Below are 56,291 nucleotides of genomic sequence, written 5' to 3' on the forward strand. Positions count from 1 at the left end.
ACCCCCTTGCCATTGTTCACGGATTGTCGTGCCAGAAACAGCTCTACGCCGAAGGTCTCAAGCGGCCTTGCACTGCCGATCCAAGCGGAACACAAAAACCGCGACGAAACAGGGATTGGCACACGCCTTGCTGATAGCCGGTCAGGTGGAAAGCGACGATAGAAAGGAGCTGATGAGCGTTCAGTCGGGAAAGCAAGATCTGACGTGGCTCGGCATGGCCGAGGCCGTGACCACGAGCATCGACGCGCGGCTTGTCGCATCCCATTTTTGGGAGACAATCGCGGTGGTGCTCTGCCCCGGCGACGCCTTCCGTTGGATCGAGACGATCCGCGCCATAGTCTCGCCTTCTGAATTGTTCCTGGCGTTTCAGCAGCGCGTGATCGGCGTGGTGACTGGCCGTGACGCAGAAGGCAAGTTGACCAAGGCGGGCGGTCTGCGCGTCCAGCCGACGCTTATCCTGCTGCTCCTGGGCGAGACACGCAGCCCGATCGTCAAGGCCGAGATCTGGAAAATCTGCATCCATCGCATCTTCAGACTGATTGATCACCAGCAGCTCCGCGCGTCTGTCATCACGAACGTCACTCCTGTGCCTGCACGAGCGAACGTCGCATCATGAGAACAGGTTTGTCCTCCGCGGAAGGCGCCGAGCATCCGATGAGCGTGTTTCCGACCGGCGCTGAAAGCCTCGAGGCAGGCCGCAGCGCGCCGATGGCTGCTGCCGCGCTCGCCAAGCTCGCTTGTCTCGATGGCGTCGAGCTGGCAAGGAATTGTCCGAATGCCATCACACTGTTGTCAAACGTCGCTGCTGCCGTCGCCGGCCTGGACAGCGCCGCGCAAACGAAGCTCTTCGGACTTCAGACTCTCAGTGATCTTGAGCGCAAGCTGATTGCCGACGTGCTTGGGACCGGCGAGATCGCCGGTCTCGTTGCGCTGCCGGATCGCTCTGTCGCACAGATCGAAGAATCGGTGCTTACGGGAATTTGGCGTGTGTGCATCGGACGCGACCCGGCACACGAATATATCGAAGTCGGCGCCATACCGCAGATCGTGCGGCGCGCGGCAACCGATCTGACGTCGACTGATCTGGCGATCAATGCAGCGCCGGAAGGCGCGATGAACGTGCTGCCGGTACTCGCGGAAATCCGTGAACGGGCGCTGGCCTGGCGGCCGGGAATTCGCCCGCACATCATCAATTTCACGCTTCTGCCGATGAACCCGGTCGACCATGCGTTTTTGCAGCAAAGCGTCGGCAACGGGCCGATCCAGCTCACCTCGCGTGGCTATGGCTCGTGCCGAGTGCAGGCGACCGGCATCCGCAACGTCTGGTCGGTGCAGTTCTTCAATTCCATGGATAGCATCATCCTGGACACGCTTGAGGTTGGCGGCGTACCGACCGTTGCGCTGGCAGCTGACGAGGACTTCGAGGATTCCGCCGAACGTATGCAGGAAATCATCGAGGCCTACTTCAAATGACGAGCTTCGAGAATTGTGCGGTCGGTGAGAATCTCGCAAACGACCCTCGCATGGGATGCCGCGGCATCCACTGGATCGTCTACGATCCGGAAGCGGGCACGAGGGGGGGCGCATGAGCCTCGCCGTCGGCAACCAGGTGGAGGTTACCGTATCGCTTGCTGGCGAGGCAATTGCCGCGGTCGAAATCCTGCCGCGGCTCCGGCCGCGACTGGCGCGACTGTTCGCCGGAAAACCGGCCAGTTCGTTACTCAATGCGCTTCCACGGTTGTTTTCGTTGTGTGCCGCCGCGCACCAGGTGGCATTCCTGTCCGCGATCGAGGCCGCGCGCGGCGTAGGCATCAATCTTGCGACGAGGCAGCATCGGATCGCTATGGTCGTTGCCGAGCGGCTGACGGAACTGCTGCGGGGCCTGTTTGTCGCCCATCTCGCGCAGGATCCCACCAGTGCCGACGCGATCCGCACCGTGATGCAGGACGTATCAGTGCTTGTCGGCAGCGCAAAGGCCGGCTGCGGCGGCGTTCTAAGCGAGGCGGCAGTGCGCGTTGCAGCCGCGCTGGCTGAGTTCGGCATATTGAATGAAGATAGCGCCCCGATGCCCGATAGCCCGCTTGCGCGTCGCATCGCCGCTCTCGACGAAGTCGCATTGAAGCCTCAGCCGATGCAGCATTCGTTCCTGTCCGCTGCCGACGACTACGACATCATTAAACGGCTGCTCGCGAGTGACGTGAGGATTTGCCATTGCCCCAACCTGCAGGGCCGGATTCCCGAGACCGGCCCGTGGGCGCGCCAAATGGTGCGTGGCCGGCTCTCGCCAGGCCGATCAGCCCCGGCTGAGCGGCTGAAGGCGAGGATCGCCGAAATCGTCGGGCTGTGCGCTTGGCTCAAAGCCGGGGTTCATGTCGAGACAGCGCCGGATGGGATCGTCGAAAGCTACGGACTGGGACCGCGCCGTGGTGCGGCCGCGGTCGAATGCGCCAGAGGGCGTCTCTATCACGCAGTTGAGCTCGATCGTCAGGGGCAGATGTCGCGTTTCGAATGTCTTGCGCCAACCGAATTGAACTTCCACGCGCGCGGGCCGCTTGTTCGCAGCCTGCAGGGCGCGGTGCTGACGGCGAGGCCGCACGCAAAGGCTGCCATTCGCGCGGTGATTGAATCGTTCGACCCTTGCGTCGCCTTCACCCTCAATTTTCGCGAGGTCGGCGATGCATGAAATGGCGCTTTGTGAGGGCATCATCGAGATTGTCGAGGAGGAGGCGCGCCGGCGATCGTTTTCGAAGGTGAAGACCGTGTGTCTGGAGATCGGAGCGCTGAGTTATGTCGCTCCCGAAGCGATGAAGCTCAGTTTTGCGGCCGTTGCGGCGCGGACCATCGCAGATGGCGCGTCTCTCGAGATTGTCGGGTCGCCTGGCCTTGCCTGGTGCATGGCTTGTTCGATAAGCGTCGAGATTGCCCGGCGCTGCGAGCCATGCCCCCGCTGCGGCAGCTATCAGCTGCAGGTGACTGCGGGTGAAGAGATGCGGGTCAAAGAGCTGGAGATCGACTGATGTGTAGCATATGCGGCTGCCGCGAAGGAGTGCTCTCCACCGAACGAACTGACGCGCAGGATGCGCATGCCAATGGTCATCGCCATAAACATGATCACGGTGATCACCACCATGATCATGTGCATACCGGCCGGGACGGGCAGCATTCTCCAGACCGTCAGCGTCATCGCGATCGTGATCACGGCCATCAGCAAGCTCATGGCGGACGGGCGCTTGTGGATTGCGCGGCTGACCCGGCCGGCTTGACGATTGCGGGCATGAGCAGCGAGCGGGTCATTCAGATCGGGCGCGACATCCTTTGCAGGAACGACAGGGTCGCGGCCGACAACCGCGCCCGATTCCTGGCTGATGACATGCTTGTGTTCAATCTTGTTTCAAGCCCCGGCGCGGGAAAAACCTCGCTCCTCGTCCGCGCCGTCAGCGAGCTCAAGCAGAGCTGGCGGCTTGGGGTCATCGAGGGCGACCAGCAGACCTCGAACGATGCGGAGCGCATTCGCGCGACCGGCGTGCCTGCAATTCAAATCAATACCGGCAAGGGCTGCCATCTCGATGCTGCGATGGTCAGCGAGGCTTATCGCCGCTTGCCACCACTCAAGCGCGGTATTCTCTTCATCGAGAACGTCGGCAATCTGGTCTGTCCCGCGGCGTTCGATCTCGGCGAGGCCTGCAAGATCGTGGTGCTCTCGACCACCGAGGGTGAAGACAAGCCACTCAAATATCCAGAAATGTTTGCCGCATCGTCGCTCATGCTGATCAACAAGATTGATCTGGCGCGCTTGGTCGATTTCGATTTGGGCCAGACTGTCGAGTATGCAAGACGCGTCAATCCAGGGATTGAAGTGCTGACGATTTCAGCGCGTACCGGCGAGGGCTTTGCCGCGCTCTACGCCTGGATTGGGAAACAAGCGGCAGATCAGACCCATCCCGTCGGGGGCACAGCGCCATGAGCGAGGCAGTCGCCGGCGATGGAACGCGGCTCCGCCTGCGCGTCAGCGGTGCCGTTCAAGGCGTCGGCTTTCGTCCGTATGTATATGGTCTCGCTGCCCGATATGGGCTCGCCGGGTTCGTCGCCAACGATCCCGACGGTGTCACCATTGAGGTCGAGGGCGGCGGTACGTCCGAGTTTGTGGCCGCCTTGCGGCTCGAAAGGCCAGTATTGGCACGCATCGACCAAATCTCGGTTCAGGAGATCGGCGCGCTTGGGGCCAAAGACTTTTCGATCCGCCGCAGCGAACAGGGCAAGTCGTCGACGCGGATCGTCGCCGATGCCGCGATGTGCCAGCAATGTCTCGATGAGTTGTTCGACCCAACGAGCCGCTATTACCTCTATCCCTTCATCAACTGCTCCCATTGCGGCCCTCGCTACACCATTGCCGAACGGCTCCCCTATGATCGCCGCAACACGGCGATGGGGCGCTTCACGATGTGTGCCGCCTGTGCGGACGAATATGCCGATCCGGCGAGCCGTCGTTTTCACGCCGAGGCGATCGCATGCCCGACATGCGGCCCTCGGCTCAGTCATGGGATCGATGATATTGCAGCGGCGATCGCCAGCGGCCAGATCGTGGCGATGAAGGGGCTTGGCGGATATCAGCTGATTTGCGACGCAGCCAGTCAGGACGCGGTGTGGCGTTTGCGTGAGCGGAAGCAGCGCGACCAGAAGCCGTTCGCGGTCATGATCGGTTCCATAGAACAGGTCAACGAGATTGCAGAGACGAATGCCGCCGAGCTCGCGCTGCTCGAATCCGTGGCCCGTCCGATCGTTCTGCTGCGCTCGCGCAACAATCTTGCGGCCGCAATAGCCCCCGGCCTGTCGCGCGTCGGCGTCATGCTACCCGTAATCCCGCTGCATCACCTTATCTTCCATGCGCTTGGTTCGATTGGCGCAAGGCCTAAGGGGCACAGTCCGGTCGTCGTCACAACCAGCGCCAATCCCAGAGGCGAACCGCTCCCGATCGACAACGGAGAGGCGCTGCGGCGGCTTGCCGGCATCGCCGATCTCATTGTGACTCATGATCGCAATATCCTGACGTGTGCTGATGATTCCGTGGTGTCGGTCGTGGCCGGACGGCGCCAATTCATTCGCCGCGCTCGCGGCTATGTTCCCGAACCGATCCGGCTTGCGAGGTCGGTGCCGCCCCTGCTCGCCGTCGGCGGCGCGCTAAAGTCGACTGTCACCGTTACGCGAGGCAATGAGGCATTCGTCTCCCAGCACATCGGGGACCTCGATACGGCTGAAGGCATTCGCGTTTTCGAGGAGACAGTCCGCCATCTCACGTCGACCCTGGACGTCAGGCCTGTCGTCATGGCCCATGATCTGCATCCCGACATGGCGTCCACCCGCTTTGCGGAGACAAGCGGCTGCGCTCTGATCGCTGTCCAGCACCATCACGCGCACGCTGCTGCGGTCATCGCAGAGCATGGTCTCACCGCACCTGCGATCGCCCTTCTGCTCGACGGCCATGGCTATGGCTGCGACGGCGGCAACTGGGGTGGCGAGCTCTTGTTGTGCGAAGGCGCCCGGTTTCGACGCATTGGGCATCTTGAACCCCTGCAAATGCCCGGCGGGGACCGCGCAGCCCGTGAACCCTGGCGGATGGCGAGCGCGATACTTCAGATGCAGGGACGGGGACATGAAATTGCGCGCCGCTTTGCATCGCAGCCGCAGGCCGAGCATCTGCGGGAGTTGCTCGAGCGGCCTTGTGGGGCCACCACGACCAGCGCGGGCCGGCTGTTCGATGCAGCGGCCGCGCTGCTTGGGGTCGCGACTTTGCAGAGTTATGAGGGCGAGGCCGCGATGAAGCTCGAGGCGGGTGTGCGGCAGACTTCCGTGCTCGAAGCGGGTTGGATGATCGATGGCGATGTGCTGTCATTTCGCCCGCTGTTTGCTCGCTTGATTGCAGATGATATCAGCGCCACCGAGGGAGCCGAGCTGTTTCATGGCACGTTCGCAGCAGCCTGCGTTGATTGGGCCGCACGCTCTGCGCAGACAACCGGCGTCACAACCGTCGTTCTGAGCGGCGGCTGCTTCCAGAACGCGGTGCTCGCCGATGCAATCGAGCGCGGCTGCTTGGCGGCCGGCCTCATTCCGCTGCTGCCACGCCAGGTTCCGCCTAACGACGGTGGCTTGAGCCTCGGACAAGCCTGGATCGCTGCTCTTCAGACTCTTGAACAACCGCCTGCTGAACAGCCGCAAGCTCTCGAAGGAACAGCTTGATATGTGTCTCTCGGTACCGGCTGAGGTCACCGAACTCCTTCCCGGTGACATGGCCATCGTGTCCTTCGATGGCGTCAGCCTGGAGATTTCGAGCGCGCTCATCGGCGATCTCGCCGTCGGCGACTACGTCCTTGTCCATGTCGGCTACGCCCTGGCCAAAATCGACCCCGCAGAAGCCGAGCGGACGCTGGAGCTCCTGCAGGAGCTAGGTAGCGTCGCTCAGGAGCTTCGGTCATGAAATATGCCGACGAATTCCGCGACAAGACCATGGCCCAGGGGCTCGCGCGGGCGATTGGCATTGAAGCCGATCCGCAACGGGCCTACCGGTTCATGGAGTTCTGCGGCGGACACACGCATGTGATCTTTCGCTATGGCCTGGAGGACTTGCTGCCGGCGAATGTCCGCTTGATCCATGGGCCGGGCTGTCCGGTCTGTGTTCTCCCCGCCAGCCGGATCGACATGGCGATCCGGCTCGCCGCCCGGCCGCAGGTCATCCTCTGTGTCTACGGCGACCTGATGCGGGTACCAGGCTCGCAAGGACAATCCCTGTTGCGAGCCAGGGCCCTCGGCGCCGACATTCGGATGGTCTATTCGACGCTCGATGCGATCCGGATTGCCGAACAGGCGTTGGATCAGGAGGTGGTCTTTTTTGCCATTGGATTTGAGACCACGACGCCTGCGACGGCAGTGATGATCCGGCTTGCCAAGAAGAAGCGGCTGAAGAATCTCAGCGTGTTCTGCAATCACGTGCTGACGCCCCCGGCGATGCAAAGCATTCTCGAGAGTCCCGATATCCGCGCTCTCGGCCGAGCCGAAATCGACGGTTTTATCGGGCCCGCGCATGTCAGCGCCATCATCGGTACGGAGCCTTACGGGCGTTTGGCAGAAGAATTCGGCGAGCCGATCGTGATCGCGGGATTTGAGCCGCTCGACGTGATGCAGGCCATCCTGATGCTGGTGCGGCAGGTGAATGACGGCCGATCCGAGGTAGAGAACCAATATAGCCGTGCGGTGAGGCCTGAAGGCAACCGCCGCGCCATCGAAGAGGTGTCTAACGTTTTCGAGCTCCGCGACCAGTTCGAATGGCGTGGGCTCGGGCTCATACAAGATAGCGCGCTGAAGCTGAAACGGCCTTACGCCAAATTCGACGCCGAGGCGCGTTTCGTGATGCACGAACTGCCGGTCGTCGACAATCCGGCGTGTGAGTGCGGGGCCATCCTGCGTGGCGTGAAGAGCCCTGTCGACTGCAAGCTGTTCGGAACGGTCTGCACGCCGGAAACCCCCATAGGGTCCTGCATGGTCTCATCGGAAGGCGCCTGTGCCGCGCACTGGACGTATGGCAGGGGCCGCGACTATCAGCTGCGGCGGGCGTGATGCGGGTGAAGTCCTATCAGCGCAAGCTCGATATCAAGAACGGGTGCATCGACCTTTCCCACGGTTCCGGGGGGCGTGCCACGACGCAGCTGGTCCTCGGGCTGTTTCACGAAGCCTTCGGCAATGAATGGCTCGCCCGTTGCAACGATCAGTCGGCCTTCGGTGTCCGCTCGGGCAGGATGGTGATGACGACTGACAGCTATGTGGTTTCACCGTTGTTCTTTCCCGGCGGCAATATCGGGTCACTCGCGGTGCACGGCACAGTCAACGATGTCGCGATGGCTGGCGCGCGTCCACTCTATCTGGCGGCAAGTTTCATCCTTGAAGAGGGCTTCCGACTTTCGGATCTGAAGGCGGTTGCGGATTCGATGGGCGCAGCGGCGCGTGCCGCCGGCGTTCACATCATCACGGGTGACACCAAGGTCGTCGAGCGGGGCAAGGCGGATGGTCTGTTCATCTCGACGACGGGGGTCGGTGTTCTGGCCAACGGGCTCGAGCTGTCCGCCGAGAACGCAAGGATCGGCGACCGCGTCCTGGTTTCCGGCTGCCTCGGCGACCATGGGGTTGCGATCATGTCGCGACGCCACAACCTGGCTTTCCAGGTCGACATTGTCTCGGATTCCGCGGCTTTGCACGACCTCGTGGCCGTCATGGTTGCGGCCGGCGGCGCCGGCATCCGGGTGATGCGCGACCCCACGCGCGGCGGTCTTGCCGCAACGCTCAACGAGATTGCGCATCAATCGAGCCTCGGATTCCGCCTGCAGGAAGAGGCTATCCCGGTAAAGCCGGCCGTCACGGCCGCCTGCGAACTCCTTGGGCTTGATCCGCTCCATGTCGCCAACGAGGGCAAACTCGTTGCAATCGTGGCGGCAGATATGGCGGATGCCGTGCTTGCCGCCATGAAGGCACATCCGCTCGGGTGCGATGCGGCTGATATCGGCGAGGCGGTGGCTGATCATCATCATTTGGTGCAGATGTCGACCAGCTTTGGCGGCAGACGAATTGTCGATTGGCTGTCGGGCGAACAACTGCCCCGGATTTGTTGAGGGCGCCGGCGCCGGCACGAAGGATTGGTTTGACTTCCGGGACGTCTCATTAGTTCTCGTCAGCTGTAGCAGGCATCTGAGCAGGGCGCTGAAAACGCATGATCGGAGGTTTCACTTAGCGTGCACGCCGCATCGCCCGATTTCGACCAGGGAGCCGCGGCATCGGCTTTGTCTGCTCTGCGACATAACCGACCGGCGTTGTTGCGCCCGCGACTGATATGAACGATGTGCAAAGCAGCGCGGTCACCTCGATCGCACGCGCCCATCCGAGCGGCAATACGCTATCGAGGCTTCGACGCCGCTCTGAGGCTCACACCAAGAGACGTCGCGCGCCATCTTCACAATGGCATCACACTTGCAACGAGTGGAATGTTCAGCCCGACGTATCATCGTCGAGCCGTGCATCGCCCGTAGGCGAGCGCCCAGAGGTGGTCGGCGCCACGCTTGCGGGCTTTTTCTCGCCGGAGTGCCCTGTGTTATCGTCTATCGATCGGCCAGGCGGCTCGCTCGCGACCCGATTAGCATTTTTTGTTGCCGGATTCGGCTTTGCCTCATGGGCACCTCTGGTGCCGCTCGCCAAGGAGCGGCTTGCGGTCGATGATGGCGTGCTTGGTCTGGTGTTGCTCTGCCTTGGCGTTGGATCCGCCGTCGCCGTGCTCGTGACCGGCGCGGCGAATGCACGTTACGGCAGCCGAACCATCATTCTTTGTGGTGGTGTTGGCCTTGCGCTCATCCTGCCGTGGCTTGCTGTGGCCAGCACACCTCTTGGGCTTGGCGCCGTACTGTTTGCTTTCGGTGTTTCGCTTGGCTCAATCGATATAGCCATGAACGTTCACGCAACCGAAGTGGAGCGCGCCGCCGACCGTCCGTTGATGTCCGGCTTCCACGCCCAGTTCTGCATAGGCGAGGTCGCCGGCTCGGCTGTTATGACCGCCTGCCTCTCGTTGCGGAATGACGCGCTTATTTCAACGTTGGTCTGTTCGGCGCTGATGACGATTACAATTCTATTGGCCTGGCCGCGGTTTCTCGCAACAGGTCGGACCGAGCAACGGCTAGGGTTCGTCCTGCCCGATCGCGGCGTGTTGCTGATAGCTACGCTTGCGGCCATGACCTTTCTTGTCGAAGGCGCAATGCTCGACTGGAGCGCCTTGTTTCTCGTTGATCGAGGTCTTGTCTCGAAAGCGCATGGCGGCTTCGGTTACATGTTGTTTTCCATTGCCATGACAGCAGGCCGCCTCGGCGGAGATGCCGTCGCGACGCGGTTCGGCGATCGCGCCACATTGATGTTCGGAACTGTACCGATCGTGACAGGTTTCGTGGCGCTGCTGGCGGCGCCCGTTGCGGCGATTGCCATGGCGGGATGCCTGCTTATCGGATTGGGTGCTTCGAATATTGTGCCGGTGCTGTACCGCCGGGTCGCCAAACAGAAGGCGATGCCGGCCAGCCTTGCGATCGCAGTCACCACGACGGCCGGCTACACGGGCCTACTCGCCGGTCCCGCTATCGTCGGCCTTATCGCAAACATGGCTGGCCTTCCATTGGCATTCGCAATGCTGGGCGTGCTCCTGTGCACCGTCACGCTCACGGCGCCGATCGTGGTGGCGGACCGTCACTGAGTTGTGGTGTGGCTGCCCTTGCAAATGTGGCTTTTGATGGGTTCATCCGCTGCCTTCGCAAGCTGCCATCTTTCCAAGAGGCGACTTTCCACAAGGCGACGGCGTGTCTGGCCGTTCAGGCGGCACGGGGACGCTATGCCGCCCTAAGGATTCGAATATGCGTGCGGCGTGCCGGCAGTCATTCATCCTGCTTTTCGCTCGGGTTCGACGTTATTCTCCAGCAACTGGATGTCCAAACTTGAGATCTCCGGCATGGCCTTGCCCGCGATGGCTTGAAGGTCTCCGACCATCCCAACCGTCGAGTCGACAACGGCCAAAATCTGCGTTTCCCGCTTGGCCCACTGCCGCCCCATGAATTTTCGTTCCTTGTCGAGATCTTCACGCATGTCGTTGAACTTCTCAACTACGGCTTCCACCCGCTGCCTGAATTTCGTCCCCGTCAGGTAATGGTAGACCTGCTCCATCTTCGTTTGCTGGCCTTGCTGCACGAGGCGCGAGCCGGTGACATCGATAAGTGCCTGACGGAGAGCCACCGCGACCGGCAGAGCGCATCGAGGGTGCGTCACCCATATTCCATCAATCAGGTCGAAATGCTCGATATGTTTTGGAAGCGCCTGCGACACGATGAGCGCAACATCGGCTCCGCAGCGGCGCTGATCGTCCCGGAGTTTGCCAAGCCACCCGTCGCTCCAAGCCTTGGTGCGCTTGGATTCCCAGAGGATAATGCCCGCGGCCTGCCCAATAGAGCCATTGACCTGCTGCACAACGTCTGCGCCAAGTTCGCCTTTGCCCACTGGCTCAATCAGGTCAGTTGGAAAGCGGCCGCGAAGAACAGTTTCCAGTTCAAGCTCCAGGACTTCGCCCTGCGATTGTTGTGACCCTTGCTCAGCTTTACGCTTGAGCTCCTCGATTGTGCGGGACATCGACTCGATTGTCTGGTCTTTTTCCGCGACGCGTAGTCGCGCGGCTTCGTCAGCTTCCTGCCTTGCCTTTGCCTGGATCTGTTCAGCTGAAGCCTGGACACGCTTCTCAACGGTCAGATCAAGCTCGCGCTTCTCGTCATCGAGTGCTCGTTGTTTGCGGATAAGTGCAGCCTGTGCCTGCTGCGCCTCGGCAAGCTTGGTGTTGTTCGCCTCGAGAATCTGCCGGAGCTCGGCCAATTCGGTTGTATGCGCCTGCAGTTCAGCTGCGGCCGCATCGCGCGCTTTCTTGGCCTCCATGGCGACAAGTTGGTTGCGCTCGGCCGCCAACCGTCGAGCCACCTGGTCCTCGATCAGCTCGCGATCCTTCTGAAGCTGTTCGCGCTCCTGCCGCAGTGCTTCGGTCTTGCGCGCGACCTCGGCGTCCTTGCTGGCGAGCTGTTCCTGGAAGCGCTGGCGGGTCTCCGCGAGAAGCGGGGCGGCGAGCGATTCGGTCAGCCGGATCTCGTGGTTGCAATTCGGACAATGAAGGGTGGGCTCATGAGCGCCGGTGGCCGCGGTCGCACTAAATGTCATAAACCCTCCCGGTCTGCGGCTAGGTCGGGATAAACGTGATCCGCCCGGCTTCCCCCCGCTTCCGATATGGCTTTATCGCTATTTCATCGTTCTGGTCGAATGCCGTAAGCGCGCGCAGCGGCTTTTCCACCGAAACCAGCCTGAAACGCCAACGAAACGGCTTGGACGGGCCGGGTCGCTTCATGTCGACCAGCCCAGCGGGTTCAATCTGGTCATCTTCCGCTCTGCCATCAGCCGCTTCAGCTGAACAACGACAGCGACTTTGAGATGGTGCTCCCGGCGTTCGGCAGACCGAGATCAGCGAGAGTGTTGCCAAACCCTCAAGCTAAGGGTTGGCAAGGTCCTCCTTACGCTCACGATCCGACTTTCTTCGTTGCCTTGTGGATCGTTTCACGATCTCGACAGTTGCTGGACTGCGGCAAGCTCCGCAAATATGTCATATCGATCCATCCGGGATACGTTTGTCCGAAATCCTGCGCAACAGCTTAAACGTTGCAGAATTTCTGCGCCATCTGGCCGCCTCCTCATCAGTATTGCAGCGTCCTTCCGACTAGAAGGGACGCTGAGGCAGGGAGGATTGCAAATGAGGCTCGGTGTTCCCAAGGAAATCAAAGCGCACGAATATCGCGTGGGTCTGACGCCGGGAGCCGTCCGCGAATATGTGGCAGCCGGTCACAGCGTGATGGTCGAGACCAACGCCGGCGCCGGGATTGGCGCAAGCGACGACAACTATCGCAACGTCGGCGCAACTATTCTGGAGTCCGCACGCGAGGTCTTCGCCTCGAGTGAGATGATCGTAAAGGTCAAGGAGCCCCAGCCGTCGGAGTGGGTGCAGCTTCGAGAGGGCCAGATCCTCTTCACTTATCTGCATCTGGCTCCAGATCCGGAGCAGGCCAACGGACTGCTCAAATCCGGCTGCACCGCGATCGCCTACGAAACCGTGACTGACCCGCATGGCGGCCTTCCACTGCTGGCGCCGATGAGCGAGGTCGCGGGTAGGCTTGCGATCGAAGCGGCAGGTAGCGCCCTGAAGCGGTATGCGGGCGGCCGGGGACTGTTGATCGGTGGCGTGCCCGGTGTTCCGCCGGCTTGCATCGTGGTGATCGGTGGAGGCGTCGTCGGGACGCATGCGGCGCGCATGGCGGTCGGTTTGGGTGCTGAGGTTACGATCATCGACCGCTCGATACCGCGGCTTCGTGAGCTGGATGAACTCTTCGAAGGGCGCGTTCGTACCAGGTTCTCGACGATCGATGCCGTGGAGGAGGAGGTATTTGCGGCGGATGTGGTCATTGGCGCGGTGCTTGTTCCGGGCGCCAGCGCACCGAAACTTGTTAGCCGCGGCATGTTGAGCTCGATGCGCAAAGGAGCGGTGATCGTGGATGTCGCGATCGATCAGGGTGGCTGCTTTGAGACCTCACACCCGACAACCCACGATGATCCAACTTACGAGGTGGACGGCATCATTCATTATTGCGTAGCCAATATGCCCGGAGCTGTCCCGCTGACCTCGAGCCAGGCCTTGAACAACGCCACGCTGCCATTCGGCTTGGCGCTCGCCAAAAAGGGATTTGCGGCCGTGCTCGAAAACCCTCACCTGCGCGCGGGCCTCAATGTCCATCGGGGCCGGCTGACTTACAAGGCTGTGGCCGAGAGCCTCGGCCTGCCATTCTCACCGATCGAACAGGCTGCGGCCTGATCCCAGAGGCCCCTAAGGGCGTTTCCTCCCTGACTTGGGCCACTCATTCGGAGTGGCCCTTTTTTTAGACCCATCGATCTCTTGAGCGCGGATTGAATTGCGCTGGAACGCAGTGCGCTCGGCAATGATAGCTGCCCGATGTGGGCGGAGCGGCTACGCCGCTGAACAAGGCAGCATCGAAATCCAACCTCTATGTTGCGGACTGTAGGGTTTGCGACAAGCTGTCCAAGCCGCAACATGCGATGGAAAAATTGCCAAGAAAAATCAAGGCTCGGGATTTGGCATGAGGCTTGAAGGGATGAAATCGTCTCGCATCTCCTGTCCTAGGAATCGCATGGCTTACAAGATAATCGCGTCCCAATGCACCGTCTGTGGCGCGTGTGAGTTCGAATGTCCGAACGCCGCAATTAGTCTCAAGAACGACATCTATGTGGTCAATCCAGCGAAGTGCACCCAATGCGATGGGCATTTCGAGGCGCCGCAATGCGCCGCTGTCTGCCCGGTGCCCGACACCTGCGTGCCGGCCTAGAGGGGTTGTCGATGAGCGGGTCCTCGGCGCGCAGCAAGGTCAAGACGGTCAAGACGCTATTGGAGACGGCGGGCGATGTGATCGGTTGCCTGGCTCGGCCGGTTTTAAGCCCTGCCCTCGCGACTTACGCGATAGCCTTAGCGGCTAGGAGAGCACGCCACAGCTGGCGCTGGAAATCGCCGGAATCGTCCCAAGGCGAGCGGAGCAAGCCATGGTAGCAGCACGGGAGACGGTTGAGTGCGTCGCTCGGACCGGCGTCGATCAGTATCGATATGGATTTGAGACTTTGATCGAATCCGACAAGGCCCCGAAGGGGCTGTCGGAAGACACCGTTCGCTTCATCTCCGCAAAGAAAAGCGAGCCTGGCTGGATGCTGGAGTGGCGCCTTCAGGCGTATCGCTGCTGGCTGACGATGACTGAGCCGACCTGGGCCCGCGTCCATTATCCGAACATCGATTACCAGGACATCTACTATTACGCGGCGCCGAAGCCGAAGAAGCCTCTATCCTCGATCGACGAGATCGATCCGGAAATCCTCAAGACCTACGAGAAGCTCGGCATCCCGCTGCGCGAGGTCGCGATCCTGGAAGGCGTCGAGCCGGCGCCGGGCGGTGAGCCGTCGGCCAATCGCAAGATTGCGATCGATGCCGTGTTTGATTCGGTGTCGGTCGCGACCACCTTCAAGGCGGAGCTGAAGAAGGCCGGCGTGATCTTCATGCCAATCTCGGAGGCGATCCGCGAGTATCCCGATCTGGTACAAAAGTACCTCGGAACTGTGGTTCCCATCTCAGACAATTTTTTCGCGAGGCTGAACTCGGCGGTGTTCTCAGACGGCTCGTTTGTCTACGTGCCGCCGGGCGTGCGCTGCCCGATGGAGCTGTCGACCTATTTCCGCATCAACGAGCGCAACACCGGCCAATTCGAGCGCACGCTGATCATCGCCGACAAGGGCTCCCACGTTTCCTATCTCGAGGGCTGCACGGCGCCGCAGCGCGACGAGAACCAGTTGCATGCCGCCGTGGTCGAACTCGTGGCGCTCGACGACGCCGAGATCAAATATTCGACGGTGCAGAACTGGTACCCCGGCAATTCGGAAGGCAAGGGCGGCATCTACAATTTCGTCACCAAGCGTGGCGATTGCCGCGGCAAGCATTCGAAGATCTCCTGGACCCAGGTCGAGACCGGCTCGGCTATCACCTGGAAATATCCGAGCTGCATCCTGCGCGGCGACAATTCGCGCGGCGAGTTCTACTCGATCGCGATCTCGAACGGTTTCCAGCAGGTCGATTCTGGCACCAAGATGTTCCATCTCGGCAAGAACACGTCCAGCCGGGTCATCTCCAAGGGCATCGCCGCCGGCAAGTCGCGGAACACCTATCGCGGTCTTGTCAGCGCAAATCGGAACGCCGCCGGCGCGCGCAATCACACCATATGCGACTCGCTGCTCATCGGCGACAAATGCGGCGCGCACACCGTGCCCTATGTCGAGGCCAAAAATTCCTCGGCGACATTCGAGCATGAGGCGACCACGTCGAAGATCTCCGAGGACGTGCTGTTCTACTGCATCCAGCGCGGAATGTCGCAGGAGGAGGCTGTCAGCCTTGTCGTCAACGGCTTCATCAAAGAGGTGCTGCAGAAACTGCCGATGGAGTTCGCAGTCGAAGCGCAGAAGTTGATCTCGATCTCTCTCGAGGGATCGGCCGGATAGTTATAGGCTTGGCGAGCCCTGCCGAAAGAGGCTCGCTGCTGCGATGATACTTGCCAGGGAATAGCTCGAATGCCGTTGCTCGAAATCCGAAATTTGCACGTCTGTGTCGAGGGGCGTGAAATCCTCCACGGGCTCGATCTGACGGTCAATGCGGGCAAGGTGCACGCCATCATGGGGCCAAACGGCTCGGGAAAATCAACCCTCAGCCATGTCATCACAGGCAAACCCGGCTATCAAATCACCGCAGGTCGGATCCTGTTCAAGGGCGAAGACCTGCTCGCGATGGGCCCGGACCAGCGCGCCGCCAAGGGACTCTTTCTTGCCTTCCAATATCCGGTAGAAATTCCAGGTGTGACCACCATGAACTTCCTGCGTACCGCGCTCAACGCGCAGCGCAAGGCGCGTGGCCAAAGCGGATATTCGACGCCGCATTTCCTGAAAAAGGCTCGCACGGTCGCCAAGCAACTCAACATTCCACAGAGCATGCTGAAGCGCGGCGTCAATGTCGGCTTTTCGGGCGGCGAGAAGAAGCGCAACGAGATCTTGCAGATGGCGCTGTTCGAGCCTGATCTGTGCATCCTGGACGAGATAGATTCCGGTCTCGATATCGATGCGCTGCGTATCGTAGCCGATGGTATCAACGCGATGCGCTCGCCGGACCGATCGATAATTATGATCACGCATTATCAGCGGCTTCTGAATTACGTCGTGCCCGACGTCGTGCACGTGATGTCGAGAGGGCGGGTTGTGAAGAGCGGCGACAAGCAGCTCGCGCTGGAGCTCGAGGCCTCCGGCTACGCCCAATTCGAGGACGCGGCCTGACGCGCAGGGGATTTTCGGATGGATCTGGTTCTGGCTAAGGCTATGCCGGAGGATAAAGCTAATGCAGAGCGGGCGGCGAGCAATGTCTTCGCCGCTGCGCAGGGGCGTTTGCCCGGCGCGGGCCGTATCGCCGCTATTCGTGCGAGAGCCTTTGAGGCTTATGAGCGGGTCGGCCTGCCACACCGGCGCGTCGAGGAGTGGAAGTACACGGATCTGCGCGTATTGATGCGCGATGTGCTGCGGCTCGCGGAGCGGCCGGACGCGTCCGCGCTAAAGCGGGCGCAGGCTGCGGTCGACCAAGCAGCATTCGAAGGCGCGATCAAGCTGGTGCTGGTTGATGGTATGTTCGCACCCAATCTGTCTGATGTCGCCAAGATCGGAAAGGGCATCGATGTACAGACGCTGCGCGAGGTTCTGGAGAGTTCGGCGAGCGACGCATTGGCCGGCTTGGTGCTGTCCACGACCACAGACGCGATGATCTCGCTCAATACTGCGATGGCAACCGACGGCGTCGTGGTGACGATCGCGGAAGGCAAGGCACTGAGGCGTCCGCTTCATGTCATTCACGTTTCAACCACGTCCTCGGCATCTCACTTTACGCGCTCGTATCTGCACCTCGGTGATGGTGCTCATGGAACCGTAGTGGAGAGCTTTGTCTCGGCCGAAAGCGCGTGCGGCTATCAAGCCAACAATGTCATGATCGTGCTGGTTGGTAATCAAGCCGGCCTCTCGCATCTTCGCGTGAAGGCGGATGCGGCCGACGCGGTCAACATCTCCTCCGAGATCATCGCAGTTGGTTCCAAGGCAAAACTCAATCTGTTCGACATGATCCGCGGCGGCGCCGTCAGCCGCTATCAGGATTTCATTACGCTGGCGGGCGAAGGAGCAGAGCTTTGCGTGAACGGCGTTAACCTGCTCATGGAGAAGCAGCATGCAGACACGACACTCGTGGTCGATCACGCCGCGCCGCATTGCGTCAGCCGTCAGAATTTTCGTGCGGTCGTCGATGGGGCCGGCCGCTCGGTGTTCCAGGGGCGAATCATCGCTCGTCCCGACGCGCAGAAAAGTGACGCCAAACTGACGATGCGGGCGCTGCTCCTGTCGGACCAGGCCGAGGCCGACAATAAGCCGGAACTCGAGATCTTTGCCGACGACGTGAAGTGCGGCCACGGAGCGACGTCAGGCGGGCTGGATGAGAGTCTCCTGTTTTACTTGGGCGCTCGCGGTCTGTCCGAGAACGATGCGCAAGCGCTGCTGATCCGGGCGTTCCTGGGTGAGGCGATCGAGGGGATCGCCAACGAGAATTTGCGCGATTTTGCGACTTCGCAAACCGAGCGCTGGTTCAAGGCGCGGCGATGAGCACGCATCCTGCCGTTAGCAATGGTGGCTACGACGTCGAGCGTCTGCGCGAGGAGTTTCCCGCGCTGGCCACGACGGTCCATGGCCAGCCGCTCGTTTATCTCGATAACGCCGCGTCCGCGCAAAAGCCAAGGGCCGTGCTCGACCGCATGATGCAGGCATACCGCAGTGAATATGCAAATGTGCATCGCGGCCTGCATTACCTCGCCAACGCAGCGACCGAGGCCTATGAAGGCGCGCGGGCCAAGGTAGCGCAGTTTGTGAACGCACATCGAACTGAGGAGATCATCTTCACCCGCAGCGCTACCGAGGCGATCAATCTGGTTGCTCAGACCTTCGGCCGTGAGCGCATCATGCCGGGTGACGAGATCGTTCTCTCGATCATGGAGCACCACTCCAACATCGTGCCGTGGCACTTCCTCAGGGAGCGCTATGGTGCCGTGATCAAGTGGGCGCCGGTCGACGACGAGGGCAACTTCCTGATCGAGGAGTTCGAGAAACTCCTGAGCCCGCGCACCAGAATCGTCGCGATCACCCAGATGTCGAACGCGCTCGGCACGCTGGTACCGGTGAAGGACGTGGCCCGCCTCGCGCATGCCCGCGGTATTTCGGTGCTGGTCGACGGCTCACAAGGATGTGTCCATCTGGATGTCGATGTCCGCGACATTGATTGCGATTTCTACGTCATGACGGGCCACAAATTGTATGGGCCAACCGGCATCGGCGTGCTTTACGGCAAATATGCCAATCTGGCGGCAATGCCACCGTTCAATGGCGGCGGTGAGATGATCCGCCAAGTTTCGCGCGAGGGCGTCATCTATGGTGATCCGCCGCACCGGTTCGAGGCGGGCACGCCGCCGATCGTCCAGGCTATCGGTTTGGGCGCGGCCATAGACTTCATTAATTCGATCGGCAAGGCTCGGATCCGCAGGCACGAGAGCGCACTGCTGGCTTACGCGCAGGAAAAGCTAGAGAGCATCGATTCTCTGCGCCCCATCGGAACGGCAGCCGAGAAGGGCGCGATCATGTCCTTTGACATGAAGGTCGCGCATCCGCACGATATCGCGACCGTCATCGATCGCTCCGGGGTCGCGGTGCGCGCCGGGACCCATTGCGCGATGCCGTTGCTCGCGCGCTTTGGCTTGCCTGCGACGTGCCGCGCTTCCTTTGCCCTTTATAACACGTATGAAGAGATTGATGCGTTGGCACGCGCGCTGATCAAGGCGGAGCGCCTATTCTCCTGAGCGGCCGACTTGCCGCGATCTGGCTCAGCGCGGCCGGATAAGAGGTGGCACGGGACGGTGGTGAGACCACGCTAGATGTGAGCAGCACGGCGACAGACCGAAGCTGAGCACTTACCGGATTTTGGCGCCTTGCTGTTGGCAAGCTGGAATGGGCCGAGCTGCCGTGCGGTTTGCTCGCCTCGTGTCGAGCCCGCTCAAGTCGTGCCTGGCCAAGTCACGCTGGTCGTCGGCGTTTTTATTGGCCCATGTCACGGCCGAGTTTGCATTTGTTTTGTTTCGAACACGGCCGAACGGGCGCCTTTCTGGACGAGGTGCGATGTCGGGTTCGCAACAACCGTCCGTCCTGCGCGGTGCACGCTAAGCGTATGAGAATACGACGCGTTTTGCGGTCACGCTCTGCTGGCACGCACGTTGCAAACGTCATCCAAGAGCCGCCGTTGCAACAGCAAATCCTAAAGGACATCAGAATGAGTCTCGCCACGACCTATAGCACCGCACAGATCAGGGCGCGCAACAAAGAGCTGATCGAGGAGGTGCTGAAGGTCTACCCGGAGAAGACCGCAAAACGACGCGCCAAGCACCTCAACATTCACGAGGCCGGCCGGTCGGACTGCGGGGTGAAGTCCAACATCAAATCCATACCTGGCGTGATGACAATTCGCGGGTGCGCCTACGCGGGTTCCAAGGGCGTGGTCTGGGGACCGATCAAGGACATGGTTCATATCAGCCATGGCCCGGTTGGCTGCGGCCAATATTCGTGGGGCTCGCGCCGTAACTATTACGTGGGTACGACAGGCATCGATAGTTTCGTGACCTTGCAGTTTACCTCCGATTTCCAGGAAAAGGATATTGTATTCGGCGGCGACAAGAAGCTCATCAAGGTCATGGATGAGATCCAGGAACTGTTCCCGCTCAACAACGGCATTACAGTCCAGTCGGAATGCCCGATCGGCCTGATCGGCGATGACATCGAGGCGGTCTCCAGAGCGAAGTCAAAGGAATTCGGCGGCAAGACCATCGTGCCGGTCCGCTGCGAGGGTTTCCGTGGCGTATCGCAGTCGCTTGGCCATCATATTGCAAATGACGCGGTGCGCGATTGGATCTTCGACAAGGATGACCCACAGAGCAAGCCGAGGTTCGAGCCGAGCCCGTACGATGTCGCAATCATCGGCGATTACAATATTGGCGGCGACGCCTGGTCGTCTCGAATTCTGCTGGAGGAAATCGGCCTGCGCGTAATTGCCCAGTGGTCCGGCGACGGCTCGCTGGCCGAACTCGAGGCGACACCGAAGGCAAAGCTGAACATTCTGCATTGCTACCGCTCGATGAACTATATCTCGCGCCACATGGAAGAGAAGTTCGGCATTCCCTGGTGCGAATACAACTTCTTCGGGCCCGCAAAGATCGCAGAATCACTGCGCAAGATCGCGGGCTATTTCGATGACAAGATCAAGGAGGGCGTCGAGCGGGTGATTGAGAAATACCAGCCGCTTGTGAACGCCGTGATCACAAAGTATCGCCCGCGCCTGGAGGGCAAGACGGTGATGCTGTTCGTCGGCGGATTGCGTCCGCGTCACGTGATCGGTGCATACGAAGACCTCGGCATGGAAGTCGTCGGCACCGGATATGAGTTCGGACACAACGACGACTACCAGCGCACCGCTCAGCACTACGTGAAAGACAGCACGCTCATCTACGACGACGTCAATGGCTACGAGTTCGAGCGCTTCGTCGAGAAGATCCAGCCCGACCTGGTCGGCTCGGGGATCAAGGAAAAATATGTATTCCAGAAGATGGGTGTGCCGTTCCGGCAAATGCACTCCTGGGACTATTCGGGCCCGTATCACGGCTATGACGGGTTTGCGATTTTCGCGCGCGACATGGACATGGCGGTCAATTCGCCGATTTGGAAGAAATTGAAGGCGCCCTGGAAGGACGTGCCAAGACCGAAGCTCTTGGCCGCAGAATGACGCAAGCAATCCCTGCTCTCTGCCAAGAGACGGGGCGACGTTAATCACGATACCTGAAAGGCTTTTATCCATGGCGCAGAGTGCAGACCATGTGCTCGATCACTTCGACCTGTTTCGCGGGCCGGAATACCAGCAGATGCTGGACAACAAGAAGATGTTTGAAAATCCTCGCGACCCTGCCGAGGTCGAACGCGTCAAGGAGTGGACGAAGACATCAGAATATCGCGAAAAGAACTTCGCGCGGGAGGCTCTGACGATAAACCCGGCCAAGGCCTGCCAGCCGCTCGGTGCGGTGTTCGCCTCCGTCGGTTTCCAGGGCACGCTGCCTTTCGTGCATGGCTCCCAAGGCTGCGTGGCCTATTACCGCAGCCATCTGTCGCGGCACTTCAAGGAACCGAGCTCCTGCGTCTCCTCGTCGATGACGGAAGACGCCGCGGTATTCGGCGGCCTGAACAACATGATCGATGGGCTCGCCAACAGCTACAATATGTACAAGCCCAAGATGATTGCGGTCTCGACCACCTGCATGGCGGAGGTGATCGGTGACGACCTCAACGCCTTCATCAAGACGTCGAAGGAAAAAGGCTCAGTCCCAGCGGATCTCGACGTCCCGTTCGCGCACACCCCGGCGTTCGTCGGCAGTCATGTCACCGGCTATGACAATGCACTCAAGGGGATCCTGGAGCATTTTTGGGACGGCAAGGCCGGAACCGCAGACAAGCTGGAGCGCAAGCCGAACCGCAAGATCAACTTCATCGGGGGCTTCGACGGCTACACTGTCGGCAACCTTCGCGAGATCAAGCGTATTTTCGAACTGATGGGTATCGAATACATCATCCTCGCCGACAATTCCGATGTATTCGATACACCGACAGACGGCGAGTTCCGGATGTATGACGGCGGCACCACGCTGGAAGACGCCGCGAACGCCCTTCACGCCAAGGCCACGATCTCCATGCAGCAGTGGTGCACGGATAAGACGCTTCCGTTCATCGCCGACCATGGCCAGGAGGTCCTGGCTTTCAATTATCCGGTGGGCGTATCCGCGACGGATGATTTCCTCATGGCGTTGTCGCGGATCAGCGGCAAGGAGATCCCGGAGGAACTCGCTCGAGAGCGCGGTCGCCTGGTCGACGCGATGGCCGATTCCAGCGCGCATATCCATGGCAAGAAGTTCGCGATCTATGGCGATCCGGACCTCTGCCATGGGTTGGCGGCTTTCCTGCTCGAACTCGGCGCCGAACCAACGCATGTGCTGTCCACCAACGGCAACAAGGCCTGGGACCAGAAAATGCGGGCGCTATTTGCGAGCTCGCCTTACGGGCACAACTGTCACGCCTATCCCGGTCGAGACCTCTGGCACATGCGCTCGCTGCTGTTCACCGAGCCGGTCGATTTTTTGATCGGAAATACCTATGGCAAGTATCTGGAACGCGATACCGGCACTCCGTTGATCCGGATCGGCTTCCCGATCTTTGATCGCCATCACCATCACCGCTCTCCGGTGTGGGGCTATCAGGGCGGCATGAACGTGCTGGTGAAGATGCTCGACAAGATCTTCGACGAGATCGACAAGAAGACGAACGTTCTAGGCAAGACCGATTTTAGCTTCGACATCATTCGTTGATGACGATCGATGCGCTGCCATCGCCGGACAACATCGGCGGTGGCAGAAGCGCAGGGATGGACGAGCCTTGCAGATAGCGTAAGAGGAAAAGCCGGATGAGTTCGCTACCAGCCACGGTCCAAGATGTCTTCAACGAGCCGGGCTGCGCCAAGAATGCCAACAAGTCGCAGGCCGAGCGGAACAAGGGCTGCACCAGGCAGCTGAAGCCCGGAAGCGCCGCCGGCGGCTGCGCCTTCGACGGCGCCAAGATCGCGCTGCAGCCTTTTACCGATGTCGCCCACCTGGTGCATGGTCCGATCGCGTGCGAAGGTAATTCGTGGGATAATCGCGGCTCGGTATCATCGGGTCCGAACTTGTGGCGCACCGGGTTTACGACAGATCTGACTGAGACCGATATCGTATTTGGAGGCGAGAAGCGGCTCTACAAGGCGATCAAGCAGATCATCGACAAGTGCGACCCGTCGGCCATCTTCGTCTATCAGACCTGTGTTCCCGCCATGATCGGCGACGACATCAACGCAGTCTGTAAGGCCGCTTCGCAAAGGTTCGGCACGCCGGTTATTCCAGTCAATTCGCCGGGCTTCGTCGGTTCCAAGAACCTCGGCAACAAGCTGGCCGGCGAGGCCTTGCTCGAACATGTTATCGGAACACAGGAGCCGGACTGCACCACGCCCTATGACATCAATCTGATCGGGGAATACAATCTGTCCGGCGAGCTTTGGCAGGTCAAGCCGCTGTTTGACGAACTCGGCATCCGTATCCTGTCCTGCATCGCTGGTGATGGCAAATATCACGAAGTCGCCTCCTCGCACCGGGCGCGCGCCGCGATGATGGTATGTTCGAGGGCGATGATCAATGTCGCGCGCAAGATGGAGGAGCGTTACGGCATCCCGTTCTTCGAAGGCTCGTTCTATGGCATCCAGGACTCCAGCGACGCACTGCGCGAGATTGCGCGGCTCCTGGTCGAGCGCGGCGCGCCGGAAGATCTGATCGGGCGCACCGAGGCTGTGATCGCGCGCGAGGAAGCGCGGGCCCGGGCCGCAATCGAGCCGTACAGGCCGCGCTTCAAAGGCAAGAAGGTCTTGCTGATGACCGGTGGCGTCAAGTCCTGGTCGGTCGTTGCCGCGCTGCAGGAAGCCGGGCTCGAACTGGTCGGAACCAGCGTGAAGAAATCCACAAAAGAGGACAAGGAGCGAATCAAGCATTTGATCGGGCAGGACGCCCATATGATCGAGGACATGACGCCGCGCGAAATGTACAAGATGCTGAAGGACGCGAAAGCGGACATCATGCTCTCGGGCGGCAAGTCGCAGTTCGTCGCGCTGAAAGCGGCGATGCCCTGGCTCGATATCAACCAGGAGCGCTGCCACGCCTATATGGGCTATGTCGGCATCGTCAAGCTGGTCGAGGAGATCGACAAGGCGCTGTTCAACCCGATGTGGGAGCAATTGCGTCGACCGCCGCCGTGGGACGGTCCGACGGAGAATTGGCAGACCACGCCGGTTGCGCAACTCGACGTGCAGCCGATTGAGATCGTCGCCGATCGAACACTGACGCAGAGGACCCCGCGCGCGCGAAGGATTTGCTTCTGCAACACGGTCGACCTCGGCACGATCGAGGACGCGATCCGCTCACATAACCTGACCAGCGTCGAAGCGGTCACACAGCACACCCAAGCGGTCGGTGGCTGCTGCAGACGCCGGATCGAGGACATCCTGGCGGGCAGGCCAATCTCCTGGTGGCCGGCCACGCTGCAGGCCGCGGAATAGGGGCGTCATGGTCATTGTCACCACGCCGAACAAGGCCTGTGCGGTCAACCCACTCAAGATGAGCCAGCCGATCGGCGGCGCATTCGCCTTCATGGGGCTTCGCGGGGCGATGCCGCTTCTGCACGGCCCGCAGGGATGCACGTCCTTTGGGCTCACACTGTTTGTGCGGCATTTCAGAGAGCCGGTGCCGCTGCAGACCACAGCCATGAGCGAGGTGACGACCGTGCTGGGCGGTTATGAAAATGTCGAGCAGGCTATACTCAATATCCATAATCGCGCCAAGCCGGAGATTATCGGGATCTGTTCGACCGGGGTGACGGAAACCAATGGCGATGATGTTGACGCCTATATCAAGCTGATCCGCGAGAAGCATCCACAGCTCGACAAGCTTCCTCTGATCTATGTCTCGACGCCCGATTTCAAAGACGCATTCCAGGATGGCTGGGGAAAGACGGTCGCGCGCATGGTCGAGGTGCTGGTCGAGGTGCCTGCGGCCGAGACCGTGCGCAATCCTGCGCAGGTGAATGTCCTTCCCGGATGTCACCTCACGCCGGGTGACCTCGACGAACTGAGGATCATCTTTGAGGATTTCGGCCTGCAGCCATCCTTCCTGCCCGATCTGGCGGGTTCGCTGGATGGGCATATCCCCGAACATTTCACGGCAACGACGATCGGCGGCATTGGGATCGATGACGTCGCGCGCATGGGCCGGGCCGGCTGGACGATTGCCATCGGTGCTCAGATGCGGCGGGCGGCAGAGGCCATGCAAGACAAGACCGGGGTTCCATTTCGCCTGTTTGAACGACTCTGCGGCCTGGTCCCCAATGATGATTTCATTGCGTTTTTGAGCGAAATCAGCGGCCGCCCTGTGCCGTCAAGATATCGGCGCCAGCGCGGGCAGCTTGTCGATGCGATGCTGGACGCGCATTTCCAGATCGGCGGCCGCAGACTTGCGATCGGCGCAGAGCCTGACCTGTTGTTTGACCTGTCCAGCATGCTGCACGAAATGGGCGCGCAGGTGAGCGCGGCCGTGACGACCACGCAATCGGCGGTGCTGGAGCAGATCAAGGCCAAGGAGGTGCAGATCGGCGATCTGGAGGACCTGGAAGATCTTGCGAGAAGCAGGGATTGCGATCTGCTGATCACGCATTCGCATGGTCGGCAGGCTGCGACACGCCTGAAGATTCCGTTCCATCGGGCGGGCTTTCCGATGTTTGACCGGCTCGGAGCAGGACACCAGGTATCCGTCGGCTATCGGGGCACGCGGAATCTGATCTTTGAGATCGCCAATCTGGTGATCGCCGATCGCGAGGCAAATCATGCGCCGACGCCGGATAGCTGGCGGAGCGCGACGCTGCCGTCAAGGAGCGGCCGGCGGAGCTCCATCGACTCAACAGAGAGGTCGATTGCATGAAAGTTGCGTTCGCTACCCAAGATCTCAGGCGCGTCGATGCCCATTTTGGCTGGGCGAAGAATATCGCCGTCTACGAGGTCGGGCCAGGCGGGCACGTATTTCTCAAAGCAGTCCAGTTCGACGGCGACCTGAAGGAAGACGGCGACGAAGACAAGCTGGCGCCCAAGATCGAGGCGATCAAGGATTGCGCCATCCTCTATGTCGGTGCCATCGGCGGCTCCGGCGCCGCGCGGGTGGTGGCCAGAAAGATCCACCCCATCAAGGTCAACAAGCCAGAAAGTATCCAGGTACTGCTCGAAAAGCTCGAGCGCGTGCTGAAGGGCACGCCGCCGCCATGGCTACGCAAAGCCCTGGCCAAGGACAAGAAGCGCACATTCGATTTCGACGAATGAGGATCACATGACCGAGGCTGCAGACGTCATGCAACCCGCTGGCGGGTTCGATGCACCATTCGTCAAAGAGCTGGTCAGGATCTGGCGGGCTGAGGACATGAGTGGGGCCTGGGCCGGCAAGAGCGATCTCGACCTCCTCGAACCTTATATCCTGGACAAGGAGAAGCGACGCGCACTGCCGGTCATCGGCGATCCCGATCCGGATACGGTCTGGCGGCTGGAGCTGTTCTTCAACGCCGTCGCCGTTTCGATCGAGAAGGCGACCGACGTGATGATCCAGCCGATGCTGAAGATGCACCATGAGGGCTTTGGTCGCTTGGTGCTGATTGGGGGGCGGCTGATCGCGGTGAACAAGCAGCTTCGGGATGTACATCGCTTCGGATTCGACAATCTCGCAAAGCTTGCGAGTGAAGGTAACAAGTATATCCGGGACGGAATCAAGATGATCAGGAAATTTCCCGATGTGGCGAACTATTGAGGGCCGCGCATGAGCGATCGCGAGAAACTGTTAGCAGAATTGAAGAAGCTGTCGTCCAGAGCGTTGCAGGCCAAAATGGATCTGCACGATCTGTCGGAAGAACTGCCCGTCAACTGGACTTCGATCATGGCGGTGGCGCAGAAGGCGTACGATGCCTACGCCGAACTCGAGCGCAGGAGCCAGGACCTGAAGGCGCTGGAGAAAGCGTAGAGAGGGACCCCATCATGTCATTTGCAACGCGCGACGGCCGCGACTGGACGCCGGACTACTTGAGCGCGATCGATGCCAAGAAGTGCATCGGCTGTGGCCGCTGCTTCAAGGTCTGCGGTCGTGATGTCATGACATTGAAGGGGATCAACGAGGAGGGCGAACTTGTCGATCTCGACGACGACGATGAGGTTGAGAAGAAAATTATGGTCATGAATGACCAGGGCGCCTGCATCGGCTGCGGCGCCTGCGCCAGGGTTTGTCCGACCAATTGCCAGACCCACGTTTCCGCCGCAGCGGAAGCGGCGTGAAGCGGCCTATGTCCGCCTCTGCCAGAAGGGGGCTAATCGTGGGCCAGATGAACACGGATGGTGCATCTTGGCGAAGATCGCAGCGCCTTTCGATACCGGGCAATGTCGTGGAATGCCGGGATCCGAGGGCCACGAGCTTGATGGTTCGGGCAAATACTGAAGAAGCTCATTTGTCGCAAAAGTGCGAATGTGGCTGGTCCAACGCCGGAAAGCCGAAACCCGAAGATCAATTTCGTGGCGGCCGCGAGTTGCATCGGCGCTGGACCGAGACTGCGCGAATGCTGGCGCGGCTTGGCCGATTGTGTCCCCGGTCCAATCGGGTGCGGACGCAACGTCAGGCGCCGCGGGTTCGTAAAAAAGTGGACGATCCGTGGCTCTGAGATCCCTGCAGGCCTGATCGCAGGATCATCATGAAAGGTTATGGTTATGACCAGGCAAGGGGCGCAGCCCCACACCGTCTATGCGATCTGCGGCTTCGAGGACATTCCAAGCCGCCGGGCCATCGGCTTCAATCTCATGATCCTCGGTGAGGACGGGAAGCGCAGGCCGTGGCCCATCATTGTGGTACGCTGGGGCAGGAAGGTGCTTGGCTATCTCAACAAATGTCCACACGACGACGTCAATCTGGACTGGGAGCCCAACGAGTTCCTCGATCCAAATGGAACCCGGCTGATGTGCGGCAAGCACGGATCGACGTTCGAGCTTGGCAGCGGCCGCGGCGTCGAGGGTCCTTGTAAGGGCGGAGAGCTCACGCCGGTCGCGCTGACAGTTTTGGACGGCGACATATGCGTCATCGGCGTGCGACTTGTCGAGGAGGATTCCGCCGGCGAGAGCTGAAGCGGCGCGCTCAGACCGGCCGGTTCTCGTTGCGGTTCTTCACAGGCGCCATTCTCTTCAGGCCGTCTTCGTAAGAGATCTCATCATAGGACGCATTGAGCCCCTTTGCCGCGTCGAGCAGGTAGTCGAGTTTGCCGCCCGCGTCGAGCTTCTTGATGTCATCCTTGTTGACCCCGACCAGGTCCATCATCTCCTTCCAGACTGTGGATTCGTCGCATGGCAGCACGTGGAAGGTGACATCGCCGAGCTTGATCCGGTATTTCGCCAACAGGTCTATGTTGTTGCAGAACATAATGTAGCGACCCTCCGGGCTGAGCGCGCCGTCAAGCACGTCTGCGACGTCGGCGAGATAAGCGAGGGAATGCAGATAGCCGGCCAGCATAGAAATAGTGCTTTCCCCATCCTGCGCGATCGTCAGCACCTGCTCGATCGAATAGTCCGGCGGTCGCTTCTCGTCCGCGACCTGGGCCTGGAACTTCAGCGCGATATCGCCGCGGAAACCAAATCGGCCTGGCTTGGTGGTCCCGCCTTTAAGTACGGCATTGAGCAGGCGCCCCTCCTTCTCCAGGCGGCCGAGCGCGGTGTTCTCGATTGCAGTCATGAAGATCGTCCTCAATCCGAGCTGATCGCCGGACACTTTTTGCCGGCAAGACACACAATGCAAAGGTCTTGCCGTTGCATGCGCGACGGTTCATTGAGGTATTGCTGGATAAAAACGCGCAATCGGGCCGCGGTCGCCAAACAAGCGCGTCAGGAACGCGACATTGTCGGACCTGAGTGGCCGGCGTAGTGGATCTGCCTTCTTTTGTTTGGCTCGGTCGTGAAGCTGATCGTTATCCAATTGCAATGCTTTACGTTTGCCGGCAAGCGTCCTTGGAGCCCCCCATCTGATCCTGGCGGCCGCGTTCGGTGTCCTCCTCGTGCGAGTTTGCGGCGCGCCAAGAGGCACTCGGCCTAATGGCGCGCTTTCCTTGACCTTCGAGGCGGTTCGATTTCACCCGTCGCTCCGCTTCGGGTCCCGGCAACCATCGTTTGGGGGCCGCCTAGCAGCTTCGCGTTGAGTCGCCCGCCTGCGAACAACATATCATCGAGGGCTTCGTGGAGATCGGCTGCGCTCACTGAATGTCCGCCGTCACGCTCAATGCTTGATTGCGTCATGCGCCGCATGAGCTCCTTGATGAAAATGACACTGACCCCTTCGGTACTGCGTACGGCTTGGGCAACGATCTCCGCCTCAAGCGGCAGACCCCCGCTGTAAAGCCGGATCAGCTTGCCGCGGCTGGCTGCATCCGGCAGCGGCAGTTCGATCGCCTGGTTAATGCGGCCGGGGCAATCAGCCAGGGTGACCTCGAGCTGGTCGGGACGGTTGGTGGTGAGCACGAAGAGGATATCAGCATCGTCTCTCAAGCCGTCCAATTCATTCAGCAGCTTCTTCAGCAAGGATATCTCGCTTGCGGCCCAAATGCTGCGGTTGCTGGCGATCCGATCGACATCGTCGATCACCACCATCGTTGGTTGCAGCAGGCGCGCCAGTGTCATATAGGCGCTCAGCAGCTCGACCTGTTCGGCGGTAACGATCAGCGTGGTGTAGCCCGGCAGGTTGGTGGCGAGATAGCGGATCGTGTGAGTTTTCCCGGTGCCGGGCGGACCATAGAGCAGAATGCCCTTGCGGGTCGACTGGCCGAGCCGGCGGAGTGCATCGCGCGCATCGACGAAGTCCAACACGCTGCGATCGAGCAGCTTGAGTGCCCGTTCGGGCAAGATGACGTCCTCACGTTTGACCTTCGCCAGCCGATGTACCGTCACGCCCCTGACGTGGCCAGGGCAATCCGCGCCTCCGTCGAGCGAGAGGATCTTGCCACGATAGCAGCATGTAGAGTGGACGGTTCTTTCTAGTTCATCAAAGCAGCATTGCACGAAGCTGTCGCCGGTATCGCGCGCAGGGACGATGATTTCGATGCGAATCCGGACCCCACCGTCAAATTCGCGATCCTGAGAGAGCACGACGGCATAGGGGAATTCGCTCGCCTGGCAAAGCCACAAGCCGTTACGCAAACATTTGACCGGCGCCATCTCGCCCGTATCGATCTCGTCAAATTGGGGCGGTACAAGTGAAATCGCATCAGATCCACGGCGTTTCATTCGAGCGAATGAAAGCGCCTCATCCCAATGCCGTTCATACGCGCCGAAGAAACGGATTGGGTCAGCAAAAAGCTTGTCGATCGCAACCTGAACATCGGCGCGCATGTAGACCGGCAAATGCCGCACCGTCGTGGCGAGTTCCCCGGGCAGGAAATCGGCAAAGTGCCAGGCCAGCGCATCACAGGCATATTCGAATTGCACATCGGACAGGTCGGCTGTGTGCGCCTTGCCTGCGGCTTCGCTCGTGATCAGCAAGGGAAATCCAGCAGCACGAATGCGACTCTGTGCTTCCTCGATCAGCGCTTTCGCAACTGAGGGTGGATAAGGGCCGCAGACGGTCTTGCCCTGTTGCCAGACGAACTCGGCAAGTGCTACGGCATCCCGCTGCTGTTTTCCAAATACCTCGCGCAGCAGACGGACGACGAAGCCGACAGGGGTGTCGTCGTCATTATGAAAAACAAGCTGAACGGGTTCAGCGCCTACACGGACCGGGTCCATCAAAATACCCGGTGAGCGTTCTGGTTGTTCGGGCATGGGTTTCATGCGAATCGTCCTCGTCGAGCGTGATCGCCGGACGGGGCGCCGGCACGAGGCGCGATGCAAATTCGTTGCCGTGGCGCGGCTCTGCTGGACCAGCGCTGGCGCAGTCTCCCGGCCGCATGTACGCGGCAGAGATTGTCGTGGGCCGCATACAAACTAATGGCGGCGGCAGCGTGGGATCCCGCTTCTTAGAGAAGCCGTTGGAGCGGCACGCAAAAAGGTTCTACGTCACCCGTAGCGTGAGGTTCTAACACTCGACATGGCCGGTCGAGATGTTCGCCGGCCTCCTGCTCTGGACCTGTCGGCTTGCTGCTACTCCGTCGACCCGCCTGTAGCGGCGCGGCTTCCATTCGCTTCATCCGAGTTGGGATACGGAGCCAAAATACGGACGGCACCGATCCGCGCAATCCATGCGAACCTGCTGGCTCGCGCCGTTCATGAGCGGTGTCAGGAATCTGACACGCGTCGCAAAGCAAACGGCACGGTGAAAAAAGGCCAACATTGTCAGAGGCGGCGGGCTGGCATGCGAATTGCCAACTCGCAAGCGCCAGCTCAGGTAAGTGGAGGGTGAGTGATGATCAATCTGACAGACAGCGCGTTGAATGCGGTCAAGAGCGTGCTCGCAACGTCGGCGCAGCCAGCGCGCGGTCTGCGCATCATGGTTGAGGCCGGTGGATGTGCCGGGTTCAAATACGCGATGGACCTGGCCGAGCAGGCGAAACCCAACGAGACCGTGATCGAGCGAGACGGCATCAGGGTTTTCGTCGACAATATGAGCCGTGATCACCTCGCCGGCACGACCATTGATTTCGTGGTGAAGCTGGAGGGCTCGGGATTCACCTTCGATAATCCGAATGCCGGCTCGGTCTGCTCCTGCGGCAAATCGTTCAGCTGACGGCAAGAGGCCAAGACATGCTTGTCCCCGAGCCACTGAAACACCCGCTGCCTACCGAGACGGATCGGGAGCAATTCATTCGCGCCGTGATCGAGGAGATCCGGCCCAGTCCGCAACGCCATGGCAGCGACGACCGTCTGGTCGAGATTGGCCGCAGCAGGAGCATGGTCAAGCCGACCGGCACCTCCATGCTCTGCAAGTTTTTACTCGCGACGCTCGAACGCATTCAGGCGCGGCTAATCGAAGGGTTCTGCAAATGCGCCGATCTGACCCCGGCCGCTGCCGCGGCCAAGTCGGGATTGAGCGAGGCCTGAATGCCGATTTATCTCGACAACAATGCCACCACGCGAGCGGATCCCGCCGTCGTGCAAGTCATGTTGCCGTTTCTGACCGAGCAATTCGGCAACGCCTCCTCTGCTCACGCCTTTGGCAGCGAGGTCGCGAGCGCCGTGAAGCAGGCGCGTCGCTGCTTGCAGGGATTGCTAGGCAGTGCCTACGATCACGAGATCATGTTCACCTCCGGGGGGACCGAGGCAAACAACACCGCCATCCTCTCTGCGCTTGCAACCCAGGCCGGACGAGACGAGATCGTCACCACCTCCGTCGAGCATTCCGCCGTCCTTGCACTGGTCGAGCACTTGGCGACAAAGGGCGTCAAGACCCACATGATCGGCGTGGACTCGCGCGGCCGGCTCGATATCGAGGCGTTTCGAAGGGCACTTGGACCTCGCACGGCGATCGCGTCGGTCATGTGGGCCAACAACGAGACCGGCACGATTTTCCCGGTCGAGTTTCTGGCCGGGTTGACGCGCGCGGCGGGCGGCCTGTTTCACACTGATGCGGTGCAGGCCACCGGCAAGGTGCCCATCGACCTGAGTGACAGCGCTATCGACATGCTGTCGCTGTCCGCCCACAAACTGCACGGCCCGAAAGGGGTCGGCGCGCTCTATTTGCGCAAAGACACAAAATTCAGACCGCTGATCTGGGGCGGATCGCAGGAGCGAGGGCGCCGCGCGGGAACCGAGAATGTTCCCGGCATCGTCGGTCTTGGCAAAGCTGCAGAGCTTGCGGCGGAGCGGCTTGAGCCGGAGCGCGCTCGCATTGGTGGCTTGCGCGATCGCCTGGAGCAGGCCATCTTGCATAACGGCGGTTGCTCGGTGCTCGGCGATCTCACCAACCGGCTACCGAACACGACCAACATCGCCTTCGAGCATCTCGAGGGCGAAGCCATTGTGCATCATCTCAATCGTGCCGGCATTGCAGCATCAGTCGCATCGGCCTGCAACTCCGGCTCATTGGACCCGTCGCATGTTCTGCGCGCCATGGACGTGCCGGCCAGCAGCTTGCACGGCGCGGTGCGCTTTTCCCTGTCGCGTGAAACCACGGCTGAAGAGGTCGCCGAGGTCGTGCGCGTACTGTCCGGCGTCGTGGCTCGGCTGCGCGCCATGTCGCATGAGCATTCCAGCCCACCCAGCGATGCGTTGCAGTCCAGGGAGTTGACGTCATGAAAATCATGATCCGCCGATCTCCGGACGCGGGCTTGTCGATCTACGTGCCGAAGAAAGATCTCGAAGAGCCGATCGTCGAGTCCGAGTATGAGACGCTTTGGGGCGGTTGGATCAGGATCGCCAATGGCTGGATCCTCGACCTGCCCGAGATGGCAAGCGACACGCCTTTGCCGATTACAATCAACGCCAGGAGGCGTGGCGAGGGCGGCGACGAGCAATGAAGGTGCCCCCGCGCATCGATTTTGCCAGCGCAGCCGATACGGAGGCGATTGTCACTGAACTCGCGGGCAGGCTGAGTGCGGGCAGCGTTGTTCCTTATCTTGGACCTGGCCTTGCTGAATTGTCAGAGCCGGATGTGCCGACGACGCCTGAGGCCTTGGCCGCCTTCTTTGCCACCAAGGTTGCACTGCCGCGCCGGGCCAAGGGCAATGTGTGGGCCTCCGCACAATATATCGAGAGTAACAAACATCGTCTCACCCTGACGAGGTTAATGGCTCAGGCCTTTGCGGTACCGGTCGAACCGACGGCGCTGCATCATCATCTTGCGTCTCTTTCGCCGCCGATAATCGTCGACGCTTGGTACGACGGCGCCATGCGTGCGGCGCTCGGCGAGCGCGATGGATGGGGCGAGGTCCAGGGTGTGAGCCGCGCCGGCCTCTATACGGATCACTTTTACCGCTTCTATGATTCGGCAGGCCAAGAGGTCGACGGTGCCGCGGCCGGCAATTGGGCGACGGTGCTGTACAAGCCGCATGGCAGCGTAGAGCCGGCCAAAAATTTCCTGATCTCCGACGCCGATTATGTCGAGGTGCTGACGGAGATCGACATCCAAACGCCGATTCCCGACATCATCAAGGAAAGGCGGACCGGGCGGAGCTTTCTGTTCATCGGCTGTCGCTTTAATGACCAGCTGTTGCGCACTTACGCCCGGCAGATCACCAAGCGCTCGTCCGACGTCCATTACGTGATTGTCGATCCGCAAGCGCTCTCGCGCAACGAACTCTGCTTTCTCGTCGAGCAAGGCTTGATGCCGCTCGCAATTGAGCTCCCGCGCGCGGTGGAACTGTTGCTCGCCAGCTAGTGGCGCTGCCAAATTCAGGCCGACAGCGCCGGCTCGTGTGCAGAGATGGTCGACAAATGCGGCCGAGGTTGAGAGCGGATCCTGCGTCGCCCCCAGGCCGCGAAGAACACGTGCGCCTCACCGGCATCTCGCGCTGCCAGCAAACAGCGATGTGTCGGATTTCCTACATGAGGCACCATCATTGCGGTGCCTGCAACAACGCCGAGCGTGTCCGCTAAGCCATTGACAAAGGCCAGAAACAGCATCGCCAGCCGTGATGGCATGCAGGTTGCAAACTCCTCTCCTTGTGTTCGCTCAGGCCTCGTCCTGAGAAGCCTATTCGCCGTCCAGGGAGAACTGAATATGAACGCGGTCGCGGGGCGCGGAAGACGTGCCGGAGTTGCGGAGTATATCGGCGAGATCGCCGAGCATAAGGGTTGCCGCACCTCGCCCGGCGGCGCCAAGACCAACTGCGGATCACAGGCCGGCCAAGCTGATCTACCGAAGACAATCTGGGAAAAGGTGAAGAACCATCCCTGCTACAGCGAAGAAGCGCATCATCACTACGCCCGCATGCATGTCGCGGTAGCACCGGCCTGCAACGTCCAGTGCAATTACTGCAACCGCAAATACGACTGTGCCAATGAATCGCGTCCGGGCGTGGTGAGCGAGAAGCTCACCCCTGAACAGGCGGTGAGGAAAGTGCTTGCGGTCGCGACCAGCATTCCGCAGCTGACCGTGGTCGGAATCGCCGGCCCCGGCGATCCCTTGGCCAATCCGGAAAAGACCTTCAAGACGTTCGAATTGGTCGCCAGGGCGGCGCCCGACATCAAGCTCTGCCTATCGACCAACGGACTGGCACTCCCAGACCACGTCGACAGCATCGCTCGTGCCAAAATCGACCACGTCACCATCACCATCAACACGGTCGACCCCGAAATCGGCGCCAAGATCTACCCGTGGATCTTCTTCAACCACAAGCGCTACACCGGCATCGAAGCCGCCAGGATCCTCATTGATCGCCAGCTGCAAGGTCTTCAGATGCTCACAGAGCGAGGCATCCTGTGCAAGGTCAATTCGGTGATGATTCCTGAAATCAACGACCAGCACCTAGTCGAGATCAACAGCACGGTGAAGGCACGGGGTGCCTTCCTGCACAACATCATGCCGCTGATCTCCGCACCCGAGCATGGCACCGTATTCGGCCTCAACGGTCAGCGGGGCCCGACGGCGCAAGAACTGAAGGCGCTGCAAGATGGTTGCGAAGGTGAGACGAAGGTGATGCGACATTGCCGCCAGTGTCGTGCCGACGCGGTCGGCCTGCTCGGAGAGGATCGCAGCGCGGAGTTCACCACCGAGAGGATCATGGCCATGGACGTCAATTACGACGCTGAAATGCGCCGGGCCTATCAAGCCAAGGTCGAGGATGAGCGCGCGGCCAAGGTCGCGGCCAGGCGGGAGGAGCTCGCGGAACTCGCTGGCCAGAAGAGCGAGATCACGCTTCTGGTTGCGGTGGCGACCAAGGGCTCGGGCCTGATCAATGAGCACTTTGGCCACGCCAAGGAATTCCAAGTGTACGAACTCTCGACATCCGGCGCCAAATTCGTCGGCCATCGCAGAGCCGATGTCTACTGCCAGGGCGGATATGGGGAGGAGGACAGGCTTTCGACCATCATCGGCGCCATCAAGGATTGCCATGCTGCGTTCGTAGCCAAGATCGGCGACTGTCCGAAACGCAATCTGATCGAGGCCGGCATCGACCCAGTCGATCAATACGCGCATGAGTTCATCGAGAAGTCGGCGATCGCCTGGTTCCGCTGCTATCTCGACAAGCTGAAAAGCGGTGAGATCTTGCACGTCAAACGCGATGACCCGGCAATCCGCCAGAAAGCACTGACCTCGGCGGCATGAGGAGATAGCGAATGCCGTTCAAGATCATCGCTTCGCAATGTACGGGCTGCTCAGCCTGCGAGCCCTTATGCCCAAATGTCGCAATCTCCGAGAAGGGCGGAACGTTTACGATCGATCCGAAGAAATGTACCGAATGCGTCGGCTATTTTGATGAGCCGCAATGCGTTGCGGTTTGTCCGGTCGACGACACCTGCGTCGTCGACACCTCATGGCCGCGCCGCCAGGCGCAGGCCTAAATCGGAGAGGCCCATGACAGTCACGATTCGATCGGGCGCTGAAAAGCTTACGAATTTGCTGCTGCGCCTTGCTGGCACCCAGATTCCGAATTTCGTTCGCCGTCATAGAAGGCGGCGCTGGCTTGCAATTGTTCGCCGATACCGCTGTCGTGCGAGCATAAGCGGCCCAGCGAGCAAGTTGCCGAGCGCAATGGTCGAGGGTTGCTTCTCAATGCCGGACGTAGCTTGCTGCGCGGCAGTGTCTCCATGGATCTGGCCGACGCTGCTCCCGGTCATCGACCCGTCTTTCGTCGATCCATCCGCTCCGTCCGGCAATCGCACAGGCCGCGCATTAGAAGAGGAAAACTGCCGATGAAGCTGGCGCAGCGGGCAATTCGCTTGGCTTGCCCTGGCGCGGTAGCTCGTACTTAGAAGGCCGCAAGGGATGGGTGCATGAGCAACATCGTCCGCGACAGTGACGTGGTCGAGCTAAGCGGGCCTCCTTGCTTCAGCTTTGGCGAGAAGGTGCAGGCCAACCGCTCGATCCGCAATGACGGTACCTATCCCGGCAGAAAGATCGGCGAGGTTCTGGTCAAAAAGGGCGAGGTTGGTCACGTCGTCTCGATCGGCACGTTCCTGCAGCAATTCTATATCTACGGCGTCGCATTTCTTGAAAGCGGCTACCGCGTCGGCATGAAGCGCAAGGAACTCGATGCGGTTGGCGCAGGCGAAGAGGTCGATGATCCGCCGTTGCCGGAAGAAGAGGGTGTATCATGATCGGGCTGGACCTTCCGAAATATCGATCGGGCCAGCGCGTCAAAAGCGCGATCGACCTCTTCAACGACGACTCGGCTCCTAATGTGCCGCCCGATGGGGTCTTGATCGGTGCCGGACAGATCGGCGAGATCATCCGAGTCGCCATGCACACGGAAGAGAACGTGCCGATCTATCTCGTGGAGTTTGGCGAGCGGCTGGTCATCGGCTGTCTTGAGAACGAAATCAAAGCGCTTTGAAGGGAGGCCTTGGCGATGAATGCCGCTGTGATGAGAAAGGTAGTCGGGTTGATCCCTCACCCGAACGAGGTCGATCGCAAGCGGATCGAGCGCGCCTTGAGCTCGCGCAAGCGCTATCGCTTTGTCTCGCCGAATGTGACGCCGGTAAGAGGGGGCTATCTCATTGAAAGTCCCTGCTGCTCGGGCAATATCGATAGGAACGGCGGCCTGATTGATGTCGCGCTGATCCTTTATGATGTCGCGAGCGGCGCCTGGAAGACGTTCTTCAAAAATCACGCGCAAGGAATCTGGGAGTTTTACAGCATTTACCACCGGCTGGCCTTAGCACTCGACGAATTGAACGCGGATCCCGAGCGGCTGTTCTGGCAATAATGCCCGTTTTTGGACCAGTCATACAGGAGCCTTAATGGCGCTCGGCCCCGACGAACTGATCGAAATTCAACAGCTGCTCGCGGCAGCTGACGCCGATACAGGTTCGGTTGTCGAACTGCGGCGCCGCTTTCCGCAGCTCGCCTGCGTACGCTGCGATGCGTCTGACGTGACGGAGCAGCCGTTCCGGCGCTTTCGGAACTTCGACCTGCATCTGGTCGATGGATCCGACCACTGCATGCAGATTACGGCCGACCCGGCGCGGGCGATCGGCATCGTGCTGGCGAAAAGGAATATTGGGCGGTGACGCGCGTTGGACTAGCAGAGGATCACGACTTCGCCACGGGCGCGGTGGAGGCGGATGAAGCCTTCATTTCGCTCTCCGATCCCGATATCACCTCCGCGGAACTCGCTGCCGTGGAAGCGCTGCTGTGTTCGCCGCGAATTTCCAACGGGCCGGTCACCGAAGCGTTCGAGCAGGCTTTCGCAGCCTATCTTGGCCGCAAATATGCCGTTGCCGTCCCGAGCGGCACGTTAGGGCTTCTGCTTGCCTTGAAGGCTCTGGGCATCGGGCCGGGGCAGGAGGTGATCGCTTCGCCCTATTCGATGCGTGAGACGGTCCATGCCATCCGTCTTGCGGGTGCACGGGCGGTATTTGCCGACATCGACTATTGGTCGGGCGCCCTGGCTCCGGCGAAGGTGGAAGAGCGTATCACCCCCAGCACGGGAGCGATTCTTGCCGGCAATCCCAAAGGCCACCCGGCGCCATGGTCGGAACTACGCGCGATCGCACAGCGCCATCAGCTACAGCTCTTGGAGGATTCAACCGAGGCGATCGGATCGAGATACAAGGGCGAACTCGTCGGCCGCTTTGGCGATATCGCGGTCTTCGACTTTGCCCAGCCGTTGGCCTTAAGCTGTGGCGAAGGCGCAATGGTGGTGAGCGACGATATCGAGGTGGCCCTTGCCTTGCGTCGGCATCGCACGCACCGGCTGGATGAGCGCTCCTCCGTTGTCGTCGGCAGCGTGGCACCTTACCAGGCCGGCATGAGCGATCTCACAGCGGCGTTGGGACTTGCTCAGCTAAAGCGCCTCGATGACATCCTGGAGCGACGCCGGTTGGTCGAACAGCTCTACAATGCGCATATGCAATCATTTGAGGGCATCAAGCCGCCCTATATCGGCCCCGATGTGACCGAGGTGAACTGGTTCCTCTATGTCGTCAATCTCGGGACCCGCTTCACGCGATCCAGCCGCGACGCCATTATCGATGATCTGTGCGTCGAGCAGATCGAAGCCGCTGCTTATTGCCATCCTTTGCATTTGCAGCGCCAGTATCTTGATCTCGGCCATCGGCGTGGCGACTACCTGGTCACGGAGAAGATCGCCGATCGCGCCGTGGCGCTGCCGTTTCATGCCCATCTCACGAACGACCAGATCGAGTTTATCGTGGAGACGATAAAGGATGCATCGATCAACGTCGGCGCAGGCGCAGCGATCTATTGAACCACTCAGCGTCCGCTACACGCAAAGCGAAGATTGAATGGCGATAGTGACGGCTTGTTGCGCAAGACGATCGACGTACCAAGCAGCACATGATAGCGGCGGTGCTGTGCGGCGAGGGGAGCACTATTCGGTACCAATGCAGACAGACTGGATGCAGCTGCTGCTAGCTATTCGTCCCGGCAGGCGGCAAAGGACGCTCCTAAGTGGCGCGCGACGAGAATCAGAAGCTTGATAGCAGCGTAGGCGGGCGCTCCGCGTCGCGCCTTGACGTCCAAACACTGCTCGAAGCCAAGCCGTCACGATCAAGCTCTTCAGGGCGGAGGTCTGTGAACGTGCCGAAAAGGAAACTGAATGAATTCGCAGCAGGTCATCATTCACGTCCGCTTCGCGCCGAACGGGACTGTGGTCCAGATCAGCGGGCGTCCGGCGAAACTCACGCCACACCAATGGTTTGATGTCCTCAATGCGCGTGCCGGCCATGCGTATCGCCCATTGGCGGGAGGCCGTGGCGTATTTCGGCTGACCCGGGCTGCGGTCGATGCCTTCAGGCAGGAAGCTGCGACGGCGAGATGAGTGAAGGGATCATCGGCAATATGGGGATTCATGAGAATCCGTGGAACGGCTTCAGCGCCTCCTGCAACGCCGCATCATGCGCGCACCGCGGTGCCAGCAACAGGACCGCATCATAGGGCGGGATCGCATGCTTGGGATCAGCCAGCGTCTCGAGGTCGTATTCCTTGATCCGCCCCTCCAATAAGCGCCGCGCTGCTCTCCAGCTTCTCGGTGTGCTCGGCATGCTTGGCTTTGTCGTGGAAGCCAAGAAATAGAATCATCATGGGCGCGTAGTCGGCTTTCGCCTTGTCGATTTCGCCTGCCACATAACCCGCGACAAACGACTTGTTCGTGGTGCACTGTGCAAACAGTTCATTTCCATTTTAGAGGCCGTCGGCCTTCGCGAAGCCACTGATGAAGGTTAACAGCACATTGGCGATAGCTAGCTTCATTTCCAATCCCCGAATATCGAACCATGAGCTGCTGATGCACGATGACGCTGCCTATCGCGCCGCAATGAACCTGCGCAGCAAAGCCTTGTCCTCGTCCAATAGGAAGATGCTGCTTGATGGATAGTCCAGCTGAACTTCCTGGCTCGCGCGCCCTTCCGGGATGACGTTCAGAAGGAATTGGAAAGCTGGATTGAAACGGCGCTTTTCCCAGCCGCTGGCCGTATGGAGCGCGGATGTTCGTTCCCGCTCTTCGTCTTCCAGAAGCAGGTTGGCCAAGGTCCGGGCATCCCGCTCCGTCGTGGATCCCCAACCCATGGCTTGGTGATCGACTTGTTCGTAGAATTTTTGGTCTAACCGTAGCCACCAGTGCCCACCGAACGCCCGCTGAATGCTAGTCAAACCCAGGGCATTGAGATCGAAAGCGGCTTTCTCGATGTCTTTTGGATCGACTTGCGGCAGCAGCTTGCACAGATCGTCAATGGTAAGCCCACGCCCTGCCATGCCATCGCCAGGCGTGCGTGCGAGAGCCACGGCCAAATCCAAGCTAGGACCGACCAGCGTTGTAGTTGGCAGCAGCATCTGCGCATGCCGGTCGAGCCGTTCGGAATGCTCGTTAGTGCGTTCTGAGATTGTAACTTCCCAATCAGTGCGGGCTTTCTGAGCTTGGCTAGGGATCAATTCGCCAGCCAGTTTGACCACCACGCCGCCAAGCGGGATTTCGCCGGCCACGGCTTCAATGAAACTTCGTACCTTGTCGTCCGGATGGTTTTTCTCCGGTGGCTTGATCGGCTTGCGATCCTCTTGGTCGTTGTTCATGGCTCACCCACATGAAGTTGTGGGCGCTAGCAAAAGCGCCTCGGATGGGCCGGGCCAAGAGATTTCGTCACTTACCAACCGTTGCGCCCGTCCTTCTATAACTTCACGTGGCTGGAGAACCCGAGACGCGGTATTCAAGAACCCCTTGCGACTTATAGCATAAAGTAATATATTATGAGGCAAGGAGGTGCGTATGGCCACGAGTTATACTGTCGGCAAGCACTACGAGAGCTTCATCAAGGATCTCGTCGACAGCGGTCGCTATGCAACCGCTAGCGAAGTGATGCGGGAGGGACTGCGCCTTGTTGAAGAACGCGAGGAGCGTCGCAAGGTGAAGCTTGAAGCATTGCGTGCCGCCATACAGGAAGGCCTTGAAAGCGGTCCGGCCGAACCGTTTGAGCCAGGCGAACTGGTCGAACAAATTAAGGCCCGAGGACGTAAACGGCTGAAAGCCGGGAAGCATGGCGGGTAATCTCACCAGGCGGCCCCAGGCGAGACCGACCTGGACGAGATTTGGCTCTTCATCGCGTCAGACAATATCGCCGCTGCAGACCGCGTGGTCGATCGTATCGGCAACATCTTTCAGATGCTTGCTGAGAATCCACTGGCGGGCCGGCAGCGGCCCGAATTGGGTATGAGCATTCGGAGCTTTCCGGTCGGCAACTACGTACTCTTCTACGAAGCATTTCCCAACGGCGTTGAGATCGTGCGGGTGCTGCACGGCGCTCGCGATATCACGCCGGAGGATCTCGACTGAGTACTTTGCTTTGTCAGCCGTCGCACAATCGCAATTACGATTTTACGATTATGAGGCGCTGGCTGATGTTGTACAGCGGCTTAGCCGCGAGTATGGAGATCGATGGCCCGCCCCAATTTCAAGGGGGCGACCCACTCTGTTCCGTCGGGCTGAACGTCCAGTAGTACGTTTAGCACCTTATCGCTCCTCCAAAGTTTTCGGCGAGCTGGGCAAATGGCGTGCCGAACGGCTTTAGCGCCAGCCGCTCCGATCTCGAGCGGGATGCAGCTCTTGCTGAGCACCTCGAATCTGTGGCGGATGAAGTTCGGCACGAACATGCGTTCCGCGGGCCCCTTCGACCAGGATGGCGGCATTACGGACTGTCGCAGGACGCGCCGATCGGCGCCGAACCCGCTGGCAACCCGGGCTTGTGTTATTGCGGGCCGCTTGCAGCTTTCCGGTGCCTCTCGGCACACTGGGACACCTCGTCAGCCGATACGGTCAAGTGCGTACGGCCCTTGCCGCTTGGGATCTCCGGCGGCGTTTCAGCGGCTGTGTAGTCCGGCGTGTCGTCTTTCCAGCGTACTGAGCCGAACGGCCTCTCCAGCATGCGGCGGACGCGCACCGGCGTGGAGCCGATGTGGAAGTTAATCGCTCGCTGCTCCTGCGCACGCTCCGACTGGGTCGAGCGGTTGCGCCAGCGCAAGTAGTCGAACCAGGTTGGACAGTGGTAGCGCTCGGTCCACAATTCGGGATTGGCAATGTCGCGCGCGATCGACCAGCCATAGGCGCCGTTGCGCTGGCGGGATAATTGCACGTCCTGCATGACACCATGAAACGCCCGCGCATTGTCCTGTGCAACCCGGTATTCGATCTCGACGACGAGTGGCCCGCTCCGTCCGGTCAAGTCGAGCCGTACCTCTGGATCGGCGAGCAGTTCGGCCTCCTCACCCCGCGTGACGACGCGGGGCATCGGCAGCCAAAGACCGATCAGTGGTGAGGCGAGCATCAGGGCGGCCGACACCAGCAGCGCCGCTTCAACTCCGGCCGCGTCGGTCAGATGGCCCCAACCCCAGCTGCCGACGGCAATCCCGCCGGAACTCGCCGCCTGATAGGCTGCAAGCGAGCGTCCGGCCACCCAGCGCGGCGCCGACAACTGCACGCCAATGTTGAACACCGCCCACGCCATCATCCACACGGCCCCCGCCAGGACCAGTGCTGCCGCGGTCAATGTCGGTTCGCGGCTGAGCGCAACCGCGGCGATCGCAGCGCCCATGGACAGTGCGCAGGCGCGGATCGCGGCCTCGCCGCTCATCCGCTTGCGCACTTCGGTGATGCTCAGCGCGCCTATTACCGCACCCAGGCCAAAGGCGCCGAGCATGATACCGTAGGTCTGGGCGTCGCCATGCAAAAGGTCGCGCGCGACGAGCGGCATCAGCGCAGTGATCGCGCCGCCGACGATGCCGGTCACGAGAGTGCGGGCCAGCACGATCTTGATCGATGGTGAATTGCTGATGTAGCGCACGCCAGACACCATGGCGCGGCTCAGTCCCTCACGCGGGAGCCGCGAAGGCGCGCTGATGCGTTCCCACAGGAATAAGGCGGCCATCAACGGCAGATAGAGGAGCGAGTTGAGTGCAAATGCAACCACTGCGCCCGCCGTCGCCACCACCACTCCGCCGATTGCCGGACCCACGCTGCGCGCGATATTGTAGCTGATGCCGTTCAATGCGATGGCCGCAGGCAGCTGCGCTTCCGACTGTACTTGTTCGCTGACCGACGATTGCCAAGACGGTCCCATCAGCGCCATGCCGCTGCCAACGACGAAGCAGAGCACAAGCAAGAGGTTCGGTGTGACCAGGCCCAACCAGGCGACGACCGTCAGGGCGGTTGCGCCGGCGAACGCGATGCCAAGCGCAACCAACGCCACGATACGTCGGTCGTACATATCAGCGATTGCGCCGGCTGGCATCGAAATCAACATCACCGGCAACAGCAGCGCGGTCTGCACCAACGCGACCTTGTCGGCCGAGGACGTCATCTGCGTCATCGCCCAGGCCGCACCGACACCTTGAATCAAGATGCCGAGGTTGGAGAGGAGGCTCGCAAGCCAAATGCGACGGAAGGTCGCGTGTCGTAGCGGCGCCGTGATGCCGTCGGCGTTACGCGTCTGGACTTTGGCTGGATCCATCATATCGGTCGATATGATTTAACACGATTCGATTCTGGTGCGAATCACAAGGATGTTCCCGGCGCGATATCGCGTTCAAACACGCGATCGGTCGTGAAATGCGATGACTCTATCGTTTTTTTGATGCGGGCGATGATCCTACTTGCGTCGCCGTCATGCGGCTCATAACAACCTGACGTCGCGGAGTGAGTGGCCAAGAAACGCTCACCATTCCGAACCGATACTTGGTAAGTGATATGAGCTGCCATGCCCGTGGTGATCGGCTGCGCGCGCGTAGCGGCGTCCAACAATGGTGTATGGCCTCGACGGCGCGGGGCCGTCGGGTGAAAGTTGCGGGTCTCGCGTCCGCGTTGTGGGGCCCCTATTGCGAGATGTCCGCGGCGGCCTTCGAGGCCTTATTGGCGGCGCCGTCGATGGCGGCAATACTATAACGCCAGTATCAAGGGTTCTGGCTCAGATGGTCCTTTTGATTGTCGCCCGCATCGGGTACCCAAATATCAGGTCCTCGTCGGGTGGGTCGATCCTGCGCCTCTCTCCTGGACGACGGCCGGCGCAAGCCCGTCGGTCGTCATCGGTAATCGATGACAGCGTGACGACGTTGTTCGAAGCGTCGTCACGCAGGTTAGCTATGTCATTTGCGATTCTTCGTGTTCGAGAGCTTCTCGCTTGCCCCGCCCGTGACCGCCTCGCCACCAGCTGACGACAATTTTGACTTGTCGCCGCTAGCGAAAGTGAAGGTGTCGGCCCCGGCGCTGATGCCATTCCACACCACCGGCTCGGCGAGCGAAAGCAGCCAAAGGCCCTGAAAGCCCGACGCAGCATTGAGTTGTCCGGTCCACACGGTAGTCGAGCCGCAGCCTACGAAGTTGACTGAAAAGCTGATCGCCGTGCCGTTATTGGTCTGGGCGAGCCAGCCTGTCATGGTCTGAGGCGCGCCTTCATCGCAGCTATTGCTCGCGTTGTTGGTATAGGTACCGGAAATCGCGCCTGTGCTCTGGTTGTAGCTGTCGACCGCTAGGGTCGAGCCGTATTGGTTGGTCCAGGTCCAGAGGGGTTGCGCCTTTGCCGGTCCCGCCAGTAGCACTCCCCCGAGGCAAGCCGCGCCCATCCATTTCGCCAATTTCCAGTTTGCTTGAGACATTGCCGACTCCATGTCGCTCCAGAAGCGGAGCTGGCTGCTTATAAACATGGCCGCTGGCAAGTTAAACGTGTAATATATTTTTATTGCACTAATAGGTAGAATGATGAGGCGACCGCTCTCTTAGCCTTCAGTTCGATGAGGGAGGGGGCCGCGGTAACCAGAACTCCGCGTGACCGCATCGCCGCGCTGGTGTTGCCGTGCCGTTGCAGCTGCCGTGCCACCAATTGACCGGGAACACCATCGCCTTTGTCGAGATCCTCCAGGGCTATGAAGGATTATCCATTGTGGTCCGGTAATGCCGAGCTCACTGGCCGTGTGCCAGGGGAGCTCGCAGAGATGATGCCCCAGCCAAGTCCGCGGAGGAAATTAGAGAAAATCTGTCAGAGCGGTAGATTAAAGTTGGTACGGATCGGACCATCGCGGGCGTGCGACGGTTGAGCCCTTTCCGTGGGAATGATTTAGGGATCATATCGCCGTTCGGCAGCGCATTTGCATCGAAATTCTTCCTTCGTGCTGAGGATTTTCTGTATCGCTCAAATACGAGCCAGACAGTATCCTTTTGATGGGACGCAGCAGAGCGACGACGTCAACTGCCGTACCAATTGAGTGGTCAGTTCGCTATAACGGCAAGCTATGGAATGGGTTGGCTCTGTATTCACGGCTGTCATCAATGCGGGCTGGAAGATCTATCTTGCAGCGTTGCTGGCGAGTGCCGCATTGCTTTTTCTTCCCGACGGCTTCGTTCGGCAACTCGGTCTAGAGGAATTGCGACAGACTTATCGGATGTATGCCGGTGTCGTCTTGGTCGTATCGGCCAGCTTGCTTTCGGTCGCGCTCATTTCTGCTCTGACCAAAGCTGCGATGCGGCCTTGGAAGGACCGGCAATTCCAGCGCTTGGTACGCGAAAGGCTAGAACAGTTGACCGAAGCCGAAAAAGAGTTCTTGCGTCCGTACATCGTCGAAAATGAGAACTCCATCTACGCTCCGATCAGCGACGGGATAACGGGCGGCTTGGTCGCCAAGCAGATCATTTACCGGTCTTCGCAAGTGAGCCACGGGTTTAACTTCCCGTACAATCTTCAGCCGTTAGTCCGCACGATTCTAACCCAGCATCCGGAACTGCTGGAGTGAGGACAATGACAACATGAAAAAACGAGGGGGCTGTCAGCACTCGGTAGGGCGCCCTCGATGAACTGATGCAGGCCCTTGGTCAGCCCCGGGGCAGGACTGGCGGAGAGTGTCGGGGTTGTTGCCAAATTCTACTCCAAGGCGCGGAAGGTTGCGGTTCCGAAGGTCAGAGGCTGATCGGGATGAGAATGGCGCAAGGGCTCGGTCGAGTGACTCTTGTCAGCAACAGCCCTTTGCGGCCGATGCCAGAGCCGCGATCCAGCGTGACCTCCCAGCCTCCGTTAAATCGAAGACGCTCGAAGATATTCGTAGTTGGCTTGAACGGCCCATGAAAGCCACCGGATGTTGCGACGAAGGTGAAGATCATGCTTCGGGACTTGGCCGATAGAAAAGGGGGAGCATGTCTACGCCAAATATAACAGATAATTCTATCATGGCGGCGCTCGAGCAGTTCGAGGCAACGGAAGCCAATCTCACCAAGCTAGAAAGGCTCTGGGACGAGATCGCTGCCATGATCCCAACTGAAATCGCTTTTGGCGAGAATGTCGAATACGAGGATCGCGCGCGCTCTTTCGGTCTTCTCGTCGCAAGCCTCCCGAGCATTGGGGGATGGAAGCCGGCCGCGACGCCTCCGGATCTCGACGGCCTTGCGCAGAGTCGGCTGGATGCGATGGAAATCGATGAGCTGACCGCACAGGTCTCCGTCGAACGCTGGATCGAAGAGCCCGGACGTGAGCTGCGGGAATATCGCTTTCGGTTTAACAATATGCGCAGGGCGCTCATCCGTGATGCGCTCATCGGCTTGATTGACCAGATCGATGCAGACATTCGCGCGGTTCGTGCCGGCGCAGGCCCGGACGCGGAGGCGCGGCGGCAGCTCGATCGAGAAGTATGGATAAATGTGCGTGAGCACATGAAGCAAATTGAAGTGCTGCTCGGCTCAAGTGTGAAGAAGCCGGCGCGATGGTCCGACATGATGCGGCACATCCATTTTGGATACGTCGGCGACCTCCACGATATAGAAGCCATGGATTGGCCGGACGTGAAGAGCGCCTTACGCAAGGGGCTCTACGGTGTCAACGAGGCGGTGCCGGTGCAGGTCGAAGACCTGTCGACGTTGGTCGCCGCGCGTCCGACCGGACCAATCACGACGGCGTTAGCGTGGTCCAAAATCGATGATCAGACTTTCGAACGTTTGATTTTCACGCTCATCAGCGACACGCCAGGTTACGAGAATCCAGAATGGCTGATGCAGACAAGAGCGCCGGACAGGGGCCGAGACCTATCAGTGACGCGCGTGGTCCAGGACGAGCTTTCGGGCACATTGCGCCACCGCGTCGTAATCCAGTGCAAGCATTGGACGACTCGTAGCGTGAGCCTCGCTGAAGTCTCGTCGACGAAAGAGCAAATGGCACTTTGGCCTAACCCGCGGGTTGATGTGATGATCATCGCAACCAGCGGCCGGTTTACTGCGGATGCCGTCACTTGGGTTGAGCAGCACAATGGAAATGGTGGGTTGCCCCGCGTCGAGATGTGGCCGGAGAGCCATCTCGAACGCCTTCTGGCGGCTCGGCCGGCAGTCATCGCGGAGTTTGGTCTCCGGGCACGCTGATGCGGAGATCGTCCGCCGGCCGATCGGGCGCCGTTATGTTCATATTGAAGGTAACGAGGGCTTGCAGGTCGCGCTGGAGCCGTGACGGGTTCGCTTTCTGATCATAGCCGGGGTGTGGCCCAGGGAATGTCGGTATCGATGGTTGCGAGCCACCCGCAACCACTTAAATTTGCGAAGGAAGCAAGTCCCGGCCAAGGCCAGTCCGTGATTTTGACTTGCTCACTAACATTCGAGGCGCAGTGAATCGCGTGCGAAAGCCGGCATTCTGCGGACTATATCGCCGCGATGCCCAAGACGATTGGCTCTTGCTGGGGAAGGCGCCTCTGCGCAAGGCAATTGGTCTCAGGAGCGCATTAACAGGAACCGTTCTGTGACAGCCTCTCTTGATGTTGAAATTCGCGACGGTCGCCATCATATGCAGGTCCGCGCTTATCTCGAAGATACCGACGCCGGCCAGATTGTTTATGACGCGAACTGTTTGCGCCGTAATGGCTGCGCCGCTGCCGCTGTCCGAAAGGCTCATGATCGCCTGGCCGCAGACCGTCGGTAGTATTGTGCTCTTCGTTGCCGGCTACGCGCTGTTTCAGCGGCCGAAAGGTCAGGGCATGAGTGTGCAAGCCGGTCGGGTGGGCAAAGGGCAACCACACCGTGTCGGCCGTGTGCGTGGACTATTTTGACCACTCTGGGCGTGCGCCTACTGCCCCCCGATCCTTTGCCACAGCCAGCGCGCCACCGCAGCGGGCGATGAGTTCGCATTGCTGCCACTGGCGCGCAAATTGGCTTCGCGCATCGTCGCAATGTCGATCCGCTCAGGGAGCGGCTTCAGCGCCTCCTGCAACGCCGCATCATGCGCGCGCCGCGGTGCCAGCAGCAGGACCGCATCATAGGGCGGGATCGCGTGCTTGGGATCGGCCAGCGTCTCCAGGTCGTATTCCTTGATTCGCCCCTCGCTGGTATAGCCAGCGATGACGTCGACGTCGCCGCTGGCCACGGCCGCATACATGAAATCCGGCTGCATCTGTCGTTGCGTGCGGAATGAGAGGCCGTAAGCCTTTTGCAGGGCGGCCCATTCGGGGCGCGAGAAGAACTCGTAGTCGCCCGCAATCAACAGCGTCGGCGCGTGCGCAGCCAGGTCAGTGATTGAATGAATACCGAGTGCATCGGCGCGCTGCCGTGGCATCACCAGCGCATAGGCGTTCTCGAAGCCGAGCGCGCCGAGCAGGGTGATGTCCTGTTTTGCCAGGATCTCCTTCAACTCGGCAAGCAATCTTTCGCGCGGCGGCTTATCGGTGCGGTGAAACTGGTTGACCCACAGCGTGCCGGAATAATCCACATAGACGTCGATATTGTTGGCCGCGAGCGCCTGGAAAATTACGCTCGAGCCGAGGCCTTCGCGCGTCGAGGCCTGCAATCCCGCCGCCTGCAGCCGCTGCTCGATCAGTGCGGAGAGCACATACTGTTCGGCAAACGTTTTGGCGCCGACGACGTAGGTCGACGGCGCCCGTGCCGTCGAAGGTATCAGCGTGGCAGTGACCAGTACGGCGATGCCGACACTGCCGAGCATGGTGTGGAGGCGCTTGCGCTCGCGTAATCCGCGTTCGATGAGCGTCAAGAATTGATCGACCGCGAGCGCCAGCAGCGCCGAGGCGACGCAGCCGAACAGCACGAGCACCCAGTTCTGGGTCTGTAATCCAGCGAAGATGTAATTGCCGAGGCTGGTCTGGCCGATTGGCGTTGATAATGTCGCGGTCCCGATCACCCACACCGCCGAAGTGCGGATGCCGGCCATGATCACCGGCAGCGCCAACGGCAATTCCACCGTGAACAGCGATTGCCGTGGCGTCATGCCCACCCCTTGCGCCGCCTCAAGCAACGCGGGATCGATGCCGTTCAGCCCGGTGATGGTGTTGCGCAGCACCGGCAGCATGGAATAGAGCGCCAGCGCCAGCATGGCGGGCAAAAATCCGAACGCGGAAAAGTCGAAGCCGAACCAGCGAAGCGTCAACGACGCAATGGCAAGCAGAAGCGGGTAGAACAGCGCGAGCAACGCCAGTCCCGGCACGGTTTGGACGACGCTGGCGAGGCCCAGCAGGATGCCGCGGCTCACGGCATGGTTGCGTGCGAGGATCGCGAGCGGCAGGCTGATCACGAGCCCGAGCGCCAGCGCTGCCAGGCTGACCTGAACATGGCTGCCGAGGTAGTCCGGCAGGTGCACCGCCGCGTCGCGCCAGCGGGGGTCGGACAGGAAACTCATCCCGCGCTTGCTCCCGCCAGCAGGGCGTTCAGCCGCTCGGCCTGCCGCCTGGGCGTGCTCAACAGCTCCGCCACATAGGGCTCGTTGTTGTCTGACAGCTCAGCCGGCTGGCCTTGCGCCACAACCCGTCCGGCCCGCATCACCGCGATGCGATCGGCAAGCAGCAGGGCCGCCGTCATGTCGTGAGTGACCATCACCGTGGTCAAGGCGAGCCTGCGATGCAGGGCGCGGTACTCCTCGCCGAGGTTGTCGCGGGTCAGCGGATCGAGCGCACCGAAGGGTTCGTCCATCAGCATGATACGGGGACGGGCGGCGAGCGCCCGCGCCACGCCGACACGCTGCTGCTGCCCGCCCGACAGTTCATGCGGAAGGCGATCGCGATGGAGGGAGCGATCGAGCCGCACCAGCTCGAGGAGTTCATCGACGCGCGCGGCCACCTCGGCGGCGGGCCAGCCGAGCAGTCTCGGCGTGACGGCGATGTTGTCGGCGACGCGCATATGCGGAAACAGCCCGCCGCTCTGGAACACGTAGCCCATCCGCCGGCGCAAGCGCACCGGATCGACCTCGCGCACGTCCCCGCCCTCCACCAAGATTCGGCCGCTGTCGGGGGCGAGCAGGCGGTTGGCGAGCCGCAGCAGGGTGGATTTGCCGGAGCCGGAGGCTCCGACGATCGCCAGGAATTCCCCCGCGGCAATATCGAGCGAGACATCGTCGACGGCCGTGACGCGTTCGGCGTCATGACCGTTGTCAAAGCTCTTCCTGACATGGGCGTAGGCGATCAACGGTGCGAGTGCCATGGTTGGACTGGACCAGTGCGCTAGTTTCCCGAATCCGAAGTTCGATCCATTCTGCAATGGACAGGTTAGCGAACTTCGGATTCGAAGGACACTGACAAGTCTATGCGGCCTGCCGTGACGCGCGGAAAACGGTTGGTGGTTTGAGACTTCGAAATTAGTAATGTGCGGGCATTACGGTACGAAGCGTACCGTCGTGACTTCATTAGGATAGGCTAGCCGCGGGGCCGCGCTCGTTCGTCCGTATCGTGCAAAGTCTGTTCGCGCGGCGATCGCGAACAATCTGCCAGCATAAAGTTCTCCAAGGAATGTAACGGAATAGCAGGCAGTTCATTGGACCCCGCACTCGACGAATTCTGCGCCCGAGCGCTTCGCATGTTACCAATGTAATTATTGAGAGGATTTTTCAAAAAAGACCCTCCAAAACTACATAGGCCACCCGAGTGCAAGCCGGTCCGGTGCGACGGGCTATACTGAGAAAAGCTGCAATTTTGTTTCCTCGATCAACAGCTGCTGCCGCCAAGCCCATCTCGGTTTGAGCGTTGAAACCCAAACCGAGGGAGTCCAGTGCTCGGGTTTTCCGAACAGCACCACCATCAAAGGGCGGCGAGCGCGGGCTTCGCGTGACTTGATTACGCGCCGGATAGAGCGCCGATCGGTCCCACTGAGGTCCCCGGACCTAGCCTCGGGATGTGTGTGCCAGTCGCCGATATAGACGTGCGAACGTCCAGATCGATGATAGTGAAGGGCGATCTGGGAAGCCTCCCACTCGTGGTCGTGTTGGTAAGAATATCGTCGATGAACCGAGTCCGGGCCAGGTCCTACGAACTCGGTTACGACGACGGTATCAGCATCGCTCCAGTACCCGATCAGTGCTCCACCAGTTTCAAGCGGAAACTGCCGATCGGCCTCGGTTCTCAGCGAGGACAGTATTTGGGCCGAAAGCCAAACCGTTACTTCCGACATGAGCATTGGGAATGAGGCGGCAAGCGGTTTTTGTGCCATGCCGGCACGCGGATTCCATCTTGGTCTTCAAAGGCCAAGGTGTAAACGACAGACGATGATTGAGGAAACTCGCCGGCAAAAAATCCGGCCACGACCCGCATTGCTTGCAGTGAAAGTTCCTGGAGATCGAAGAAAGTGCCGGAAAATGTGCGTTCGGCGCATCCGGGTGGCTGAATCAATTCGGCTTCTGCAAACATCCCGGCAGGAGGCGAAATTCCGCTCGTTTCGTCTTCCCAGGCCCACTCAAGGCACACCGGGCAGCCCTCATTTGGCATGTAAAGGGCAACCACGCCGCCCGCGACCGATGGGGAAGCATACAGAGCGACCAGAGGAAGTGAGCGTGATCGCGCCTGATCCTGGATCAACGACGTTGTCCCGAACGAAGCGGTTCCGTCGATGACAAGATCGACACCGGCGAGCGTTTCATCCAGCGCAGCGTAATCACCGAACCCTGTTTGCGGCACAAAGGTCCCCAAAGCGTGATTTACGTAACTCACCTTCGTTGCAGGGTACTCGCGCGCGATGAAGTCGGCCAGGGCTTGGGTTTTCGTCCGGCCCCAAGCAGAAGACCCGATGGGCCATCGGATCGTGTTGCCCGGTTCGACGACATCGGCGTCCAGGAGCTTGAGCTTGCCGACCCCGTTACGTGCCAATTCGATCGCCAGCGGTGCGCCGACCGCACCGGTACCAAGGAGAGCGATTGACTTGCTTGATAACACGGAAGTCGCAGGTGCTCGCGAAATTAGATCCTGATGTCCTGCCCGTAGGGTCCTAATGATGAAAGCATCTACAGGCTCGGGGGCCTTTTTGTTGGGGTAGAACGCGCTACGTTTACCTGCCGCGAGAACGAAGAGCCATGACTCGCCTTGCTTTCGAAACTGAGTTTCGGTGGGATACAGAAAGGCGTGCAGTTGCCCCCGCTGCGAATTCGGTAGATCGAACAGAGCGGAGGGATTTGCACGACCATTCAGCAGTTCACCCAGGCCGATATTCTGGTCCTGCAACGACGGCTTTGGACGAAGCTCTTCCTCCCGGCGATCCCACGTGACTTCGATCTTCTTGACCGTGTCGCCCTGCAAGGCCGCCGGCATGGGACTGCTCCATGCGCCCACTTGCTTGCCATCGGCGTCGAGCACTGATTTCACGACGGCGCAGAAGACGATCTCACCAGATTTGTGATCCAGTCGGGCGGAGTACGCGAGCTGCATCCGTCCCGGCGCTTTCACCCCTAAGAGTGACCAATCTGAGTCGATCAAGCAGTATGAATCGGGACGGCTGCATTGATTCCACCAAACCTCAGCTGGCTCTCCTTGTGGATCTTCATCGGGACCGTTCTCGAGAGCTGCTTGAAGCTGATTCCGCAAGAGTTCGGGGACACTCCAGCTCGACGACCACTGGCGTGTATCCCGTCCAAGGAGGCATAGATTCCCGTCGAGCGGCGAGTAATGCCGCTTCGGAAAGAAACTCGGGTCCGTGAGATAAACATGCGGACGAAGGCGAGGGTAGCTATCCGGGTAGACGACCCGAAGCGGGATGCGTTTATCGCCCATGGGCCATTCAAAGCTCAAGTCGAGCCGGCCACTCGCTAATGCTTCTTGATCGATTGACGGAGCAATTTCCGCTTCAGCAAATGCATCCAGCTCCCACTGAAACCGGCCTGGAAAACGCCGGTCCCAGTGGGGGCGGGGACTATCCTGCTGCTCCGGAGGAGCTAGCACCATTCAGCCAACACGGCGCGGCGGCGGCTTCGGAGGCTCCGGCGGTCCTGGCGGCTTCGGCGGGGGGCCCGGAGGATGGTGGTCGTGGTGATGCTTGTCGTGCTCGTGGTGGTGTTTTTCGTGCTCGTGGTGGTCATGCCCACCACTTTCCTTCCCATGGCCTGACATTTTTCCTCCAGTGGTCCTGCCCGCAATGAATGTCACGTAAGTACGTTTCCCACTATGTCAACGAGCGTCTTCCTGAATCGCAACTGCGGCTATGCAGAACCGTATTATTCCGGGGATCTCCCTGGCCCCTCCTGCAACAGGACTCGTTACAACTGCGGCATAGCAAAATGGTACCGGGAAGGCGTACGTTCATTATCAATCGACGTTTACCGGTCCCCATCACCAAACCCGCGTGCAGAACGCAAGCGGCGAGCGCCTCCCGGAAGGCCCGCCACAGCGGGTCATTGCCGTATACTTCGCCCGCCGAGATCTCGTCGGCTACGTGGGCGAAATCAGTCAAAAGTAGGATGCCCTTCAGCAATTCGCGTTCCCTTGGACTGCAGACTCGCGTAGCGGCGCGCGGCCTTCGTGAAGCGTCCGCACTCCCCGTCGTTGAGCATGACGATGGCCTGGAAGGCCGAATAGTTCTGCATCACGTCGAGCGCTTCGAGGTAGATGGGCCTAGCGCAGTCATGATCCGGCGCGGTGAGCCGCCTTGAATTGAGCGTACGTGTAGGTCACTTGGATTCCTTTCCCTGCTGGTTGGCGGTTCGCTGTGCCTTTGGCGGCGATCTCGCGGCGGCGATGGTACGTCGCCCCGATCTGGTCCGGGTCCGGTGCCGGCTTCACGCCCGCGGTATCGAGCTCTTTCTTGACGGCCCGGAAGTGCCGCCCGCGTTGCTTCGCCAGCACGAACAGCGACACGAGTTCCTGCTCGAACCGCTCGACCTCTTCGATCGGGACGACCGCGGTCGGGCAGCGGTTGACGGAGGTCACGACGTGACGGTCTTGAGGTGCCCGCCGGCGATCAGTTTGCTGACGACGCGATCGGCGGTCTGCAGACGTTCCTCGCGAGCCTAGCCGGTGAGCCCGCCATGATTGGCTACCCGGGTCAGCGTCCGGACCTCTTCGACATCGACCGGGACGCCATGTAGTCGCACTCGCCAGCGAGGGGGCCTTGCGCGTCAGGCGCCCGTCGAGAAGCGCCTGAACGATCGCGGTGGCCTGTAGCAGGCCTTCTTGGCGGCGCTAGGCATGTCGGCCAGGCTGGCTGCGGCCTTGACCGGCGGAGCGCCGTCCAGCAGGCGACCAAGGAATGCGTCCAGGTCCTCTGGCGCGAACATGTCGACGGCGCCGTGATCGGCGGTCTTGAGGCGGGGCTTAAGGATGCCGGAGCGGTACAAGAGGGCCCGCTGCACCCGAGGCGCGTTTGATGTATTCGCCGGCCTCCAGCAGCGGTAGCGGGGCGGCGGCCGCCGTCTGAGGGAAACGCTCTTCTGGGCGTCGACGAGCAATTCCCGTCCGCGAGCAGGTCCGCGCCTTGGGGCAGCATTCCCGCTGACGAGAGGACCTTTCTCAACAGCTTGGGATGCAATCCGGCTTCCAGGGAGAGCGTCTGAAGGGAATGCGGCCGCCTCACTTCGACCGGTTTGCCGAACACAACGTCGCCGGCGCCGACCGGGAAGTTTTGCAAGATAAAGGTGCCGACCAAGTCGCGCAGCGGGTCGAAGGGCTTGTCCTCTCGCCCGAATTCGAGGGTCTGGTAGACGCGGCCGAAGATCGCCTGCGGCCCCTCCTTGGCGGCCCGCGAGTACGGGACAGTTGCCTGCAGATCGTCGAGGAAGACCTCGATGACTGGTTTGCCGTTGCCGACGATGTCGAAACCGTCGGTGCCGGCCTTGCGCCATTCCTAGTCAGTCAGCGTCTTCAGGTTCGGCATGCGTCCGAAGCGGGGTTCACGTCGACAAAAACGTCGTTCTGGCAGTCGTATCGACGGCAGGTGACGTGGCTCAGGTCGTGCCCTTCGGCTCTGAGTTCGCTTTCGACCTCAATCGCCGCGTCCGTCGCTTTGGTGTCGCTGGGGCACGTCGTGGTGAAGATGATTTCCTTGAGCCCGGCCTTGATCGCAAGCGCATCCTGCAGCCCTTGAGGATGGCCGCCTTATTTAGCGGTACCTCGTATCGCCGGCACTTGATCCCGACGAAGTGGCCGTGAATCCCGTCGCCGCGAGCGAGGATGTCGATTCCGCCTGCTTCTGGCCATGGCGCCCGTACTGCTGCGCGTGTGGTCCTTCAACTCGGCCTGGAAGAGGACCACGCATCCGCGCTGGAAGTCCTGCCAATTCTTGGGCTTCGGAATGTCTAGCGCCGCTATCACGCTAGACAGAGTTCCAGCTGATAGCGCAGGAACTTCGGACACGGCGGCAGTGCCCGACACGGCCGCGAGTCCGGCCACCGACGCTGAACTACGGAGCACACTGAAGCAGTGTTCCCTTTGTGTTGCGAATGGAAAAGCTCTTGAGCGGGTGGTGCTCGTCTTGGCCGACACCGACGTCTGCCCGTGTGACCTCAAGCTGCTCGAGGACATTCGGTCTCCTGGTTCATCCGAGGATGCCAA

Annotated in this window: 58 protein-coding genes and 2 pseudogenes (1 of these 60 only partly in view); 45 read left to right on the forward strand and 15 right to left on the reverse strand. The window is 60.5% G+C overall.

Going from position 1 to position 56,291, the window contains the following annotated elements; genetic code table 11:
* The first annotated feature begins 115 nt into the window (after positions 1-115).
* The 10 genes from BI327_RS17295 (at position 116) to BI327_RS17340 (ending at position 10,270) form a co-directional block, all read left to right on the forward strand.
* A complete protein-coding gene (locus BI327_RS17295) occupies positions 116-616 on the forward strand; it encodes a hypothetical protein (protein WP_076861885.1) in 501 nt (166 codons plus the stop codon).
* Complete coding sequence (locus BI327_RS17300; protein WP_076861887.1) at positions 613-1,473, forward strand: hydrogenase expression/formation protein; 861 nt, start codon at positions 613-615, stop codon at positions 1,471-1,473. Before BI327_RS17295 ends, BI327_RS17300 begins: the two co-directional genes overlap by 4 nt.
* A gap of 112 nt (positions 1,474-1,585) precedes the next feature.
* Positions 1,586-2,683, forward strand: a complete 1,098-nt coding sequence (locus BI327_RS17305; RefSeq protein WP_076861889.1) for a hypothetical protein — start codon at positions 1,586-1,588, stop codon at positions 2,681-2,683.
* The gene (gene hypA, locus BI327_RS17310; protein ID WP_076861890.1) at positions 2,676-3,017 is read left to right on the forward strand and encodes a hydrogenase maturation nickel metallochaperone HypA; all 342 of its coding nucleotides are present in this window, start codon (positions 2,676-2,678) and stop codon (positions 3,015-3,017) included. Before BI327_RS17305 ends, hypA begins: the two co-directional genes overlap by 8 nt.
* Entirely contained in the window at positions 3,017-3,964 is a 948-nt protein-coding gene (gene hypB, locus BI327_RS17315; RefSeq protein ID WP_076861892.1) for a hydrogenase nickel incorporation protein HypB, read from the forward strand. The genes hypA and hypB overlap by 1 nt, the downstream gene beginning before the upstream one ends.
* Positions 3,961-6,234, forward strand: a complete 2,274-nt coding sequence (gene hypF, locus BI327_RS17320) for a carbamoyltransferase HypF (RefSeq protein ID WP_076861894.1) — start codon at positions 3,961-3,963, stop codon at positions 6,232-6,234. Before hypB ends, hypF begins: the two co-directional genes overlap by 4 nt.
* A gap of 1 nt (position 6,235) precedes the next feature.
* Positions 6,236-6,472, forward strand: coding sequence for a HypC/HybG/HupF family hydrogenase formation chaperone (locus tag BI327_RS17325; RefSeq protein WP_076861896.1), 237 nt, complete (start codon positions 6,236-6,238; stop codon positions 6,470-6,472).
* The gene (gene hypD / locus BI327_RS17330) at positions 6,469-7,608 is read left to right on the forward strand and encodes a hydrogenase formation protein HypD (protein WP_076861898.1); all 1,140 of its coding nucleotides are present in this window, start codon (positions 6,469-6,471) and stop codon (positions 7,606-7,608) included. The genes BI327_RS17325 and hypD overlap by 4 nt, the downstream gene beginning before the upstream one ends.
* Positions 7,608-8,654: a hydrogenase expression/formation protein HypE gene (gene hypE / locus BI327_RS17335; RefSeq protein ID WP_076861900.1), complete on the forward strand. Its 1,047-nt coding sequence runs from the start codon at positions 7,608-7,610 to the stop codon at positions 8,652-8,654. Before hypD ends, hypE begins: the two co-directional genes overlap by 1 nt.
* A 428-nt stretch (positions 8,655-9,082) precedes the next feature.
* The gene (locus tag BI327_RS17340) at positions 9,083-10,270 is read left to right on the forward strand and encodes an MFS transporter (RefSeq protein ID WP_245334841.1); all 1,188 of its coding nucleotides are present in this window, start codon (positions 9,083-9,085) and stop codon (positions 10,268-10,270) included.
* A 182-nt stretch (positions 10,271-10,452) separates the two neighbouring features.
* Here BI327_RS17340 and BI327_RS17345 read toward each other — a convergent pair whose 3' ends face one another.
* A complete protein-coding gene (locus BI327_RS17345) occupies positions 10,453-11,766 on the reverse strand; it encodes a DUF2130 domain-containing protein (protein ID WP_076861902.1) in 1,314 nt (437 codons plus the stop codon).
* A 583-nt stretch (positions 11,767-12,349) separates the two neighbouring features.
* Here BI327_RS17345 and ald point away from each other — a divergent pair.
* The 15 genes from ald (at position 12,350) to BI327_RS17425 (ending at position 28,129) form a co-directional block, all read left to right on the forward strand.
* Positions 12,350-13,462, forward strand: coding sequence for an alanine dehydrogenase (ald, locus tag BI327_RS17355; protein ID WP_076861904.1), 1,113 nt, complete (start codon positions 12,350-12,352; stop codon positions 13,460-13,462).
* Between the two features lie 334 nt (positions 13,463-13,796).
* Positions 13,797-13,991: a 4Fe-4S binding protein gene (locus BI327_RS17360; protein WP_076861906.1), complete on the forward strand. Its 195-nt coding sequence runs from the start codon at positions 13,797-13,799 to the stop codon at positions 13,989-13,991.
* Positions 13,992-14,202: 211 nt separating this feature from the next.
* The gene (gene sufB / locus BI327_RS17365) at positions 14,203-15,699 is read left to right on the forward strand and encodes a Fe-S cluster assembly protein SufB (protein ID WP_076861908.1); all 1,497 of its coding nucleotides are present in this window, start codon (positions 14,203-14,205) and stop codon (positions 15,697-15,699) included.
* A gap of 69 nt (positions 15,700-15,768) precedes the next feature.
* Entirely contained in the window at positions 15,769-16,521 is a 753-nt protein-coding gene (gene sufC / locus BI327_RS17370; protein WP_076861910.1) for a Fe-S cluster assembly ATPase SufC, read from the forward strand.
* An 18-nt stretch (positions 16,522-16,539) separates the two neighbouring features.
* Positions 16,540-17,880, forward strand: a complete 1,341-nt coding sequence (sufD, locus tag BI327_RS17375; RefSeq protein WP_083742109.1) for a Fe-S cluster assembly protein SufD — start codon at positions 16,540-16,542, stop codon at positions 17,878-17,880.
* Positions 17,877-19,124, forward strand: coding sequence for a cysteine desulfurase (locus tag BI327_RS17380; RefSeq protein WP_076861914.1), 1,248 nt, complete (start codon positions 17,877-17,879; stop codon positions 19,122-19,124). The genes sufD and BI327_RS17380 overlap by 4 nt, the downstream gene beginning before the upstream one ends.
* Positions 19,125-19,591: 467 nt before the next feature.
* Positions 19,592-21,094, forward strand: coding sequence for a nitrogenase molybdenum-iron protein alpha chain (nifD, locus tag BI327_RS17385; protein WP_076861916.1), 1,503 nt, complete (start codon positions 19,592-19,594; stop codon positions 21,092-21,094).
* A 70-nt stretch (positions 21,095-21,164) separates the two neighbouring features.
* Complete coding sequence (gene nifK / locus BI327_RS17390) at positions 21,165-22,721, forward strand: nitrogenase molybdenum-iron protein subunit beta (protein ID WP_076861918.1); 1,557 nt, start codon at positions 21,165-21,167, stop codon at positions 22,719-22,721.
* A gap of 95 nt (positions 22,722-22,816) precedes the next feature.
* Positions 22,817-24,490, forward strand: a complete 1,674-nt coding sequence (nifE, locus tag BI327_RS17395) for a nitrogenase iron-molybdenum cofactor biosynthesis protein NifE (RefSeq protein ID WP_076861920.1) — start codon at positions 22,817-22,819, stop codon at positions 24,488-24,490.
* Between the two features lie 7 nt (positions 24,491-24,497).
* Positions 24,498-25,904: a nitrogenase iron-molybdenum cofactor biosynthesis protein NifN gene (nifN, locus tag BI327_RS17400; protein WP_076861922.1), complete on the forward strand. Its 1,407-nt coding sequence runs from the start codon at positions 24,498-24,500 to the stop codon at positions 25,902-25,904.
* Positions 25,901-26,296 (forward strand): nitrogen fixation protein NifX, encoded by a 396-nt coding sequence (gene nifX, locus BI327_RS17405; protein ID WP_066503841.1) that lies wholly within the window; start codon positions 25,901-25,903, stop codon positions 26,294-26,296. Before nifN ends, nifX begins: the two co-directional genes overlap by 4 nt.
* Before the next feature lie 7 nt (positions 26,297-26,303).
* Positions 26,304-26,774, forward strand: a complete 471-nt coding sequence (locus BI327_RS17410; RefSeq protein ID WP_066503842.1) for a NifX-associated nitrogen fixation protein — start codon at positions 26,304-26,306, stop codon at positions 26,772-26,774.
* 9 nt (positions 26,775-26,783) lie between these two features.
* The gene (locus BI327_RS17415) at positions 26,784-26,984 is read left to right on the forward strand and encodes a CCE_0567 family metalloprotein (protein WP_076861924.1); all 201 of its coding nucleotides are present in this window, start codon (positions 26,784-26,786) and stop codon (positions 26,982-26,984) included.
* 14 nt (positions 26,985-26,998) lie between these two features.
* Positions 26,999-27,292, forward strand: coding sequence for a ferredoxin III, nif-specific (gene fdxB, locus BI327_RS17420; RefSeq protein ID WP_076861925.1), 294 nt, complete (start codon positions 26,999-27,001; stop codon positions 27,290-27,292).
* Positions 27,293-27,718: 426 nt separating this feature from the next.
* Positions 27,719-28,129 carry a Rieske (2Fe-2S) protein gene (locus tag BI327_RS17425; RefSeq protein WP_076861927.1) on the forward strand — a complete coding sequence of 137 codons (411 nt, stop codon included), beginning with the start codon at positions 27,719-27,721 and terminating at the stop codon, positions 28,127-28,129.
* Positions 28,130-28,139: 10 nt separating this feature from the next.
* Here the strand turns inward: BI327_RS17425 and BI327_RS17430 are convergent, their stop codons facing one another.
* Entirely contained in the window at positions 28,140-28,730 is a 591-nt protein-coding gene (locus tag BI327_RS17430; protein ID WP_076862200.1) for a hypothetical protein, read from the reverse strand.
* A 353-nt stretch (positions 28,731-29,083) separates the two neighbouring features.
* Complete coding sequence (locus BI327_RS17435) at positions 29,084-30,814, reverse strand: ATP-dependent Clp protease adaptor ClpS (protein WP_245334842.1); 1,731 nt, start codon at positions 30,812-30,814, stop codon at positions 29,084-29,086.
* Positions 30,815-31,385: 571 nt separating this feature from the next.
* On the opposite strand from BI327_RS17435, the gene BI327_RS17440 reads away from it, so the two are divergent.
* From BI327_RS17440 to BI327_RS17500, 13 genes are all read left to right on the forward strand, one after another.
* Complete coding sequence (locus tag BI327_RS17440; RefSeq protein WP_076861931.1) at positions 31,386-31,706, forward strand: HesB/IscA family protein; 321 nt, start codon at positions 31,386-31,388, stop codon at positions 31,704-31,706.
* Positions 31,707-31,723: 17 nt separating this feature from the next.
* Positions 31,724-32,020 carry a hypothetical protein gene (locus BI327_RS17445; protein WP_076861933.1) on the forward strand — a complete coding sequence of 99 codons (297 nt, stop codon included), beginning with the start codon at positions 31,724-31,726 and terminating at the stop codon, positions 32,018-32,020.
* Positions 32,021-33,214 (forward strand): cysteine desulfurase NifS, encoded by a 1,194-nt coding sequence (gene nifS, locus BI327_RS17450; RefSeq protein WP_076861935.1) that lies wholly within the window; start codon positions 32,021-32,023, stop codon positions 33,212-33,214.
* Positions 33,211-33,435 carry a putative nitrogen fixation protein NifT gene (gene nifT / locus BI327_RS17455; protein WP_076861937.1) on the forward strand — a complete coding sequence of 75 codons (225 nt, stop codon included), beginning with the start codon at positions 33,211-33,213 and terminating at the stop codon, positions 33,433-33,435. Before nifS ends, nifT begins: the two co-directional genes overlap by 4 nt.
* Positions 33,432-34,295 carry an SIR2 family NAD-dependent protein deacylase gene (locus tag BI327_RS17460; protein WP_076861939.1) on the forward strand — a complete coding sequence of 288 codons (864 nt, stop codon included), beginning with the start codon at positions 33,432-33,434 and terminating at the stop codon, positions 34,293-34,295. The genes nifT and BI327_RS17460 overlap by 4 nt, the downstream gene beginning before the upstream one ends.
* A 342-nt stretch (positions 34,296-34,637) precedes the next feature.
* Positions 34,638-36,185: a nitrogenase cofactor biosynthesis protein NifB gene (gene nifB, locus BI327_RS17465; RefSeq protein ID WP_076861941.1), complete on the forward strand. Its 1,548-nt coding sequence runs from the start codon at positions 34,638-34,640 to the stop codon at positions 36,183-36,185.
* An 11-nt stretch (positions 36,186-36,196) separates the two neighbouring features.
* Positions 36,197-36,421: a 4Fe-4S binding protein gene (locus tag BI327_RS17470; RefSeq protein WP_076861943.1), complete on the forward strand. Its 225-nt coding sequence runs from the start codon at positions 36,197-36,199 to the stop codon at positions 36,419-36,421.
* 432 nt (positions 36,422-36,853) lie between these two features.
* Positions 36,854-37,177 carry a nitrogen fixation protein NifZ gene (locus BI327_RS17475; RefSeq protein WP_076861944.1) on the forward strand — a complete coding sequence of 108 codons (324 nt, stop codon included), beginning with the start codon at positions 36,854-36,856 and terminating at the stop codon, positions 37,175-37,177.
* Positions 37,174-37,413 carry a nitrogen fixation protein NifZ gene (locus BI327_RS17480; protein ID WP_076861946.1) on the forward strand — a complete coding sequence of 80 codons (240 nt, stop codon included), beginning with the start codon at positions 37,174-37,176 and terminating at the stop codon, positions 37,411-37,413. The genes BI327_RS17475 and BI327_RS17480 overlap by 4 nt, the downstream gene beginning before the upstream one ends.
* A 15-nt stretch (positions 37,414-37,428) precedes the next feature.
* The gene (locus BI327_RS17485; RefSeq protein WP_076861948.1) at positions 37,429-37,785 is read left to right on the forward strand and encodes a DUF3024 domain-containing protein; all 357 of its coding nucleotides are present in this window, start codon (positions 37,429-37,431) and stop codon (positions 37,783-37,785) included.
* A gap of 34 nt (positions 37,786-37,819) precedes the next feature.
* Positions 37,820-38,089, forward strand: coding sequence for a hypothetical protein (locus BI327_RS17490; RefSeq protein ID WP_076861950.1), 270 nt, complete (start codon positions 37,820-37,822; stop codon positions 38,087-38,089).
* Positions 38,090-38,133: 44 nt separating this feature from the next.
* Entirely contained in the window at positions 38,134-39,288 is a 1,155-nt protein-coding gene (locus BI327_RS17495; protein ID WP_076861952.1) for a DegT/DnrJ/EryC1/StrS family aminotransferase, read from the forward strand.
* A gap of 351 nt (positions 39,289-39,639) precedes the next feature.
* Positions 39,640-39,861: a hypothetical protein gene (locus BI327_RS17500; protein ID WP_076861954.1), complete on the forward strand. Its 222-nt coding sequence runs from the start codon at positions 39,640-39,642 to the stop codon at positions 39,859-39,861.
* Positions 39,862-39,898: 37 nt separating this feature from the next.
* On the opposite strand, the pseudogene BI327_RS41715 reads toward BI327_RS17500, so the two are convergent.
* Positions 39,899-40,039: pseudogene (locus BI327_RS41715) on the reverse strand (glycine betaine ABC transporter substrate-binding protein); the annotation flags it as partial.
* 304 nt (positions 40,040-40,343) lie between these two features.
* Positions 40,344-41,108, reverse strand: coding sequence for a hypothetical protein (locus tag BI327_RS43200; RefSeq protein ID WP_245334844.1), 765 nt, complete (start codon positions 41,106-41,108; stop codon positions 40,344-40,346).
* A gap of 193 nt (positions 41,109-41,301) precedes the next feature.
* Here BI327_RS43200 and BI327_RS17510 point away from each other — a divergent pair, with 193 nt between their 5' ends.
* Both BI327_RS17510 and BI327_RS41720 read left to right on the forward strand, forming a co-directional pair.
* Positions 41,302-41,580 (forward strand): type II toxin-antitoxin system ParD family antitoxin, encoded by a 279-nt coding sequence (locus BI327_RS17510; RefSeq protein WP_076861956.1) that lies wholly within the window; start codon positions 41,302-41,304, stop codon positions 41,578-41,580.
* A gap of 66 nt (positions 41,581-41,646) precedes the next feature.
* Positions 41,647-41,865, forward strand: coding sequence for a type II toxin-antitoxin system RelE/ParE family toxin (locus BI327_RS41720; protein WP_245334863.1), 219 nt, complete (start codon positions 41,647-41,649; stop codon positions 41,863-41,865).
* 412 nt (positions 41,866-42,277) lie between these two features.
* Here the strand turns inward: BI327_RS41720 and BI327_RS17525 are convergent, their stop codons facing one another.
* Together BI327_RS17525 and BI327_RS17530 are read right to left on the reverse strand one after the other, a co-directional pair.
* Positions 42,278-44,038: an MFS transporter gene (locus BI327_RS17525; RefSeq protein ID WP_083742111.1), complete on the reverse strand. Its 1,761-nt coding sequence runs from the start codon at positions 44,036-44,038 to the stop codon at positions 42,278-42,280.
* 628 nt (positions 44,039-44,666) lie between these two features.
* Positions 44,667-45,176 (reverse strand): avidin/streptavidin family protein, encoded by a 510-nt coding sequence (locus BI327_RS17530; RefSeq protein WP_066504133.1) that lies wholly within the window; start codon positions 45,174-45,176, stop codon positions 44,667-44,669.
* Between the two features lie 633 nt (positions 45,177-45,809).
* On the opposite strand from BI327_RS17530, the gene BI327_RS17535 reads away from it, so the two are divergent.
* Positions 45,810-46,307, forward strand: coding sequence for a superinfection exclusion B family protein (locus tag BI327_RS17535; protein WP_076861962.1), 498 nt, complete (start codon positions 45,810-45,812; stop codon positions 46,305-46,307).
* 163 nt (positions 46,308-46,470) lie between these two features.
* Here the strand turns inward: BI327_RS17535 and BI327_RS41725 are convergent, their stop codons facing one another.
* Positions 46,471-46,671: a hypothetical protein gene (locus BI327_RS41725; RefSeq protein ID WP_143271624.1), complete on the reverse strand. Its 201-nt coding sequence runs from the start codon at positions 46,669-46,671 to the stop codon at positions 46,471-46,473.
* Between the two features lie 66 nt (positions 46,672-46,737).
* Between BI327_RS41725 and BI327_RS17540 the strand changes: the two genes are divergently transcribed.
* A complete protein-coding gene (locus BI327_RS17540) occupies positions 46,738-47,916 on the forward strand; it encodes a restriction endonuclease (protein WP_076861963.1) in 1,179 nt (392 codons plus the stop codon).
* A gap of 370 nt (positions 47,917-48,286) precedes the next feature.
* Positions 48,287-48,400 (forward strand): annotated as a pseudogene (locus BI327_RS43205) (4-hydroxybenzoyl-CoA thioesterase); the annotation flags it as partial.
* A 210-nt stretch (positions 48,401-48,610) separates the two neighbouring features.
* Here the strand turns inward: BI327_RS43205 and BI327_RS17550 are convergent.
* From BI327_RS17550 to BI327_RS17575, 7 genes are all read right to left on the reverse strand, one after another.
* Positions 48,611-50,170 (reverse strand): ABC transporter permease/substrate-binding protein, encoded by a 1,560-nt coding sequence (locus BI327_RS17550; protein ID WP_076861965.1) that lies wholly within the window; start codon positions 50,168-50,170, stop codon positions 48,611-48,613.
* The gene (locus BI327_RS17555) at positions 50,167-50,967 is read right to left on the reverse strand and encodes an ATP-binding cassette domain-containing protein (protein ID WP_076861967.1); all 801 of its coding nucleotides are present in this window, start codon (positions 50,965-50,967) and stop codon (positions 50,167-50,169) included. Before BI327_RS17555 ends, BI327_RS17550 begins: the two co-directional genes overlap by 4 nt.
* Before the next feature lie 465 nt (positions 50,968-51,432).
* Entirely contained in the window at positions 51,433-51,969 is a 537-nt protein-coding gene (locus tag BI327_RS43765; protein ID WP_083742113.1) for a Mov34/MPN/PAD-1 family protein, read from the reverse strand.
* Complete coding sequence (locus BI327_RS17565) at positions 51,918-53,177, reverse strand: HesA/MoeB/ThiF family protein (protein ID WP_245334845.1); 1,260 nt, start codon at positions 53,175-53,177, stop codon at positions 51,918-51,920. The genes BI327_RS43765 and BI327_RS17565 overlap by 52 nt, the downstream gene beginning before the upstream one ends.
* A 1,010-nt stretch (positions 53,178-54,187) precedes the next feature.
* Positions 54,188-54,331: a hypothetical protein gene (locus BI327_RS42350; RefSeq protein WP_159450460.1), complete on the reverse strand. Its 144-nt coding sequence runs from the start codon at positions 54,329-54,331 to the stop codon at positions 54,188-54,190.
* A 34-nt stretch (positions 54,332-54,365) separates the two neighbouring features.
* On the reverse strand, positions 54,366-54,671 hold the full coding sequence (locus BI327_RS17570) for a hypothetical protein (RefSeq protein WP_076861971.1): 306 nt from the start codon (positions 54,669-54,671) through the stop codon (positions 54,366-54,368).
* A gap of 188 nt (positions 54,672-54,859) precedes the next feature.
* Positions 54,860-55,078 carry a hypothetical protein gene (locus tag BI327_RS17575; RefSeq protein WP_143271625.1) on the reverse strand — a complete coding sequence of 73 codons (219 nt, stop codon included), beginning with the start codon at positions 55,076-55,078 and terminating at the stop codon, positions 54,860-54,862.
* A 185-nt stretch (positions 55,079-55,263) separates the two neighbouring features.
* On the opposite strand from BI327_RS17575, the gene BI327_RS17580 reads away from it, so the two are divergent.
* Together BI327_RS17580 and BI327_RS43565 are read left to right on the forward strand one after the other, a co-directional pair.
* Positions 55,264-55,824, forward strand: a complete 561-nt coding sequence (locus BI327_RS17580) for a hypothetical protein (protein WP_076861975.1) — start codon at positions 55,264-55,266, stop codon at positions 55,822-55,824.
* A 387-nt stretch (positions 55,825-56,211) separates the two neighbouring features.
* Positions 56,212-56,291: the 5' portion of a hypothetical protein gene (locus BI327_RS43565; RefSeq protein ID WP_283807796.1), read on the forward strand. It continues 43 nt past the right edge of the window; the window shows 80 of its 123 coding nt (coding positions 1-80); the start codon lies at positions 56,212-56,214; the stop codon falls past the right edge of the window.

The organism is Bradyrhizobium mercantei (genome assembly GCF_001982635.1).
GTDB lineage: Bacteria > Pseudomonadota > Alphaproteobacteria > Rhizobiales > Xanthobacteraceae > Bradyrhizobium > Bradyrhizobium mercantei.

Coding starts and splice junctions, on each gene's coding strand:
- hypA (WP_076861890.1), top strand. CDS start 2,676: ATGCATGAAATGGCGCTTTGTGAGGGCATCATCGAGATTGTCGAGGAG.
- BI327_RS17345 (WP_076861902.1), bottom strand. CDS start 11,766: ATGACATTTAGTGCGACCGCGGCCACCGGCGCTCATGAGCCCACCCTT.
- nifE (WP_076861920.1), top strand. CDS start 22,817: ATGAGTTCGCTACCAGCCACGGTCCAAGATGTCTTCAACGAGCCGGGC.
- BI327_RS17500 (WP_076861954.1), top strand. CDS start 39,640: ATGAATTCGCAGCAGGTCATCATTCACGTCCGCTTCGCGCCGAACGGG.
- BI327_RS17565 (WP_245334845.1), bottom strand. CDS start 53,177: ATGCAGCTCGCGTACTCCGCCCGACTGGATCACAAATCTGGTGAGATC.
- hypF (WP_076861894.1), top strand. CDS start 3,961: ATGAGCGAGGCAGTCGCCGGCGATGGAACGCGGCTCCGCCTGCGCGTC.
- nifD (WP_076861916.1), top strand. CDS start 19,592: ATGAGTCTCGCCACGACCTATAGCACCGCACAGATCAGGGCGCGCAAC.
- BI327_RS17415 (WP_076861924.1), top strand. CDS start 26,784: ATGAGCGATCGCGAGAAACTGTTAGCAGAATTGAAGAAGCTGTCGTCC.
- hypB (WP_076861892.1), top strand. CDS start 3,017: ATGTGTAGCATATGCGGCTGCCGCGAAGGAGTGCTCTCCACCGAACGA.
- BI327_RS17325 (WP_076861896.1), top strand. CDS start 6,236: ATGTGTCTCTCGGTACCGGCTGAGGTCACCGAACTCCTTCCCGGTGAC.
- BI327_RS17475 (WP_076861944.1), top strand. CDS start 36,854: ATGAGCAACATCGTCCGCGACAGTGACGTGGTCGAGCTAAGCGGGCCT.
- hypD (WP_076861898.1), top strand. CDS start 6,469: ATGAAATATGCCGACGAATTCCGCGACAAGACCATGGCCCAGGGGCTC.
- nifT (WP_076861937.1), top strand. CDS start 33,211: ATGAAAATCATGATCCGCCGATCTCCGGACGCGGGCTTGTCGATCTAC.
- fdxB (WP_076861925.1), top strand. CDS start 26,999: ATGTCATTTGCAACGCGCGACGGCCGCGACTGGACGCCGGACTACTTG.
- BI327_RS17305 (WP_076861889.1), top strand. CDS start 1,586: ATGAGCCTCGCCGTCGGCAACCAGGTGGAGGTTACCGTATCGCTTGCT.
- BI327_RS17540 (WP_076861963.1), top strand. CDS start 46,738: ATGGCGGCGCTCGAGCAGTTCGAGGCAACGGAAGCCAATCTCACCAAG.
- BI327_RS17530 (WP_066504133.1), bottom strand. CDS start 45,176: ATGTCTCAAGCAAACTGGAAATTGGCGAAATGGATGGGCGCGGCTTGC.
- ald (WP_076861904.1), top strand. CDS start 12,350: ATGAGGCTCGGTGTTCCCAAGGAAATCAAAGCGCACGAATATCGCGTG.
- BI327_RS17360 (WP_076861906.1), top strand. CDS start 13,797: ATGGCTTACAAGATAATCGCGTCCCAATGCACCGTCTGTGGCGCGTGT.
- BI327_RS17555 (WP_076861967.1), bottom strand. CDS start 50,967: ATGGCACTCGCACCGTTGATCGCCTACGCCCATGTCAGGAAGAGCTTT.
- BI327_RS17510 (WP_076861956.1), top strand. CDS start 41,302: ATGGCCACGAGTTATACTGTCGGCAAGCACTACGAGAGCTTCATCAAG.
- BI327_RS17490 (WP_076861950.1), top strand. CDS start 37,820: ATGGCGCTCGGCCCCGACGAACTGATCGAAATTCAACAGCTGCTCGCG.
- BI327_RS17430 (WP_076862200.1), bottom strand. CDS start 28,730: ATGACTGCAATCGAGAACACCGCGCTCGGCCGCCTGGAGAAGGAGGGG.
- BI327_RS17435 (WP_245334842.1), bottom strand. CDS start 30,814: ATGAAACCCATGCCCGAACAACCAGAACGCTCACCGGGTATTTTGATG.
- BI327_RS17550 (WP_076861965.1), bottom strand. CDS start 50,170: ATGAGTTTCCTGTCCGACCCCCGCTGGCGCGACGCGGCGGTGCACCTG.
- BI327_RS17380 (WP_076861914.1), top strand. CDS start 17,877: ATGAGCACGCATCCTGCCGTTAGCAATGGTGGCTACGACGTCGAGCGT.
- BI327_RS17525 (WP_083742111.1), bottom strand. CDS start 44,038: ATGATGGATCCAGCCAAAGTCCAGACGCGTAACGCCGACGGCATCACG.
- nifN (WP_076861922.1), top strand. CDS start 24,498: ATGGTCATTGTCACCACGCCGAACAAGGCCTGTGCGGTCAACCCACTC.
- sufC (WP_076861910.1), top strand. CDS start 15,769: ATGCCGTTGCTCGAAATCCGAAATTTGCACGTCTGTGTCGAGGGGCGT.
- nifS (WP_076861935.1), top strand. CDS start 32,021: ATGCCGATTTATCTCGACAACAATGCCACCACGCGAGCGGATCCCGCC.
- sufD (WP_083742109.1), top strand. CDS start 16,540: ATGGATCTGGTTCTGGCTAAGGCTATGCCGGAGGATAAAGCTAATGCA.
- BI327_RS17485 (WP_076861948.1), top strand. CDS start 37,429: ATGAATGCCGCTGTGATGAGAAAGGTAGTCGGGTTGATCCCTCACCCG.
- BI327_RS17535 (WP_076861962.1), top strand. CDS start 45,810: ATGGAATGGGTTGGCTCTGTATTCACGGCTGTCATCAATGCGGGCTGG.
- nifX (WP_066503841.1), top strand. CDS start 25,901: ATGAAAGTTGCGTTCGCTACCCAAGATCTCAGGCGCGTCGATGCCCAT.
- BI327_RS17300 (WP_076861887.1), top strand. CDS start 613: ATGAGAACAGGTTTGTCCTCCGCGGAAGGCGCCGAGCATCCGATGAGC.
- sufB (WP_076861908.1), top strand. CDS start 14,203: ATGGTAGCAGCACGGGAGACGGTTGAGTGCGTCGCTCGGACCGGCGTC.
- BI327_RS17460 (WP_076861939.1), top strand. CDS start 33,432: ATGAAGGTGCCCCCGCGCATCGATTTTGCCAGCGCAGCCGATACGGAG.
- BI327_RS17470 (WP_076861943.1), top strand. CDS start 36,197: ATGCCGTTCAAGATCATCGCTTCGCAATGTACGGGCTGCTCAGCCTGC.
- BI327_RS41725 (WP_143271624.1), bottom strand. CDS start 46,671: ATGATCTTCACCTTCGTCGCAACATCCGGTGGCTTTCATGGGCCGTTC.
- BI327_RS43765 (WP_083742113.1), bottom strand. CDS start 51,969: ATGGCACAAAAACCGCTTGCCGCCTCATTCCCAATGCTCATGTCGGAA.
- nifK (WP_076861918.1), top strand. CDS start 21,165: ATGGCGCAGAGTGCAGACCATGTGCTCGATCACTTCGACCTGTTTCGC.
- BI327_RS43200 (WP_245334844.1), bottom strand. CDS start 41,108: ATGAACAACGACCAAGAGGATCGCAAGCCGATCAAGCCACCGGAGAAA.
- BI327_RS17425 (WP_076861927.1), top strand. CDS start 27,719: ATGACCAGGCAAGGGGCGCAGCCCCACACCGTCTATGCGATCTGCGGC.
- BI327_RS17410 (WP_066503842.1), top strand. CDS start 26,304: ATGACCGAGGCTGCAGACGTCATGCAACCCGCTGGCGGGTTCGATGCA.
- BI327_RS17480 (WP_076861946.1), top strand. CDS start 37,174: ATGATCGGGCTGGACCTTCCGAAATATCGATCGGGCCAGCGCGTCAAA.
- hypE (WP_076861900.1), top strand. CDS start 7,608: ATGCGGGTGAAGTCCTATCAGCGCAAGCTCGATATCAAGAACGGGTGC.
- BI327_RS17440 (WP_076861931.1), top strand. CDS start 31,386: ATGATCAATCTGACAGACAGCGCGTTGAATGCGGTCAAGAGCGTGCTC.
- nifB (WP_076861941.1), top strand. CDS start 34,638: ATGAACGCGGTCGCGGGGCGCGGAAGACGTGCCGGAGTTGCGGAGTAT.
- BI327_RS17445 (WP_076861933.1), top strand. CDS start 31,724: ATGCTTGTCCCCGAGCCACTGAAACACCCGCTGCCTACCGAGACGGAT.
- BI327_RS17580 (WP_076861975.1), top strand. CDS start 55,264: ATGCAATCCGGCTTCCAGGGAGAGCGTCTGAAGGGAATGCGGCCGCCT.